This window comes from Amycolatopsis sp. NPDC023774 (assembly GCF_040639695.1).
Taxonomy (GTDB): Bacteria; Actinomycetota; Actinomycetes; order Mycobacteriales; family Pseudonocardiaceae; genus Amycolatopsis.
Genome location: NZ_JBFAAJ010000024.1, coordinates 1 through 55,807 on the forward strand (window position 1 = coordinate 1; position 55,807 = coordinate 55,807).

Sequence of the window (55,807 nt, forward strand, 5' to 3'; positions counted from 1 at the left end):
AGCGAAACGCGCCGACCAGTCCGTCACCATCTCCAGCACACAAGATCAACTACACGACCGTCGAACCAGAGCCTAACCGACACGCCGGTCGCTTCCTAACGAAGTGTCGTTGCAGGACTAAGTGCACTACGCCCGCTGCAAGCCCTTCACCACCCGGTCATGAGGCCCGTGCTTGCCACGTGTTGCCGGTCGGACATCAGGGTGCGGGGACGACTCCTTCGGCCTCGCAACGGCGCAGACCGCGGCGATGCGCATCGTTGGCCAGTCGACACCTTGCGGCTTCCGTGGTTCTGAACGGCTGTCCCAGCTGTAGAGGGCGGCCGGGCTGGTGCGGTCGAGTTCGGTGGCGGTGTCGCGGTCCAGTGCCTTGAGGTGATCAGCTGCTCGGCCCCGTCATCTGACACCCGCATTCGTGTTGTGTGCGCTGTCGGCGCCGGTGGTGGGTTCGGTGTGGATGACGGCGGTGGCGAGGCGTGGTGTGACGTGGCGGAGCTGGTGCTCGACGTCGTGCGCGAGCTGGTGTGCCTGCTCGACGGTGAGGGTGCTCTCGACGCGGATGGCGAGTTCGGCGTGGAGGCTGTGCCCGATCCAGCGCATGCGCAGGTCCGCGACGTCGTGCACGCCGGGAACAGCGCGCGCGGTGCGCTCGGCGAGTTCGACGGTGGCGGGCTCGACGCCGTCCATGAGCCGGCGGAAGACTTCTTTGGCCGCGTCGCGCAGGACGAACAGGATGGCGACGGTGATGACGAGACCGAGGATCGGGTCTGCGGCGGGGAAGCCGAGCGCGACGGCGCCGAGGACGACGGCGAGGGAGGTGAAGCCGTCGGTGCGGGCGTGCAGGCCGTCGGCGACGAGGGCAGCCGACCCGATCTGGCGGCCGACGGTGATGCGGTAGCGGGCGACGAGTTCGTTGCCCGCGAAGCCGACGAGCCCGGCGAGCGCGACGACCCACAGATGCTCGACCGGGTGTGGGTGCAGCAGTCGTTGGATCGCCTCGTAGGCGGCGAGTGCGGCGGAGGCGGCGATGATCAGGACGACCACGACTCCGGCGAGGCCTTCGGCGCGGCCGAGACCGTAGGTGTAGCGGCGAGTTGCGGCGCGCCGGCCGAGCAGGAACGCCAGCCCGATCGGCAGCGGGAGAAGATCGACGCGATGTTCCGGCAACCGCACCCAGAGGGCCCGCCGCCCTCGGTCGAGGCCCTGCGAGCCGGATTCGCGACACTAATGTCCAGAATGATCGTCCCGTCCGGAATCCGCACCTGCACGACAACTCTCGGCGACCGGCAGGCCCTGTACGTCGAGCCTGAGCAGGGGGTGCGCCCGGAGACGATCCTGTACTTCCACGGCGGCGGTTGGGTGTTCGGCTCGCCGCAGACCGCGCTGTCGTTGACGGCGAACCTCGTGGTGAGGACCGGATGCCGGGCGTTTTCGGTGGACTACCGACTGGCACCGGAGCATCCCTTTCCGGCGGGGATCGACGACGCCCTGGGCGCGTACCGCGCGCTGTTGGACAACGGCGTGGACTCCTCGACGATCGTGTTCGCCGGCGACTCGGGCGGTGGCGGCCTGACGGTCACGACCAGCCTGGCCGCTCGCGACGCGGGCCTGCCTCTGCCCGCCGCGATCGTGGCGTTCTCCCCCGGACTGGACGCCACCAGGACGGGCGAAAGCATGGACACCAAGGCGAGCGTCGACCCGATCTTCACGCGCGCGGGCTTGGAACGCACCGGGGCCATGTACACGGCCGGGCAGGATCCCCGCCAGCCGCTGCTGAGCCCGGCGGTCATGGCGGATCTGACCGGCTTTCCGCCGATACTCCTGCAGGTGGGCAATCAGCGCGGCCAGCGGCTGCGCCTCAAGGGCGCCGACTTCTTCGCGGATTTCGTCGTCGGCGACCTGAACGGCGAGCAGCGTTCATATCTTAGTGGTTTCGGTGGAGGCGTGGCCGAGCCGGCGGCGGACGACCTCGATGGAGACGCCGGAGTTGATGAGCTCGATGGCGTGGGCGTGGCACAGCTGGTGGATGTCGCGGCGGGTGACGGCTCTGTCGGACGAGATTGCGCTACCCGGTCGGAGGATCCGGTTTCGGGCGAGCACCGGGCTGTTCCCTGGGTATGCCGCCGGTGACGACTTGTGCCAGCAGCGTGAGCATCGCCAGCACCGCTAGTGCCGACCGCAGCCCCGCGATGCGGCTCTGGGCGTTGGTCGTCACCACCGCGTCGACCGTCTCCGGAGGGACGTCCGCGTTGTCCAGTGCAGCTCTCAACTGGTTGTCGGACAGGAACGGCACTCCGCTGGACAGCTGCGTCTGCGCTTGTGCCGTGAGTTCGGCAGGCACGTCGGGGTTGTCCTGAATGCCGGCGAAGAAGGACGCGGTCAGAGCAGAGATCACGACAGCGCCTGCCAGCGCGGTGCCGATCGACGCGCCGAGCTGGGTTCCGGTGTTTTGCAGGCCACCGACCTGGCCGCTCATCTCGTCGGGCACGGACGACACCGTGACGCTGCCCAGCTGTGAGGCAAGCGCGCCCAGGCCCGCACCGGCAAGCAGCAGCGGTCCGGTGATGATCTTGGGCTCGGCGCTGACGTCGAGCAGCACGATGAGGAGCACGATGCCTGCGAAGACGGCCAAGAACCCGAGTGTGACGACCCGCCGTGGCGAGGCGTCGGGCCGCAGCTTGGGGATGCCTACCGCGAACAGCAGCAGCGTCAGCGACAGGGGCAGGAGCCGGATGCCGGTCTCCACCGCCGACAGTCCGAGCGCGACGGACAGGTACAGCGGGATGGTGAAGAAGAGGCCGGCCTGCACGAGGAACATGAACAGGAACGAGCCGACGCCGCTGCGCAGTTGCCGGACACGCAGTAGCGCCGGGTCGACGAGTGCGCCCTCGTGCCGCGTGACACGCCGCTTTTCCCACACGAGGAAGACCGCGGACATCACGCCGCCGGCGAGCACAAGCCAGATCCCGGGCGAGAGGCCGAGCCATGTCGGGGCGCCGGGCTTCGGCTGGATGAAACCCCAGCTGCCGGAGACCAGGACACCGAGCACGATCATCCCGAGTCCTAGCGAGGACATCGCGGTGCCAGCGAGGTCGAGCTTGGTCCCTTTTTCGGCCGGCGTGTCGTTCACGCGCCTGACCAGGACCAGGATCACCAGCACGATCAACACCTCGCCGGCGAAGACCCAGCGCCACGACGCGTAGGTTGTGAATGCGCCGCCGATCACCGGGCCCAGCGCGGCGGCGATAGCGCCCGCCGCCGCGACCAGACCGTAAGCCCTGGGACGCTCGGGTTTGCCGAAGTTCGACGCCACGAGCGCCACGATCGCCGGCATGATGAGCACCGCTCCCAGGCCTTCCAGGAACGACCAGCCGATGATGAGCACCACGAGGTTCGGTGCCAGGGCCGTGGTCAGTGACCCGCACGCGTACACGACGCAGCCGATCGAGAACGCTCGCTTGCGGCCGAGGATCTCGCCCAGCTTCCCGCCGGTGATCATGAGCGAGGCCATCACCAGCGTGTAGAGCGTGATCGCCGTCTGGATGCCTGTGACCGTCGTGCCGAGGTCCTCGGCGACGGTCGCGATCGCGGTGTTCATCACGGTGGTGTCCAGAGCCATGACGAACTGCCCTGTTGCCAAAGTGAGCAGGACAGACCTGCCGGCTTGCGACTCTCGCCTGGTCTTCCTCTCTGTCAACGCACTGCCTCCTCGTGCGGCCGACGTCGGCGCCGGCCGATCGCGACGACGCCTTTCCAAGGCCACCGGCGCGGTCGCCGGAACGTCCCCACGATGGCGGCCTCCGGTCGCCGGTTACATCACCTGGACAGGATGACAAGCCGTCCACGGGGTGGTGACGCGATCATCGACAGTTGCTCGGCGCGGCGATCTCAGTCACAGCTCATTGGTCATGCTGACCAGCGGAAACTGTGTTCACAGGCCGCGGTGTATGCGGGCACATCGTGGTCGCTGCAGTGGAAAACCTGCTCGTCGAGAGCGAGGCGTCGCGCCTCCCTCGCCGACTCTCTGCGCCTGACCATCAGCGCTCGGGGGTCCGGTCAGCGCCTGGTCGGGGCCTATTCGGTTGAATTTTCGGCGAGATACCCGTGATCCCAAGGGCAAGAGCCGCAGACGTCGCTGGGTCCTCGTCGTTGACTGGGTGCTCGCCATGATCGACGAGTATCTCGCCGACCGCGACGCCGCCGGGGCACACCCGCGAGGTCGCCGTGCGCGGGCAGGTGTCGTCGAAACCGGCGGACCGACCGCTGCTGGCCGGCCGCCTCGGGATTCGGCTGGAGCCCCAGCAGGTCACCGACGCGCTGCAGTACCTGTGCCGCAGCCTGCGGCGCCGCGGCGCGAACTCAAGCACGATCCGCGCGCACGCCGCCGCCGTGCGCGCGATCGCCGACACCATCCACCCGCACGCGGCCCGGTACCTCTACGCCATCGCCGCCGAAGCCCACGGCATCCCCATCCGCCAGATCTCCCGCGACCTCGGCCACGCCAGCCTCGCCGCCTGGCGCGGGTGGCACACCGATCTCAACCCCGACCAGGTCGTCATCCCATCCGACCGGCAATCCTGGCCACTCACCACCCCGGCCCAGCGGGCCCGGAGCGCCGCTACTGTGTGGCAATGGCCGATGCAGACTTTGTTGTCCAGACCCGCGATTCCTATGACACGCTGGCTTCGGACTACGGCGCGTGGCTCTATGATGAATTGGCAGCCAAGCCTCTTGACCGTGCGCTTCTCAACGGGTTCGCAGAACTGGTCCAGAGCGCGAATGCTGGGCCGGTGGCCGACCTTGGCTGCGGCACCGGACGAGTGACCGATTACCTGCGCCGGTTGGGTTTGTCGGTGTTCGGAGTGGATCTTTCACCTCAGATGATCGAGGTGGCTCGGCAAATGTATCCGGACTCGCGGTTCGATGTGGGGGCGATGACTGAGCTGGATGTGGATAATGGTTCGTTAAGCGGAATCGTGGCTTGGTATTCGATTATCCATATACCGACTGAGCATCTACCGGAGGTCTTTGCCGAATTTAACCGGGTACTGGCACCGGGCGGGTACGTGCAGTTGGCGTTCCAAGCCGGCGAAGGGGTGCTGCACCGCTCTCAGGCGGGCGGACATCCGGTCTCGCTCGATTTTCACCAGCGCCAGCCAGACCAGGTGATCAACCTCTTGCACAGTGCCGGGCTCATCGCGCGCGTTCAGGTCCTCCGGGAGCCTGACGAGGACGGCAAGTTTAAGGAGGACACACCGCAAGCGTTCGTGCTCGCGCGCAAACGTGCACCGTTGAAGTCCTGAGCAGGCAACCAGCTGGCCTGATCGGCTGAGACTTCCGGCGCGTCGGCTTGCTTGGTGCAGAGAAGCCGCGACGGCACGCAAACAAAGCAGTCGATGGGGCGACCTCACCCCGGACCAGATCGTCCGTGCATCAGCCCGCGTGCTCGCTGCCGAAGCACGTCGCAGTGCGCAGTCCGTCGCTCGGCGAGCACCTCGTCTCCGAGTTCAGGTTCCTCGGCGTCTTCGACAGCCCACGTTGGGCTGACCGCGTCGCAGATCAGAGTGAGCTTGCCCTCGTCGAGGTCTTCGTGTGGCTCGGACATGTCGTCAAGATCAGGTGCCCACGAACCACACGCCTCACGTTGCCCGCTGTGAGCAGCGGCAACCCTGTGTGAGTTCGAGCCGCTGCCACGGTTCAACCCCAGAACCCACGGCTCTAAAAGGCAGGTGCAATGCAGTTTTCAGGTGTTTCCGACAATGAGCGGCACCGGTGTGGCGGTACCTCGTGGGCCCCGAACAAAACCCAAAGTGACAGACTGTCACTCTGGGTCCAGTGAAGGGTCGAAGTCCGTCGTGGACGGGTTGCGAGCTGCTCTACCTGCACAACCTGAACACCGAGGGCCCACCGGTATCAGCGCTGGTCGGCCGGGGCGGGAACTGGCGCGATACAGGTCGGCCAGCCCTCATCACCTAGCCGGTGGCGGCGTACTGTAGAGCCACGAGGAGGGCGCAGCCGGAGAAACCGGCAGGGAGGCTCTCGTGGATTACGAAATATTCGACCTTGGTACCGTCCGGTTACAAGAAGGCGCCACGCTCAGCGATGCCAAGCTCGCGTACAAGACGTACGGCGAGCTCAACGGTGACAAGAGCAATGCGATCGTGTACCCAACGTGGTATTCCGGGCAGCATTACGACAATGAATGGCTGATCGGCGAGGGGATGGCGCTCGATCCGGCGAGATACTTCATCATCATTCCGAACATGCTGGGCAACGGGTTGTCCTCGTCGCCGAGCAACACCCCCGCGCCGCATGACCGCGCGTCGTTTCCCCGGGTGACCATGTATGACAACGTCCAGTTCCAGCACCGGCTGGTGACCGAGCGCTTTGGCATCCGGACACTGGAGTTGGTCACCGGCTGGTCGATGGGCGCCGGACAGACCTACCAGTGGGCGGTCAGCTTCCCCGACATGGTCAAGCGGATCCTGCCATTCTGCGGATCGGCGAAGACCAGCCTGCACAACTTCGTGTTCCTGGAAGGGGTCAGGTCGGCGCTCACCGCGGACGCGGCCTACAACGGCGGCCGGTACGACGAGCAACCCGACATCGGGCTCCGCGCCCTGGCGCGGGTCTACGCCGGCTGGGGCTTCTGCCAGCAGTTCTACCGGGAGACCATCTACGAGCGCGAGCCACTGGGCTACGCGTCCCTGGAAGACTTCCTCGTGGCCTTCTGGGAGGGCCTGTTCCTCAAGCGCGACGCGAACAACCTTCTGGCCATGCTGTGGACCTGGCAGCACGCCGACATCGGCAACACGCCGGGAAAGCGCAGCCTCGAGGACGCACTCGGCGCGATCCGGGCGCCCGCGATCGTGATGCCGGCGCAGCAGGACCTGTACTTCCCGCCCGAGGACAACGAGTGGGAAGTCAAGCACATGCACCGGGCGGAACTTCGCGTCATCCCGGGAGCGTGGGGGCATTTCGCCGGTGGCGGCCTCAACCCGGAAGACACCCGGTTCATCGACAACGGCCTCAAGGAACTGCTCGCCACAGAAGTCTGATCGGCCTGGCCTCGGCGCGGTTCCACCCGGTCCGTGTCGAGAGCACTCCTGCGCAGTCTGGAGGTAGCATCATGACCAGCGCAGAATATGCACAACGAACCGCTCCTCCCGGGACCGCCCCGGAAGTGCCGCCGCCGCGGGTAGGTGAGCCCGCCACGACCGCCTTCGCCCCCACAGCCAGCGGGGTGCCACTCGCGCTGGCGGGGTTCGGATTCTCGCTGACGATTCTGTCGTTGGCCAACACAGGTGTCGTGGACCAGCGGACGGCCACGATGTTCGTTCCCGTCGCGATGGGCACTGGCGCGCTCGCCATGCTCGTCGGCGGGATCTGGGAGTTCCGCGGCAACAACCTGTTCGGCGCGACGTTCTGTTCGGCGTATGCCTGCTTCCTGTTCACCACGGCGCTGATCGTGCAATTCTACGCACCGATGATCACCAACACGGCGGGAGCAGCGAACTTCGGCCGCATGTTCGGCGCTTACCTGATCGTGTGGGCGTTGTTCACCGCGATGCTCGCCGTGGGGGCACGGGTGGTCAACGCGCCCGCGTTCGCCGCGTTCGTGTTACTGGTCGTGGTTTACGTACTGCTGGGCCTCGCCAACATCGTCGGATCGGGAGCCACCGCGATCGCGCTGACCAAGGCCGGCGGCTGGGTTGGCCTCCTCGACTCCTTCGTCGCGTTCTACCTGTGCTCAGCCATCGTTCTCAACGACATCAGCGGGCGCGGCCTGCTGCCGATCTGGCCGGGCAGGCGGGCGGCCCACTCGGCCTGAGTGGACCGCGAGCGGCAACTGGAGCCCTCCGGTGGGCCGGTCCCGGCCGCCGAGGTTTCCGCGGCGGCCGGGACATCACGCTGGCCGGGCAAAGTATCGTCGACCAGCTCGCGACGGAAAAGCAGCAACTCATCGAGCAGCGCACGCCAGCGTGCCGACCCGCATGCGGCCTGCCTGTCACTGGACAGCGACACCACCGAGGACTGCGTCCTCCTGCTCGCCGGTGCTCCGGCCGACACGGACCGCATTCACCGTCACCTGCAGGACCTTTGCCGCCGGCTGAACCCCCGGGCAGTTACAAGACCAACGCGTGCCTGGACCCGGTGCCTCTGTTCAACGCCAACTTCCAGGCCCGGTACCCCGACCCGATCTTCGAAGACGGCGGGGATCTCGTCGATGACATCTTCCTGGTCGTCGCCATCGGCCTGCTCACCGCCGCCTGCGAGGGTGCCTGTGACGTGCTCTCGCCGCTCGGCGGCGCCGGAGCCGACCTCGGTGCCGCCGACGCGCTCGAGACGTCGGCCGCGATCGGGAAATCTCCGCCTCGGCGGCGTTCCGAGCACCGGGCCCCTGCTGACCCGCAAGCTCAACACCGACTTGATCGCCAAAACGACGACCTACTGCGCCTGGCCGGATCGTTGAAGTTCCGCCACGCCACCGCGTCGCTCCTGGTCGGCAAGCTCTCCGCGTCCGGACGGCAGAACGCGCTGGCGGCCGCACTGACGGAGTGCGGCGCGTCGCGCCGGACCATCTACGCCGCCCGCCACGTCGCCGACCCGGCCTACCGGCGCAAGATCTCCCGGCAGCTGAACAAGGGCGAGTCCCTGCACGCCTTGAAGCGAGATCTGATCTGCACCCGCGAGGGCACCGTCCGGGCACGACACCTGGAGGCCCAGACCGAGCAGGCGTGGTGCTTGACGCTGGTCACCAACGCGGTCGTCGCGTGGACGACGGAGTACTGCGGCCTGGCCGTGGAGTCCATGCGCACCGCGGGACGGCGCATCGACGACGAGGTCTTGGCCCGATCCTGTCAGGGTTCCCCGACTCCTCCCAGTAGATCTCATGCCCGCCACCAACCCCCGAGAACGTGACATTGGCGCGGACACGGCATGCTTTACCGATCTCTTGTGGAAACGCCGATCAGCCGCATACGTCTCGCGAACAATCGTTTCCGAGACCCCGTCGAGGATGAGGTGCGGAAGACGCGCGAGGGTTGGGGTGCGGTCGTTTCAGAGTTCCGTTGCGGCTTCCCGCAGGTACGCTTCGAGCTGTCTGATCGGCGCGGTCACGCCTCTGGTATCGAGTCGGCAGGTGTAGAGACGACGGACGATGGTGGGCTGCCGCATCGGGAGAACCACCACGCTCGGGGGAGGGTCCAGCACCAACAACCGCGGCAGCAGGGCGACGCCGAGGCCCGCTGCGACGAGGTTGAGTGCGGTGCGGAAGTCCATGCCGTCGAAGTCCAGACGATGTCCGCTTCCCCGGTCGGCGCCGATGGGTGAGGCTGCCAAGTCGCGGACGTCGACCGCGGTGTTGATCCAGGCGTCCGACGGCAGGTCGGCGGGGGTGACGCTGTCAGCTCCGGCCAGGGGATGACCGACGGGCAGGATGACCATGATCGGATCGTCGAGGAGGTGCTCTTGCCTGAGCCCGGCGGGCGCTGGCTCGGGAGCGTGTTCGTAGTCGAAGGTGATGGCCAGGTCGATCTCGCTCCGGAACAGCAGCGCATGCGTTTCGCGCTGCTCGAGTTCGCGGAGTGTGATGTGGACTGCCGGACGGGTCGCACGCAGGCGTGCGAGCGCGGGAGGGACGATCGAGGCTGCCGCGGAGATGAACGCGCCGAGCCGCACTTCGCCGACGGTGCCCTCCGCGAGGGCCGCGAGTTCGGTGGCAGCGCGGCTCATCGACGCGCTTATCGCGGCCTCGGTGTCGAGCAGGACCTGCCCGGCCTCGGTCGCGCGGACGGGCCGGCGGACCACGACTCGCGCGCCGATCCGGCGTTCCAGTTCCGCGACCTGCTGCGAGACCGCGGACTGGGTGTAGCCCAGCTCCTGCGCGGCAGCGGCGAACGAGCCGAGCCGCACTACCGCCGCAAGGGTCACCAGTTGGCGCGGATCGAACAGCCAAGACATGAAGTTAAGAGTAGCTTATCGGTCGAGAAGAGATCATCGTTTGCGCTAATCGACAGGCGTGGTCGACGCTGGAGACATGGACTTCACGCATTTCGACACCGCCATCGACAAACTTCCCCGACGTCGGGTCGGGTTCTACCCCACTCCGTTCCACGCCGTGCCCAACCTGTCGGCGGCGTATGGGATCAACCTCTTCCTGAAACGCGAGGACCTGGCAGGCCCCAGTGCGATCAGCGGAAGCAAGATGCGTCTGGCCGAGTTCATCCTGGGGCGAGCCATCGAGGACGGGGTGACGCACGTGATCACCCAGGGCGCGTACCTGACCAACTCGGGGCTGCAGTTCGCCGCCGCCTGCCTGAGCGCACGGATCACGCCGATCCTGGTTTTGACGCGGGACGTGTCCCGACAGGGTGAACTCGGCGAGTTCCGCGGCAACTACCTGCTCAACAAGACGATGGGGGTCGAAACCCACGTCATCAACGTCACCGGCAACGAATGGCACTCTCCGACGGAGGCCGCGCGGATCACCGACGCCATTGCGGTGCGCAAGGCCGAACTCGTGGCGCAGGGGCGCAAGGTCCTCGTCGTCGGAGCCGGCGGTGCACACCCCGACGGCTACATCGCGCACGCCCTCACGTTCCGGGAGATGCTGGAGCAGTCCGATGCCGCGGGGGTCGAGCTCGACTACGTCTACCACACGATCGGCACCGGGACCGCGCTGCCGGGGATGCTGGCAGCCAAGCTGAGTCTGGGCCACCCGGTGAAGTTCCGCTCGATCTCCATCCAGAGGGTCGACGACGAAGACCGGATGAACCCAGGCGTGATCGTCGAACGGACCAAGGCGGTTCTGGCCACCTTGGGTGCACCCGTGCCCGACGACGCGACAATCCGCGCCGAAATCGACATCGATCAGTGCTTCGTCGGCGAGGACTACGCCGTCGCGTCCCCCGAAAGCACGGCGGCCATCCGCGAGCTGGCCCGAGCCGAGGGCGTCTTCGTCGGCCCCGTCTACACCGGCAAGGGACTCGCAGGATTGCTCGACCACGCCCGCAGCGGGCGGATCCCCGCCGGCAGCAACGTCGCGTTCCTGCACACCGGAGACACCGGCAACCTGTTCGAAATCCCGCAAGTCGTCGGCCCCATCGCCGACTGAGCCCGCAGCGCGTCAGCCACGTTGCCCGGTGCGCATGGAGGGATCTCAGCGGCGACGCGCCGCCCGAAGGCCTTTTCTCTCAGTTCCTCTCAGTGAGGTCGGGAGGCTTCTCGGCCACCGGAGACGGGCGCGGTGCCGAGGTCGTTGTCGCCGTCCCTGTGGCGCAGGACCCAGTCGTCGAGGTTGAGGGCGAATTCCAGCCGTTCCCTGACCATGTAGGCCCGTAGGTTGGTCACCTCGCCGGCGGCTCCGGTCGAGCGAGCCTTTTCGGGGAGAGCAGTTCCCGGAAGGCGGCCTCGGATATCGCGTAGCGCGCTCGAGCGGTCTCGGGTGACACCTCCAGGACGTCGCCGATGCCTGCCAATCGGCGCCGCCCACACGCTCGAACACGAAGGCGGCTTCGACGTACCGCTCGGCGAGGGCGAGCACTCGGGCGGCGTGGGCCAGCGCAGTGCCTGGCGCATGGGTCGCGCCGTCGGGGTTCAGCTCATGCTCGCCGATCGGGACGGCGAAACGCGCGAAGTCGGCCAGATCGCATGCCACATAGGCCATCAGCAGCCAGGACTGGAGCTACTGAGGGGATGTCTCGTGACTGGTGTTGTCGTTGTGGGGTTTGTGTTGTGGCTCAGTCGGTGAGGTGGGTGTTGTGCAGGTGGGCGATGCCGGTCATGGTGTCGTTGAGCGTGGGGCGCGGCGGTAGTCGCGCAGGGTTTTCCGGCATTTTGTCCGATCTCATCACCACCGCGGCTCGCCAGGACCCGCACCAGCGTGCGGAACCGACCCGGCTCCAACCCCGTGAACGGGGCAATCCAGCCCGACTGCGGCGCCGAGATCACCTGCACCACACCATGATCAACTACCGAGCAGACCTACATCGGGTTACGAGGCATCCCTTAGGAAGCAGACCTCGCCCCACCTTCCACTGGGCGCCTTTCTCGGTCGACCACGTCGGAAAGGTGTGCGCTGAGGCCTGCGGACCATAGCTGTCGAACCGCCCGCCCAGCCGAGGTGATGGACTAAAGAGTCCATTATCACACCGCGCCGGAGTGCAACCTGCGCTATCAGCAACCGGTGGGCGGGGAACAATCGCAGGGCTGAACTAACACTTCGGCGAGCCTGCGTGCCTACCCGGTGTGACGCAAGGAGAAGGGAACGAGGACATGGGCGTTCGACACGCGGTCGCGGCCTCGCCGGTCGGCGACCTGACGCTGGTCGCGGACGGCACGGCCCTGGTAGGGCTCTACTTCGACGGCCACAAGCGCGAGCCGCGCCTGACGGGCCTGGGGCCGCGGGTGGCCGGGAGCGACCCGACTTTCGCGGAGGCGATCCGCCAGCTGACGGAATACTTCGCCGGCGAGCGGCGGGACTTCGATCTCGAGCTGGCGCCACGCGGGTCGGCCTTCGAATGCAAGGTGTGGGGACTGCTCACGAAGATCCCGTACGGCGAGAAGCGCACCTACGGCGAGCTCGCCACGGAACTCGGCGACCCGGGCGCCGCGCAGGCCGTGGGCAACGCGAACGGCTGGAACCCGATCAGCATCGTCGTGCCGTGCCACCGCGTGGTCGGCGCGAGCGGGGGCCTGACCGGGTACGCGGGCGGTGTCCACCGCAAACGCTTCCTGCTGAACCTGGAAGAGCCGCCCGCCGAGGACGACGGCAGGCTGTTCTGAAACAGCGAAACGTGCGGCCCTTCGAAGCGGTCGTGCAGGAATACGGCGCGACGATGCTGCGAGCCTGTCGCGCCGTCGTCGGTCCGCGCAATGCCGACCGGTCCTGCGCTGGAAACGCGCGGCAGAAACAACACGAACGCGCGCTCCCGCTCCTGCTGCCGGGCTCCCCGTCCGGCGGCAGGAGCGGGGGCAACCAGGCCTAACAGTCGACGGGCGCCGGAGCGTCTTCCCAGACGCTCCGGCGCCAGCCCTGTGGTGTTGGGGTCAGCCGTTGGCAGCGCTGGTTTTGACCTCGCCGTTCAGGCCCTTGGGGAAGAACCCGCCTGAGGTGGCCGCCTTCGGCGTGAGGTAGACGATGTTGAGGACCTGGCCGGGGGAGCGACTGTAGGCGATGCCGTTGACGTCGGCCGGGACGATGTTGACATTGCCCTGGCTGTCGACGACGCCTTGGTCGTCGTCGACCGAACCGTCGAGGCTGTCACGGGCGTTGGAGAGTTTGACGCTGGCCTCCTTGAGGTCGTGGCCGAGGTGGCCTAGGCCGTCGAGGCTGCCGCTGTGCTGGTAAAGCGCGCTGCGGATGCTGGCGGCGTGGTACGCCTCGACTGCGAGGATGCCGGCGGCGGCTTCGAGGTACGTCTTGTTGCTGATCAGGGGCGCGGCGCCCTTGAAGGCGGTGACGCCGACGTCTTCGAAGAGGAACGCGGCGAGCAGGAAGTTCTCTTCACAGGCGAAGGCGTCGAAGCTGTGGCCGGGTTTGACCAGGCCGGCGGCCTGGGCGGCGGCGGTGAAGCTGGACTGCAGATCGATCGGCGGGCGGCTCACCGCCGCGGAGCCCAGCGCGGTCCGCAGGAACTGGACGTGGGCCTTCTCGTCCGACGCGATCTCCTGGGCGAACTGGCGGGTCGTTTTGGTCTTGAACTTGACCGCGCGACCGCCTGTGACGCCGCCACGGGTCCCGGTGCCGGTGGTCATCGAATCAGCGAGTCCGTTGCCTGTGACGGCGTGCAAGTAGAACTCGGCCTCGAGGTACTCGAGGTTGAGGGCGAAGTTGAGCACCGCACCGTCGCTGACGGCACCTTCTGCAGCCGCGGCGGTCGCCGCTGTCGCAGGTCTTGCGGCGAGCCCGCCAAGGGCTCCGGCGCCGACGACACCCAAGCCGGCCATTCCTGCCGCTCGCAGGAAGCGGCGGCGGTCCCGGACGTTCTCGGCGCTCCGGGCAATCATCGAAGCGGCATAGCGTTTCCCAAACACGGGCGAGCTCCTCTCCCGCCCGCGAATGGCAGGCGGATCCTTAGCGGACGTTGTTGGTTCAAGGCTGAAGTGGCCACGGATACGACCGTTGCCCGGTCGAGCGAGCTATCAACGTCGCCTGGCCTTGGGGCGCGCGCGATCGAAGAACGGATCATCAGTCAAACCTCCAGAGTGCGTCGGGGCGCTTGTCTTCGATCGGAACACGCGCTGGCTGGTTCGCGCCGCGCGGTCTGCGGTTCTTACCGACGGCCATGCCGGTAGCCACTATTCCCATGGCGATAGCGGCACAGGGTCACGCGGCGATGACGGGCCGCCTGATCGACGTCTCGGCAAGTCGACCTTCCGCCGCCCGACCACCGGCGGCTTCAGTGCCGGCTACGCGGCCGGGCAGAAGGCCGACCGTCCGCAGACCCGCATCGGCGGTAACCGCCGCACCCTCAGCGCCTGATCCCTCAAGCCGGTGGTCCGCTCACTACTTCCCCGGCGGGCGGACCAGCTCTCCCCAACCACAACGTCACCGTCCACATTGGAGGATTTCGATGAAAGTCCGGATCCAAGCAGTGCATTACGGCGAGACCGAGCGCCGCCTGGTCGACGACCCGGTCGTGCAGCACATGGCTGCCGAGCTCCGCCGGCGGGCCGCGGCACGAGTTCATGGGCAGCGCGAACCAGGGTTACCGGATGCTCGGCGGCACCACCGAGGGCCCGATACACCTTGGCGCGATCGCCGCCGCGGTCATCCGCCTCGCCTACAACACCCCTCGGACCGAGTACACCGTGCGGTTCACGACGGAGCCGATGAACCGGCTGCCGCCGTGGAAGGTCGACCGCGTGCTCCCGGCCGTGCGGAGCGGCTCTCGGGTCAGCGACCGTTCCGAGATCGTGGCGTTCACGATCACCGAGGAGAAGGATGCGGACGCGTGGCGCTGAAGCGGCGGGCGCCGGTGCCGCAGGGCCCGACCTTCGACGATGAGGCGTGCCAGCTGCTCGCCCGAGGTTCGTCTTACCGGCGGCGGACGGTGACCCCCATCACCTGAAAGCTGAGTAACGCTGTTCTTGATCGACTCGACGGATCATGGCTGAGCCGAATTCCTAAAGGTGGGGGGCAATGTTGACGGACGTCGCGGACAGACCTACGCCGAACGCAGAGGGGCGGGCGCTCGCCGCGCCTCCTCCTCGTTCGGCCGATCTCCTCTCCGGACTCCGATCTCGCGCGCGTGCGTTGCCGTGGGCACGGTCGGGTTACGTGCGCGCGGCGGGGCTGTTCCTCGCGGTCCGGCTGTTCAGCGTGGGCGTGCTGGCCCTCATGGCCGCGCACAGCAACCGGCCGTTGCTTGACCGGCTGCGGTCGTGGGACGGCTGGTGGTACCTGCACATCGCTGAGGCCAGCTACACCGGTGCCCCCCACCCGACGGACATCAGCGGCCACCCTTTTCCCGACGCGCCCTACGGGTTTTTTCCGCTGTACCCGGCGTTCACGGAGCTGGTCGGCCAGCTGCCGGGGATCTCGCTGACTGCGGCCGGCCTGATCGTGTCGACGGTCGCCGGTATCGCTGCGGCGTGCGGGCTGTACCGGATCGGCCGGTTGGTGAGCGGGCCGCGCGTCGGGTTGTTGCTGGCCGTGCTGTGGGCGGGTGCGCCGATGGCGATCACTGAGTCGATGGTGATGACGGAGTCGCTGTTCACCGCGTTGGCGGTGTGGGCGCTCGTCGGCGTGCTCGAGCGGCATTGGTTCCTCGCGGCCGGCGCGACGGTGTTCGCTGGGCTCACCAGGTCGACGGCATCCGTGCTGATCGCTGTCGTGGTCGTGGCGGCTGTGATCGACGCGTGGGGCGGCCGACGCCGCTGGCAGGCCCTCACGGGCGCCGTAGTCGCGCCGCTCGGCTTGCTGGGCTACTGGGGCATGGTGGCTGTGCGCACAGGCAGCCTGACCGGGTGGGCGGACGTCGAGCGCCGCGGCTGGAACGTACGTCCCGACCCCGGCATCGACACCTGGCGATGGGTGTCGCGGGTTCTGTTCAGCGCAGGCAGTGCGTGGGAAACGCTTGTTGTGCTGGTGACGCTGGCCGCGGTCGGCCTGGCGGTGATTGTGGTCGCCGGCCGACGCGTGCCGTGGCAGCTGGCCGCGTATGCGGTCGGCGTCGTCGTGCTGGTCGTGTGCACTGCCGGGCTCCCGGCGCTCAAGACCCGGTTTCTGCTCCCTGATTTCGCGTTGCTGCTGCCGATCGCGGCGGGGCTCGCGCACCGTCGCACGGCCACGATGGTGACGGCAGCCGCGGTGTTCGTGGTCGTCGGCGCCTGGTACTCGGCGTATGGGCTCACAGTCTGGAAATACGCGATCTAGCAGGGCCTTCGCCCCTGAATGGCGGCTCGGCCGCCATCGATTCATCGTGCCCCACGTGGCGCCGCCCATTCGCGCGCGGCTCTCCGCGAGGCACCTCACGAGAGGTTCCCGTGCAGTACTTCACCACAGGCGACCCTGAACCACAGGAAGTCGTCGCTGTCCTCTTGCACCACGTCCGGACCGCCGATGAGCGGCGCTACCTCGCACGATTCCAACACGGCTGGCGATGGGTCGACAGCAGGACCGAACTCGAACGCCGCGACAAGACGCCGCTGACGTGGCGTTTCGCGACAGCAGCCGGGCCCGGCGGAGAAAAGACTGAGCTCCGCGTACTCACCGATGCCGAGCAGATCGACTGGCTCGCCTCCTGACGTCCGCGCACGACCAAGCGAGCCAGTGAGTGCTGTCCGTAACACGTTCATCTAGAGCTTCGTGCTACCAGCACACTTGACCGAGGTATTACGACGTGTTCACGCGCTATGCGCTGCTCACCGCGACGGTGGTGACCGTGTTCGGCCTGACCGCGTGCGGCACCAACGCGCCGCCCACCACCCGGAGCTTCCCCCATGCGCCGGCGCCCGTGAGCGCGACCGACACTGCCGCCGCCGCACCGGCGTCCGGGGCACCCACCAACCTGGCGAAGAAGATCGGGCGTCCTGCCCGGCATGATCAACCGGCCGAGACCGACCTTGCGTGACGTCGCTGAAAGAGCTGCCGTCGACGTACGCGCCTAGCCGATCGAGCTGCGCGTATTTCTTGCGCGGCGATGAAGTCCTGTTGGGTGACGACGGCCGCACGTGAGGGCTTGGCGGATGTGCGGGTGTTGATGTCGAAGGTCGTTCCGGTTTGCGCGGCGGTGGAGTCCGCATCCGCGGCGCTGAACAAGCCGTCCAGAACAGCGGGTTTCCCGAGCGTTACGCCCCACGCGAGCAGCAGGTGACGGACATCGTCGCGGAATTCGGGAGCGGCACGGGCAATCCCGTCCCAGCGCCCAGCGCCCCAGATCCCGTCGACGCTACGTTGGCCTGTCCCGACCTCGCGAGGTCACTGACAGCCCATTTCGAAACGCTTGGCGTTCGGCGCATGCAAACGATGGTGATATCGAGATCGGACGACCGGGTTGCGATGTGCGGCGACCCGGCCGGCCGCTTCCGTAACTGCGACGACTAAAACTCGTGGACCATGACGATCGGCTTCCCGCCGCCTTGCCGCCCGGAGGCGAAGGCCTTCGGTGCCTCGGCCAGCGAATGGCGCGACCCGATCGGCACGCGAAGGCTGCCTTCGCGCACGAGCGCGACCAGCTCGGCCAGGCGGGCCCGGTCGGCTTCCACGACGAAGAAGACCGACCGCCCGTAACGCGGCTCGACCTCCGGCGGGGCGGCGATGGTAACGAGCGTGCCACCCGCCCGCACCAGGCCGGCGGACAGCACGCCGATCTCCTCGCCGAACACGTCGAGAACCACGTCGACCTCGCCGACGTCTTCCAGCCGCTCGTTCTCCAGGTCGACGAACGCGTCGGCACCCAGGTCGAGGGCGACCTGACGATTGCCGGCGCGGCCCGTGCCGATCACGGTCGCGCCCGCGCGCTTCGCCAGCTGCACCGCAAGCGAGCCGACCCCCCCAGCGGCGCCGTGGATCAGTACGGTCTGCCCAGCCTCGAGACGGCCGTGGTCGAACAACGCCTGCCACGCGGTCAGCCCGGAGATCGGCAACGCGGCACCGACGGCGTGGTCGACGTCGGACGGCAGCGGCGCGAGGTTGCGGGCTTCGACGGCGGTGAACTCGGCGAGCGACCCGTCGCGGGTCCAGTCGGCGAGCCCGAACACGCGCTGCCCGACGGTGAGCCCGGTGGTGCCGTAGCCGAGCTCGGTGACGACACCTGACAGCTCGTGGCCGGGCACGCTGGGTGTCCGGTCACGGCCCGCCCGGTCGGTCCAGGTGCCCGGCCACTCCAGCTCGCCGGAGGTGAAGCCGGCCGCGTGCACTCGCACGATGACGTCGTTCTCCGCGGCGTGCGGGGCCGGGCGGTCGGTCAGGGTCAACCCTTCGACCCCGGCGGCGGGGTCCTTGACGGTGATGGCTTTCATGCTGAGTCCTCGTGGTGAGCGGGCAACGGGGTGGCCGCGGGCGTTCGCCGGCCTGCCCGCGAGGCTAGCTCCGGTTCGGCGCGGCACCTGGGTCCACTTGGGACGCGCGAGCGGGGACCACTCTGGTCACGCAAGCGCGCGAACCAGCGCGTCGAGAACCCCCGACCACCCGCTCGGCGAAGGTGCGGCGAAACCGATCACCACGCCTTCGCGGTCCGAGGCGACGTCAGGATGCCGGAAGAAACTCAGGGGTTCGACGGTCAGCTGCTCGGCGGCGATCCGCTGCATGAGTTCGCGGCCCGTGCGCCCGGGTTGTTCGAGCAGAACGTGCAATCCCGCCGCCTTTCCCGTCACGCACACTTCCGGCGCGTGCTGGGCGAGCGTCTCGACGAGATGCCGGCGCCGGCGGCGGTACTGCGCGCGCATCGTCCGGATGTGCCGGTCGTAGGCGCCCGATTCCACGAACTCGGTCATCGCCAGCTGGTTCACGAACCCGACGGTTTCCTCCGTGTCCCCCTTCTGGGCGATGATCGCGTCGACGAGGCGGTCCGGCACCACGAGCCAGCCGAGGCGCAGGCCCGGCGCGAGCGATTTGCTCGCGGTGCCCAGGTACAGCACGTGATCGCGGTCGAGTCCCTGCAGCGCGCCGACGGGGGACCGGTCGTAGCGGAACTCGCCGTCGTAGTCGTCTTCGATGACCAGCGCGCCGTGTCGGCGGGCCCACTCGACGATCGCAGCGCGCCGGTCATACCGCAGCGCGACACCCAGGGGGAACTGGTGTGAGGGGGTAAGCAGAACGGCGCCGACCCCCGATGCCCCTTCGAGTACCGAGGGGTCGACGCCGTCCGCGTCGACGTCGACGGGGACGGTTTCGAGCCCGGCGTCGGCCAACGTGCGGCGCTGGGTCGGCAGGCCGAACTCTTCCACGGCCACGCGCGTCACCCCGGTCGCCGCGAGCGCGGCCGCGATGAGCCGCAACCCCTCCGCGGCGCCACTGCACACGACGACGTTGCCGGCGTGCACGCGCAGGCCGCGGGCCCGCGCGAGGTACCGGGCGAGAGTGTCGCGGAGTTCGCCTCGGCCGCGGGGGTCCGCGTAGCCGAACGCCTCGAACGGCGCGGTGCCGACCGTCTTCTTCACCGCGCGAATCCACTCGTCGCGCGGGAACGACGACAGGTCCGGATGGCCGGGCCGCAGATCGTGCCCCGGCCGCGAGCGGGTGTCGGCCGGCCGCGGCCGAGTTCGTTCGCCGACGAATTCGGTTACCCGCTCTGAAACTTCGGTGCCCGAACCCTGAAGCCCGGTGAGCCAGCCCTCGCTGATGAGCTCGGAGTAGACCCGGACCACGGTGTTGCGGGCTACCTCGAGGTCGGCGGCCAGGGCGCGGCTCGACGGCAGCCGGGTCCCGGGCGCGAGCCGGCCGGCGCGGATCGCGTCGCGGACCGCGTCCATGAGGCAGGCCCGCACGTTCCCGTCGAGTCGGCCCAGGTGCAGGTCGAGGCCCGTCGTCCTGGGGCCGCGCTCAGCTGCTCGGTCGGTCACGGGTCAACGATACTGACCGGCCGGGATGATCGAGTTGACCACCTGATCCGGTGATCGCGTTCTCGCGAAGTTCGAGCGCACGGCCAGTCGAAATGATCGGTTGCGCCTGTTGGTCGGCAGGATCGACCAGAAAAGATCCGCAATTTCAGCTGAGCTTCCCGAGGAATCGCTGCTCACGTTTGCAAGGAAAATTCGTACTGGCTGGGTTCACAGCGGTCCTGGTGCGCAATTGCGGACTGGGGGATGCCGATGATCTGTTTCAGAAGAGAACTCCGCAGACGGGCAACGGGCCGGACGAAATTGCTCGATTGAATGATGCTTGACAAGGAGAGGCTGTGGCCGCCACATTCGAGGTAGAAGGTCGAGATATCCATGATCTACCACTGGAACATTGTGGAACAATGAGTCCTGACGTGGTCGGACGTGTAGTAGTGGTGCGGATCCTGTGTGTCCACGCCTTCAGCGTGGGTGTTCAGCTTATGCCGGACGGCGCCTATGGTTATGCAAACGCTCCTCGCGTACGGATGGTCGATTCACAACCGCGGACTTGCTAGTTCGGGAGCAGTGCGCTGCCGAGTCGGACGGCGTCCACTGTGCGCTGTCCCACCACTGGAGCTGAGCTGGGCGATGACGCGCAAACCCTGCTGCAGGAAGAACAGCATCTGGGTGTCCCATTCATCCGATGACAGCGGCCAGCCGTGGCTGAACACGATCGGCTGGCCACTGCCCCAGTCCTTTGTAGAAGATTTCCGTGCCGTCGGTAGTGGTGATCGCCGGCATGCGTCGTCCTCCGCTCTGGATCCGACGGATCCCGTGGCTGGGACCCCGCCCTGGACAACCACCCTCCTCACCGACCCGCCGACCAACAAGGACCGTTGAACAAGTGAGGCCGCCCCTGAGGCTGACACCGAGCGCCGACATCTGGTTGTGTGTCCGCTGCCGTACGACGGCAGCTTCACCGAGACCTTTGCATGGCGTGCGAGGTCGTCCTGCGTTTCTCGCCGCTGACGCACAGGTGCCAAAAGACGTTTCCTTGCCCCCAGCAGCACGCACCGTGGCTCGATACCTTGCGATCGACGTGAATACCCCGTTGTCGATGTGATTGAAGCGCTGGGTTCGATGGCCCAGCCTCCAGCTATTGCAGACCGATGCAGAATCGGCAGGCCTCGTGTTGGCTGGCGGCACGTCCGAGGTGATCGAGACCACCGCAGTTCTAGCACCTGTTGCCCGACTGGTCTGACCTGACCGAACGCCAAGGAGGTGCTTCATTGCCCCAGCAGGTCAGCGCGTGCAACGACGATCAGCTGCGCTGGACGCCGAGGGAGGTCAGCGCGGTGACGAGGTCGCGTCGTGCGTCTTCGGCTGCGCCGAGGAGCGCGGCTGCGTGCTGGTGCTGGGGTCGAAGCTGAGAGAAACGGTGGAGCTGGATCGTCCGGCCGAAGTCGCGCACCCGGATAATCTACCGAGCAGAGATCAACTGGATGGGGATGCTGCGAGGGGTCAGAAGGCCCAGGCTTCCAGTGAGGCGATCGCGTGCGGGGACGTAGTTCGGTGTCAAGCCGCAATACGGCATGAACGACAATGTTCCGATGTCGAACACGACGGACGAGACTGGGCAACGTTCCCGCAACCGTTGGGGCGAAGGAAGCCGGTTGCGCACGGAGATCCTGGACGCTGCCGGCCGTCTGCTCTCCGAGCTCGACGGCGAGGACGCGCTCACCATCCGTGGCGTGGCCAGAGCGGTGGGCATCGCTCCGGCCAGCATCTATCAGCACTTCGCAGACCGGACCGAGCTCGTACACGGTCTGCTCGAGCACGAGTTCGAGCGGTTGCAGGTGCTGCTGGAGAAAGCGGATGCCCAGGCTGATCCCGAGGACATGATCGGCCGTGTCCGCGCGCAGGTGTTTGCTTACGGTGACTTCGCGACGACGCACCCCGGCCACTACCGGTTGCTGCTCAGTGCAATCTCGCGGCACGCACCGGAGAACCCGCCGGAACCTCTGATGAAGATCCTGTCGACGTTCGCCACGGCCTTCGACCGGTGCCGGCAAGCCGGGTACCGGGTGCGCCTGCCCGCCGACCGTTGCGCCGTGATGGTCGTGGTCAGCACGCACGGTTTGGTCGCACTGGCGCAGCCCCGTGCCGCAACCGTCCCCGAGCGGCTGCGCCAGAACATCGAGGACCTGCTGACGCTGATCTTGGGCTAGCGGGCACCCTGCCTCCGCACCTGTCCTGACCTGCTTGAAGTCTCCTCGTTCACTCAAGGTCGATCGACCGTGGTGCCCTCCGTTTCCGTGGCCGATGTGGCGTGAACGACAAAAGGGTTACCTTCTCACCGAAGTTGCCTAACACTTGTTCGGTAAGTAACCGAACACTCATTTGGTAACTCAGTGTGAGGAGTTTCGTTGCCCGAGACACAGGCACTCTCGTACCCGATGACACGGGGCTGTCCCTTCGATCCGCCGCCGGAGCTGACGAAGCTGCGGGAAGAAGAACCGGTCACCCGCGTCCGGCTCTGGGACGGCAGCACGCCTTGGCTTGTCACCCGCTACGACGACGTACGGGAGATCTTGCTCGACCCCCGGATCAGCTCCGACACGAGCCGGCCCGGCTATCCGCATCCCAGCGCTGCGACGGCGACGCGCCGGATGCACTTCATCAACATGGACAACCCGGACCACGACCGGCACCGGCGACTGCTGACTCGGTACTTCGCCGTGAAGCGCTTGGAGGCCCTGCGCCCGCGCATCCAGCACATCGTCGACGAGCTGATCGACCAGATGCTGGCCGGGCCGAAGCCCGTGGATCTGGTGGAGGCGTTCGCTCTGCCGCTGCCGTCGCTGGTGATCTGCGAACTGCTCGGTGTTCCGTATGCAGACCGGGATTTGTTCCACCGCACCAGTAAGACCATCGTGTCGCGGCATGCCACGCCGGAGGAGATGCAGGCCGCGACCACGGAACTGCACGAGTACCTGGGCGACCTCGTCGAGTCGAAGGGTGCCGACCCGGGTGAGGACGTGTTCAGCCGTCTCGCCGTCGAGCAGCTGCGCACGGGGCAGATGTCCCGCGACGAAATCGCGGACATGGGCCTGCTCCTGCTGGTGGCCGGCCATGAGACGACCGCGAACATGATCGCTCTCGGCACCCTGGCCCTGCTGCGCCATCCGGAACAGCTCGCCGAGGTGCGCGCAGCCGACGACCCCGCGTTGATCGCGAACACGGTCGAAGAACTGTTGCGGTTCCTGACGATTCCCCATCTCGGGCGGCGGCGCGTCGCGCTCGAAGACGTCGAGATCGGGGGGCAGACGATTCGAGCGGGCGAAGGAGTCATCGTGGCGACCGACGTTGCCAACCGTGACCCCGAGGTGTTCGACGAGCCGGATCGGTTCGACGTTCATCGCAACGCGCGCCACCACGTCGCCTTCGGGTACGGGATCCACCAGTGCCTGGGCCAGCCGCTGGCCCGGGTCGAGCTCCAGATCGTGTACGGCACGCTGTACCGGCGGATTCCCACTCTCGCTCTGGCGCAGCCGTTCGAGGAAGTCGAGTTCAAACACGAAATGTTGGCCTACGGCGTGCACCGGCTGCCGGTCACCTGGTGACAGTGGAAGAGGGAGAACCGATGAAGATCGTCCTTGACCAGGACAAGTGTGTGGCCTCCGGGCAGTGCGTCCTCGCCGCGCCGGACGTGTTCGACCAGCGCGACGACGACGGCATCGCGGTGCTGTTGCGAGAACAGCCGGTCGCCGGGGAAGAGGAGTCCGTGCGGGAGGCCGCGCGCATCTGCCCGGCCGCGGCGATCCGGGTAGAAGAAGCGTGAGCACCCGCCTGGAGCACGTCGTCGTCGTGGGTGCCGGTGCCGCCGGACTGGCCACTGTGGACACCCTGCGGCGGGAGGGCTTTCCAGGTCGGATCACGGTGGTGGGTGCCGAGCCGCACCGGCCCTACGATCGTCCGCCATTGTCCAAGCAGATCCTCAGCGGTCAATGGGAACCCGACCGGCTGGCACTGCGCCCGGACGAGGACTTCGCTGCCCTCGACGCCGAGTGGCTGCTCGGCACACCCGCCGCGGCACTGGACGTGACCGGGCGGAAGGTGACGCTGGCCGACGGCCGGGTGCTCGGCTACGACGGGCTGGTCATCGCCACGGGCGTGAGTCCGCGCCGGCTGCCGGTCGGCCACGACCTCGACGGCGTACACGTCCTGCACACCGTCGACGACGCGCTCGCGTTGCGCAGGGCGCTCGGCGTGGGCACCAGGCTGGTCGTGGTCGGCGCGGGTTTCCTCGGCTGTGAAACGGCGGCGGTGGCCAGCGAACTCGGCCTCGAGGTGACCCTGGTCGACCCACAGCCCGCGCCGATGACCCGGCAGTTCGGCCCGGACGTCGCGGCCCTGATCGCTGATCTCCACATCCGCCATGGAGTCCGGGTGCGCACCGGCACCGGGGTCGTCGGCTTCGCCGCCGACGGCGGCCGGGTCACCGGCGTGGACCTCGACGACGGCACCCGCCAACCGGCCGACGCGGTCATGGTCGCGATCGGCTCTCGTCCGGTCACCGGTTGGCTGGCCGACAGCGGGCTCAGCGTGGGTGACGGGGTGGACTGCGACCAGGACTGCCAAGCCGCGCCCGGTGTCGTCGTGGCCGGCGATGTCGCCAACCGGCTCGAGCCAGGCACCGGTCGCCGGGTCCGGGTCGAGCACCGGATGAACGCCACCGAGCAGGGTACGACCGCCGCCCGCAGCCTGCTCGGCCGCGAAGCTCGCCCACCCGGGGTGCCCTATTTCTGGACCGACCAGTACGACGTCAAGGTCCAGGTCTACGGCCACCCGGAGCCAGCGGCACGATTTACGGTCGTTTCGGGCGATCCGGCGACAAACCGCTTCACCGCCGTGTACCAGCGGGACGGCCAAATCGTCGCAGGGCTCGCGTGGAACTCTCCGCGCGAAGGGCGGGCATTGCGCCAGCGAGTACTCGACGGCGCCTGACCTGGCTGCGGTTGGCGGTCCGGGCCACGGATCCTCAAGGCGGAGGATTCGCCCGGAGGGCCGGGACCGGTGACGGAAACACGAATCGGAGCACTTGCGTTTTGTCGCCGGCCCCGGGCTTCGGTCCGGGGTGGCCCGCGGCGTCCTGAGCGGTCGCGGACGGATCGCTGCGGGGTGCGGAAGCGCCCGGTCGGAAGTGGGCCGATCTGCGAGTGAGCTCAGCTCTTTGGTCCAGGGTTTCCATGCCTGCTCAATGCGTCCCCTGCGGCGCCGCGCCTCTGTTGGCCGGCACGCGCGGGGCCCGGACACAGACGTTGCCGGCAAGAAAAATAGAACATGTCCTCGCCGGACGGGCAGGTCTTCGAGATGGTCGAGAAGCGCAAGGCACGTTGCGTTCGTGAGTGACCTGTTGCCATCTCGCCACCTCCCCGATGACTATCACGCCGTGTCAAGCGGGCGGTTCAGCCGGCAGCTGCGGACTGCGGGAAGGCGCCCTCACACGGTGCGATCGGGCTACGCCAGGTCGACGAGATGGCGAAGAGGTCACCCAACTGGGAGTTGGTCAATACCGAGGCATGGCTCAGATTGACAAGCTCGCGCCGGACCCACCGCGCCAGCCTGACCCGCGCCGGCCTGACCCGTGCCGCGTGCACGCTCGAGAGCCGTCGGCATCCCCGACGCGGTCGTCGAGCCACCCGTTGATGCGGACCGGCCTGGCCCGGTGCAGCCGCCGGGCCGGGCGCGTGGGTGCCGGAGCCGGGTCCCGCCTGTCCGGCTCGAACGCGGCGCGGCCATATCGATGAGGGCCGCTCGCGACGGTCGCCGGCACCATCTCGTGGGTGCCGTCGGTGGCCACGCGGCACGCTGACGGTTCCGGCGGAAACCTCGCCCTCGGCTACGACGATCTTCGGAGCATGAAGGCGCTACCCAGCGATCTGCCTTGGCCCGCAGATGATCTGTCCGGGAAGATGTTTCAGTGCCGTGGCAATCGTCGGACTTGGACGCTGCTCCCGATCATCGTTTCGACCCGTACAGGGAACGGGCTGGCCGGCTGTTCGCGGTGAAGCCGGGTTCGTCTTCCTGCGCTTGAGGCCGGCGGCTAGGCAGCTCGGTGGTGCGCTGTGGTGGCGTCGGTGGTCGGAGCCGTTCGTGCAGGTCGAGGAGTACTACGCGCTGAGAGGCGGCACGTTCAGGACTCAGTGCTCGATGCCGATGATCTGGGAGACGAGGCCCTCGGCTGGGATTCGGGCAGGTTGAGCCTCGCAGGCTAGATGTGTCGGGTCGAATGGCTCGGCGATGAGGAGTCGCGGCGAGTGTGTGCCGAGGTCTTCGGCTGAGATGCTCTGGAGGCCTGAGCGTGGCTGGCGACTTTAGCGTGGCGATCTTGGTCCACATTCTGGTCCACGAACTGCTGCCCACCGGTGCCCGAAATGCCAAGTTTGGCGCAACTGCTGCTTGCCGCGACCAGGCGTTGCGGATATCTCCAGGTCAGCGTTAGAACTACGGATCAGAGCGTGGTCAAAATCGACGCGGTACCCGGCAGTTACGGAGGGGATGAGCTCTTGGCCCCGGGGCTTATGTGGTGGCTGAGCCCGATCGCGGGTGGTATTCGCGACGTCGGCGGACTCAAATGCCGCACATCCAGCGGTATTTGCCGAGTCGCGGCCGGAGCACGCGATCGACACTCCACATGGCGTTGCCTGGAGCGGCCAGCAGGGCCAGCGCGGCGATGATGTAGCCGATCGACGGGCCGATGTCGGTGGCGCCGGGAGCGGACCACGGGAGGCCGAACGCCTCCGCTGCGGACCAGATTCCGAAGGAGTACACGGCGCTCCCGACATACACGACATTGGACAGTGTGCCGGTGAGCAGGCCGATTGCGATGAGCGTTTCGACGATGGCCGTTGCGACGCCCAGCCCGGTAGGCGCCACCGCCGCGATGTGCTGCCACAGGTCGATCCACTGGCGGATGACGGGTGTGGTGACCTGGTCGTGGATGCCGAACTGGTGGGCGAACACCTGGCCGCGCAGGAACTCGGGCCGCCACTTGAGCGAGGCATCGATCGCCCACACAACTCCGAAGAGTATCCGCAGAACGCCGGCCAGACGGCGGCGACCGGAAACCGGAGACCCCTCCGTCTGCTGGGGCTTCGGATCGGTCCTGTGTTCTTTCGCGAACTTCTCCGACTCAGTCATCGAGTTCGGTCCGCCAGGTCAGGGTCCGGGAACCCGGGTACGAACAGGCGCTCTCCGCTCTTTTCGATCACGAAGCGGGGTGGCTGCTGAAGTCGCCGGCGGATGGCGCGGTGCAGGATGGTAAATGTCCTGCGGGCACGGGCCGCGCTTTCCATCGGGGGAGGTGAGGTAGCAGCAGTGTCGGTGTCAGGCATGGGGGCGCCCCCTTACTCGTCCAAAAATGGTCTGAGAAGCATCGCCAAGTTCCGACGCTACGCCCCGAAACAGACCACGCCGCCGCCCAAAAAATAAAGGCAAGCGTGCCACTGTGACAGCAAATTGTTCATGCGCCCGCTTCCGCGCCCACACATCGCTACCCCCGCGCACGTAGCTCGGTGTCCTGCACCAAACCACAATGAAAAACCTACGTCGACTGCCATGCCTCCGACATCGGCCCACCGGTGCGGAGCCACGTCGACGCAGCGGCCCGCCCAAAGTCCGGTTAGCGGTGGTGTGCGTGGAGGGCAAGGTAGAGCTGAGTGTGCCGGCGGGCGCGGTGTACGTGCGGGGCGGAGAGCATGCCGAGGCCGAGCAGGTCGAACTTGGTGAGCCCGATCGCGGCGCAGTCGTCCTTGTCCCGCTGCAGCACGCTGCGGTCCTTGGCGGTGTCCCACTCGACCGGCACGGTCTCGCTGACGGGGTGTGGGCGATGACCATGCCGCCGGAGTGCACACCCAGGTGGTGCGGGGAGTCCTCGAGCCAGCCGGCGAACTCGATGAGGTCGTCGGGCAGACCGGCGTCGGCGGCTGCGGGGTCGGTGACGCTCGCCGAGCGGTTGACCTTGTTGCCGAAGGCGTCGTGTGGGCCGGGGGAGTAGCCGAGGGATTGGCGGCGTCGCGCTCGACGGAGCGGGCGGGTAGGCGATGACGTTCGCGACCTGCGCGGCGTGGAAGCGTCCGTGGGTGGCGTAGACGTACTGGATGACCTCGTCGCGGCGGTCGGACACGATGTTCACGTCGATGTCCGGCGGCCCGTCGCGCTCGGCACCGAGAACGATTCACCGGACTAAAAGCGTGTCGACAAGGCTCGGCGTGACCGCGTGACCTTGTCGGCCCACCAGCGACCGACCAATGGGCTCTGATCGAGCCGCTGCTACCGGAGGTGAGGACCGGGTGCCAGCCGGAAAAACATCCCGCCGCGCACTGGGTAAACGCGATCCTCTACGTCGTGCGGACCGGGTGCTTGCGGCCGCAACTTCCTGCGAACTTCCAACCCTGGCAGACCGGGGTTATGTTGGAGTAATCGCCGTTGGCCAGGCCCGTTGTGGCGATGTGATCGGCGCGTCCGGATCTGGCTGGTGGCGGTGGGTGGCCGGGCATGGCCACCCGGACGGTTCCTGGCCAGCCCCCTGGCTGTGAGCGTGCGGCGCTGGCGGGCGTCTGGTGAGGAAGCGGCGTGGCTGCCGGCGAAGCGGAGGCATGATGGTTACTCAGCGGAGCGACCGGATCGCCAGGGAGCAGGCGGCACTGCGGCGGGTGGCTACGCTGGTGGCCCGGGCAGCGCCGCCGGAGCAAGTATTTGCCGCGGTCACGGAGGAAGCCGGGCGGCTACTGGGAGCCCACCACTCATGGATGACCCGGTACGACCCCGATGGCGCGGCAACGTTGGTCGCCACATGGAGCAGCACCGGCACCGCCGTCCCCGCCGGGACCCGGCTGGGCCTCGGAGGGCACAACGTGCGCACGCTGGTGTTCCGGACCGTCCGTCCCGCGCGGATCGACAGCTCCGCCGACACCCCGGGCGTCATCGCCGACCTCCCCCGCGAGTTCGCGTACGGCACCGCCGTGGGCGTGCCGGTCAGCGTCGAGGGCCGCCTGTGGGGCGTCATGGCCGTCGCATCCTCGCACGGGGAGCCGCTGCCGGCCGACTCCGAGGCGTGGCTGGCCGGGTTCACCGAGCTGGTGGCCACCGCGATCGCCAACTCACAGGCGCGGGTGGAGCTGCGCAGGTTCGCCGGGGAGCAGGCGGCGCTGCGGCGGGTGGCGACGTTGGTGGCCCGGGCGCCGCCGCCGGAGCAAGTATTTGCCGCGGTCACGGAGGAAGCCGGGCGGCTACTCGGCGCCCACCACTCGTGGATGACCCGATACGACCACGATGGCGCCGCAAGGCTGGTCGCCACGTGGAGCAGTACCGGCGCCGCCGTCCCCGCCGGGACCCGGCTGCCCCCCGGAGGGCGGAACGTGTACACACTGGTCTTCCAGTCCGGCCGCCCCGCACGGATCGACAGCCCCACCGGCACCCCGGGCCCGGACTGCGATGTCGCCAGCGAGCTGGGCGTCCGCTCGGCCGTCGGTGTGCCGGTCAGCGTCGAGGGCCGCCTGTGGGGCGTCATGGTCGTGTCGTGCACGCAAGAGGAGCCGCTGCCGGCGGAGTCCGAGGCGCGGCTGGCCGGGTTCACCGAGCTGGCCGCCACCGCCATTGCCAACGCCGAGGCCCAGGCCGAGTTGGCCGCCTCCCGGGCGCGGATCGTGACCACCGCAGATACCACCCGCCGCCGGATCGGGCGTAATCTGCACGACGGCGTCCAGCAGCACCTGATCTCCCTCGCCCTGCAGCTACGAGCCGCGCAGCTGGCCGTGCCATCCGGGGCCGGCGAGCTGGTGCGGCAGCTGGACGAAGTGGCCACTGGGCTGGTCGAGGTGCAGGAGGAGCTGCGCGAGATCGCCCACGGCCTGCACCCGGCCACTCTGGCCGAGCGCGGACTGCGCTCCGCGCTGAAGGCGCTGGCTCGTCGCTCCGCGGTCCCGGTTCGGCTGGATGTCCGCGTGGAGGGGCGGCTGGCCGAGCCGGTCGAGACCGCCGCCTACTACGTGGTGGCCGAGGCTCTGACCAACGCGGCCAAGCATGCGCACGCCACCGCTGCCGAGGTCCAGGTGGCCGCCGATAAAGGTGTGCTGCACGTGCGTGTTCGCGACGACGGCTGCGGCGGCGCCGACATCACCCGCGGCTCCGGTCTCACCGGCCTCAAGGATCGGGCCGAGGCGCTCGGCGGCCGCCTCACGCTGCACAGCCCGCCCGGAGAAGGCACCACCGTCCAGGTCCAGCTCCCGGTGGAGCAGGTGCGAAGCCGACCAGCTGTGAGCATGTCAGCGATCACGGACATTCCGTCTTGATCCGGAGGAGCACCCCGCCCGGCCCGGGCTCGGATTTCCGGCACCGGAAACACTTCTTTGACGTCTGCGTCCTCGGCCACCGTGGGTGGGGGTCCTCGTCACGGAGGTGCGCGTTCGCGACGAGGACCGATCCCCGGGGCGGACGGCGCCGTGCTGTCGTTCCTGCCCGATCGGGACATTGACGAGTACCTCGGCCGCGTCGACCTGACCCAGAAGTGGGGCCCGGCGGACAGTGCGGGCGAGATCCGCGCCCGGATCACACGCACCCGGAAGACGGGCTACTCGCTCAACGCTGGCCTCGTCGTCGGGGCAGCTGGGATCTGGCCGGCGCCGTTTTCGGTCGCTCCGGCGCTCCCGCGTGGGCGCTTGCCTTGACGGGCGTGGAATTCCGCTTCCCAGAGCAATGCCTCGTCGAGCTGGGTGCGCTACTGCTGCGCGAAGCCCATGCGCTCACGGGAAACTCGTCGGCGTGACGTCACCGCATGTCCGCGACAACCCACCAAGGCGTGCCGTCGAAGATCAGGCCGGCCTGCGAATCGCCCTGCGCCACCGGCTCGCCGCCGGGCGTCGTCACAGCTTTGGCGGCATAGTGGACGATCGCGGGTGTTCCCAGCAGACCCACTAACACCACGCGAAGGTTCATGATCGGCACCATGACTCGCTTCCCGAAGGTTCCGGCGTCCGGGCCGCGCAACGGGGAGATTCGGGAAGACGATCATGTGCTGACCCCCGCCCGGCGTCGCAGGGTGTCGACCGATCGGCACCATCGGCACCGAGAGTCCACAAAGGACCTAGAACGCATTGCGCCACCGGGCAGGCGTGGTGCCGAACTCGCGGCGGAACGCCCTTTCGAATGTCCGCAGCTCCGGCATCCCGACGGCAGTCCCGACGTCCGCGACCGGACGAGCGCCGGTCAGCAATCCGGTCGCGGCGTGCAGGCGGTGCCGGCGGAGATAGGCGCCCGGAGTGGTACCCAGGTCGGCGAACAAAGTGTGGACGTGCCGGACCGACAGGTGGTGGCGGCGCGCCAGCTCGGCGACGGTGAGCCGCGGGTCGGAGAAGTGCTCGTGAACGTGCGCGCGCAGCATTTCCAGCAGCACCGCACCCGCGGCCGGTCCGGCCGGCGCGGCGGGGGCCATGCCACGCAGGACCATGGCGAGCAGGTCGAGGCTCGCTGCGCCCGCGTCGTGGCGCTGTTCGGGTGTGAGGACGGGCGCGAAGCGGAACAAGCCGTCGAGGTAGCCCGACAGGAGTTGCACGGCGGGCCACTGCGGAGCCATCTGCCGGGCGAGGCCGTCGGTGAGCACAGTCGGGCGCACGGGCAGCGCGCTGCGTGGAAACTGCAGCAGCAGAGTGTGGACGTCGGTCGTGGCGGTGAGGTCCCACGGGCTGCCGGATTCGTACAGCACGCCGACACCGGCACCGAGGTCGGCACAGCGGTCGTGCTGGGAGAGCCGGCCGGTGCCTGCCAGGTGTAAGCAGAAGAGCAGCAGGTCGTCGCGGCCGGTTGTCGCGGCCAGCCGGGCGGTTCGGGACGTCTGCAGCGGCGACATCCGGGCCTCGGCAAGGGTGAGGTCCTGCCCCACGGCCTGCAGCGCGAGCCGTCCGCGGAAATCGGCGCGGCGCTCGGCAACGATCGGCACGTAGCTCTGCCCGGCGGCCTGCTCCAGCTGCTCGGCGGAGCGCAGACTGTGCACGAACAACCCGAGCACCCTCCCGTCGAAGTGCAGAAATCACCGTGGGGCAGCGCACGAATCGTCGTACCCCGGCTGCCCAATCGATCTTACGGTGCACTCGTGACCGAAGCACTCACCCACGAAATCCACGGCAGCGGCCCCGGCCTGGTCCTGGTCCACGGCACCAGCAGCACGGGCACCGGCAGCTGGGGCACAATCTTGGCCGACCTCGCGGCCCGGTACACGGTGGTACTGCCGAACCTCCCAGGTTCCGGCGACAGCCCGCTCCCCGAAGGCCCGCTCGACCCGGACACCGTCGCCGACCAGATCGTCGCGACAGCGCAGGCGGCAGGGCTCGAGACGTTCGCGATCGCGGGGGCGTCGCTCGGTGCCCCGCTCGCGATCAAGGTGGCTGCGCGGCATCCGGGGCACGTCACCCGGCTGGCGACCGTCGTCGGGTTCGCCCGGCCTCGGACCACGCTGAGGCTGAACTTGGAGATCTGGGCAGCGATGTTCGCCCGGCAGGACCCCGACCAGGGCAAGCTGATCGTGATGCTGTCCTTCGCCGACGAGTTTCTCGCCGCGTTGCCCGACGCACGGGTGGCCGAGTTCGCCGCCCTGCTGACCGCCCACCCCGCCCCGGGCACCGCCGCGCAGATCGACCTCGGGCTGCGCCTCGACGTGCGCGCCGACCTCGGCGAGGTCGAGGCGCCGTCCCTCGTCGTGGCGGCGACCGGCGACCGATTCGTGCCGCCCGCGCACTCTCACGAGATCGCCGACGGCATCGCCGGCGCCCGGTTCGTCGAGGTGAGCGGCGGGCACGCGGCCATCATGGAAGACCCGCGGCCGACGCTGTCGGCTCTGCTGGACTTCCTCGACGGACCAGGCTGAGGGCGGCGAGCCGGAGTGCCGGGGCAACCAGGCGTACGTCGGCCGCGCGAGTTTCGAAGAAGCACACCTGCCGCCCGAACGGCTCGGCACCCTCGCCGACGGATGGGATCTCGCGCCGTGTGTGGGCGTCACCTCGGTGAGCCGGAGCGGCCGTGGTCCATGCCCGGCCCGGTGGGGTGCCGGGTGGCGCGGCGCCACCCGGCACCCCACCGGAGCCCGGTCACGCGACCGGGTGGCGCCGGGAAAGCGATTCGAGGCCTCACTTGGACGATTCGGTACCATTTGGTAACGAATGGTCGCGGGAGGTTGCATGGCTCGGCCTCGGTTTGTTTGACGAGCGCACGGCACTGCGGGCCGCGATGTTCGCGTTCTGGCGTTACGGCTACGAAGGCGCGTCGATGGCCGTGCTCATGGACGCGACCGGGCTGGGGAAGACGAGCCCGTACCGCACGTTCGGCAACAAGGAAACGCTGTCCCGCCGCGCGGTGGACGTGTACCACGAGGAGTTCCTCGCCTTCCGCGAGAAGGCGCTGCAGGAGCCGACGCCGCGCCGCATCGTCGAGCGGCTGTTGTTCGGCTTGGCCGAGCTGCACGGCGACGACGCGACCCCGCCGGGTTGCCTCGAGACAACGGGCGCGCTGACCTGCGGCCCGGACAACGTGCTGGTGCACAAGCAGCTCATCGCGAATCGGGAGCTCATCACGGCTGCCCTGGAGAAGCGGCTTGCCGAAGTGACGGACAACGGCGCGCTGCCACCGGGTCTGGGGGTGGCAGAGACCGTTGCGCTCGTCGTCACCATCCTCCAGGGCATGGCTGTGCAGGCGGTCGCTGGTCGCTCGACGGAGTGGCTCCGCGGAGTCGTCCGCAGCGTGCTCACTTTGTGGGGACCTGCAGACTGATCGGGCCGAGGTTATTCGCCCTCGGCCCGATCTGGGGCCGGTCAGACCTGCGCCAACGCCTTCGTATGCGCCGCCCGCCGCTTGAGCGAGACTGTGGCGATGCCGTGTGCGACCACGGCCGTGGTCACCCCGCCCCACGGCGTCGCGAGCACGCCGGCCGACACGACGAGCACTCCGCCGAGGAATGATCCGCCGGAGATTCCGAGGTTGAACGCGGCGATGGTGAAGCCGGAGGCGGTGCCCATGCGTCGGGGACTTCGTCCTCGGCGATCTGCACCACGCTCGCCTACGGCACGGGGTTGATGGCGAAGGCGAAGAAGCCCCACACCGCGATGGTCACGAACACCGCCACCGTCGAGTGCGCGGTGAACGCCAGGCCGGCGAGCACGATCGACGTGCCGATCAGCACGAAGGTGAGCGTTGGCTTCGTACCGAGCCGGTTGTCGAGCTTGCCGCCGGTGATGTTGCGTGCCACGCTCGCGATGCCGAACACCACGAGCGGCACGTTCACCGCGCTCGTGCTGATGCCCGTGACCTCGATCAGCAGCGGCGAGATGTAGGTGAAGACGACGAACATCGCGCCCCATCCGATCGCGGTCAGCAGGTGCATCGTCAGCAGCCGCGGGTGGGTGAGCCGCCGTGCCTGCGCGAGGAGACTCTCCGGTGGTGTGGGCGAGCTCGGCCGGCAGCAGTGCGCGCAGCGCCATCAGGGCGACGAGTGCGAGCGCCGCGACGACGAGGAACGGCGCGCGCCAGCCCAGGCTTTCGCCGAGCCACGATCCGAGCGGCATGCCGAGCACCATCGCGATGGTGAGGCCGCCCATCATGACCGCGACGGCCTGGGATGGCTCGCGCACGAGCCGTGTCCTCCTGAAGATGTCAGTGCTCACGCTCGCGAAGACGGTGCACGAAGTCGATGCCGAGTTCTTCGATCTCGCCGATCACGTACGGGTGTCCGTCCGGATCCAGTGTGAATGCCAGGTCCCACAGAGCACCCGTCACTTCGATGTGCAGGTTGTAGCCGAACAAATCCCCCGGGCGGCTGGCGTGACGGGCCATCGCCTCGCGGTTGCGTTCGGCGAGCAGCAGGCGGTAGTGGGCGTGGATTTCCTGCACCTTCTCGGACGCGTGCCGATCGAACCAGAGTTCCCGCAGGCCGCGGCGCCGCGCGAAGAAATCGCGGTACGCGGACATCGTGCGCTTGTTCAGCGAGGCGTAGTCCAGTCCTTCGGAGCCGGCCTCCACCTCGTCGAGGACCGCCAGGAGGTCGTGCATGTACTCGGCGGCGACCGCCCCGACCAGTGAATCGAGGTCGTCGAAGTAGCGGTACATCGACGCAGGTGACGTCCCGGCTGCCTCGGCGATGGCGCGGGCACTCACGTCAGGGCCGTGCGGACCTTGGGAATCGATGATCTCCGTTGCGGCCCGAAGGATCTGGGCCCGGTTCTTCCGCCCCCGCGCCTGCGGTGGCAGCCGCGAATCCCAGGCGGGCAGCGCTGAACGTGCCGCGGGTGCGGAGCCGGTCGAGGCGTCGGACTTGCCTACGCGGTCGGACGGCGGAAGGGTGACGCCCAGCCGTCGCCGCAGGAAGCGGTCAGACAATTCGTGAATCTCGTCGACGACGCGGGGATCACCTTCCGGATCGGACTGGAAAGCCAGTTCCCACAGGATACCGGTGATTTCGATCCAGACCTGATAAGCCAGGATGTCGTGCGGTTTGGTCGCGTATTCGAGCATTTTCGAATGCAGCATCTTGGCCAGGCTTGCCCGGAAGTCACGGTGGATGCGGACGACCTTCTCCGACGCTTTCCGGTCGAACCACAACTCGCGCAATCCGGGCCGCGCCGCGAAGAACTCGCGGTAGATGGAGAAAATGGTGTCCAGCAGGTTTCTCAGCGATTCGGTCGCACGAGACACCCCTGCTTCGACAGCCGCGAGCAGCTCGTTGCCGTACTGGGCGGCCACCGCGGCGACGATGGAGTCCACGTCCGGGAAGTAGTGGTAGATCGACGCCACGGGCGTGTCGGCGGCCTCGGCGATCCCCCGGAGCGTCAGCGGACGGCGTCCCGAGGAGGGCGCCGAGTCGATGAGGAGTGCCGCGGCGCGCACTATCTGCGCGTGCCGCGTCCGTCCTCGCTCTTGCGGTGGCAGGGCGACGTCTGTGGGGCTGACCTGGGAGTTCTCGGGTGCTGAGGACACGTTGCTCATGCTACAGCCGGCCCTTCGATCGGCCGATGTCCTCCGCCGGACCGGTCGCCAAGACGTGCTTGACATGCGTCGAGTCTCATGTCTCAATATAAAACGTAAACGATGTTCGAGTTCCTGCCCCTGGGTCGGTCCAGGGGGTTCCGTTGGCGCGTCCCGTGTACCGCGGCACGCCTCGAAGTCGAGGAGAAGCGATGCTCAGCTCGAGTGACAACGAGCTACTCACCAAGGTCGGACCAGGGACTCCGATGGGGTCGATGATGCGCGAATACTGGATGCCCGCGATGGTGTCCACGGAGTTGCCCGCGCCTGATTGCGACCCGGTACGAGTTCTTCTTCTGGGCGAACGTTTCATCGCCTTCCGGGACAGCTCCGGAAAGGTGGGCATGCTGGCCGCGCAGTGTCCCCACCGGGGCGCTTCGCTGTTCTTCGGACGCAACGAAGAAGGCGGCCTGCGGTGCGTCTACCACGGGTGGAAGTTCGACGTCTCGGGGCGCTGCCTCGACATGCCGAACGAGCCGCTCGAAAGCAATTTCAAGGACAAGGTCCGGGCCAGGTCCGTGCCGGTCGTCGAGCGGGGCGGGCTCGTGTGGGCCTACCTCGGCTCGCAGGCCGAGCCGCCGCCGTTGCCCGCGTTGGAGTTCTTCGACGAGGAACTGAGCGAGACGCGGTTCATCAACGTCTTCCAGATCAACTGCAACTGGCTTCAGGCTCTCGAGGGTGACATCGACACGAGCCACTTCGGCTTCCTGCACGTCGGTCACCTGAGCAACGATGCCGCGCCGGAGGGCACCTTCCTGCGCCACATGCTGGAGGACCGGGCTCCGCGGTACAAGGTGGTCGACACCGAGTTCGGCTCGTCCTACGGCGCTTATCGACCCGCGGGCAACGACCAGGAGACCTACTGGCGCATCGCCCACTACCTGTTCCCGTTCTACACCATGATCCCCACCGGGCTGCTCGGCAGCTCGAAGACGGTCACCGCACGGGTTCCCCTCGACGACGAACACACCATGGTCTACCTGGCCACAGCCGACGAGGTGCCGAGCGATCTCGCGATCGGTGCCGAGACCTACCAGAATCTCAAGCTCCTGCCGAACACGACCGACTGGCACGGCCGGTTCCGCTCCGCCCGTACGATCGAGAACGACTTCGAAGTCGACCGTGAAGCCCAGCGCAGTGGGCGCAGCTTCACCGGCCTCGACAGCGTGCCCCTCGAGGACCGGGCGATGACCGAGAGCATGGGACCCGTGCTGGACCGCAGCGGTGAACACCTCGGCAGCTCCGACGTCATGGTCATCCGAGTCCGGCGCCGGATCCTGCGAGCTCTGCGCCACTTCGCCGACAGCGGCGAACTTCCCCCGGGCGCCAACGAGCCCGATCTCTACCGGCAGCGCTCCGGCGGGGTCGTCCTACCGACCGGCGCCGACTGGCTCACCGCGACGCAAGGGCTGCGCGACGGCACCGAGAAGCCGACGACCGATCCGGCGCTGGCCGCCGGTGTCTGAGGTCAGCCAAGCCGCCGGACACACCTCTGGCGACGGCGCCCTCGAACACGCGTTGTCCATTCCTTACATGATGGACGTGTCCACTCGCGAAAACGAAGGCGGCGAGTGGGTCTGCCGCCTCGAGTACCCGGAATTGGCCGGCTGCGTGGCCGAGAGCCGAGACGCTCTCGACGCCTACGAACAGCTCGAAGCGCTGCGCGAGCAGTGGTTGCGGCACCGGGTCGAGACTCACCAGGAAGTGCCGACACCGCGCCCGTCGCTGCGGTCCTGAACGCCTCCACTGCTTCGGCAAGACTGCGCGTTCGTCGAAAGCGGCGATCTGCCACCCATGACCAGCCAAGGCGTCCTCGGCAGGTGACGCCGTTGACCGCGCACGGTCTGAACCCCGCACACCGGCCGGCCCGCTCGCGAAATCCGAGAGCGGGCCCGCCGCCCCGAGTCCCCCCGGTACCGGCCGGCCGTGTCGCTGAGAGCAGCGACGCTCTCCGTCAGCTCACAAGGCTGAGCGAGCAATGAAGTGATGCCTCGGGTGCGAACCACCAGGAACTTCCGGAACCGCGTCCGTCGCCGTCGTCCTGAACAGGTCGACGTTTTCCCGCGCGGGCCAGCAAAAACGCTTTCACACTCGAGCCAGCCCCACCGCACCAACGGAGGTACGGTAATGATCGAAGCGTCGGCGAAGTCGAAAGACCCGACGTTGCCCCAGAAGAAGGTGAGCAGCGCGCGGGTACTCGTGGCCGCGATGCTCGGCACGACGATTGAGTGGTACGACTTCTTCATCTACGGCACGGCTGCTGCGCTGATCTTCTCGCAAGTCTTCTTCCCGAGCAGCGATCCGGCGACGGGCACGCTCACCGCCTTCGCCGCTTTCGGCGCCGGGTTCATCATGCGTCCCCTCGGCGGGGTGATCATCGGGCACCTCGGCGACAAGTACGGGCGCCGTCCGATGCTGATGGCGACGGTCCTGCTGATGGGCGGCGCGACCGTGGCGATCGGTGTCCTGCCGTCCTACGCGGCGATCGGGATCTGGGCGCCCTCACTGCTCGTGCTGCTCCGGCTGCTCCAGGGCTTCGCCGCCGGGGGAGAGTGGGGCGGCGCGACGCTGATGGCCATCGAACACGCCCCGCGCAACCGCCGCACCTTCTACGGTGCTTTCACCCAGGCGGCTGTCCCCATCGCCTATCTCCTCTCGGCGGCGATGTTCTTGGTGCTCCAGAGCGCGCTCGACAAGAACGCGCTTCTCGCGTGGGGCTGGCGAATCCCGTTCTTGCTCAGCATCGTGGTCGTGGCCATCGCCGTTTTCGTGCGCTCGGGCGTGGCAGAAAGCCCGGAGTTCGCGGCCAAGACCAAGAAGGCCGAAAAGCTGCCGCTGCTCCAGGTGCTGACCAAGTACCCCCGCACCGTCGCGCTGACCATCGGTTTGACGATCGTGACGAGCACGGACTTCTACCTCGGCCAGGTCTTCCTGCTGTCCTACGCCACCGCGCACGCCGGGGTGGCGGCATCGTCGATGCTGTTGGTCACCATCATGGGTTCGGCGGTCAACGCCGGCATGACGTTCGTCGCGGCCCGGCTGGCCGACCGGATCGGCAACCGGACGGTCTTCTACATCGGCATCATCGGGTTGGCCGTTCTCGCCTTCCCCACCTACCTGATCGTCAACACCGGATCCGTCGGGGCGATCCTCGCCGTGCGCATGATCGGCAACGCTTTCAACGCCGCGGCGTACGCCCCGATCGCTTCGATCCTCGCCGGCGCCTTCAACGTCAAGGTCCGTTACACCGGGGTGTCGCTGTGCTATCAGGCCGCAGCGGTGCTCGGCGGCGGATTCGCGCCGTTCATCGCCCAGGCTCTGCTGACCGGGACGGGCTCGTGGACGGCCGTCGCCGGCTACTCGGTGACCCTGTGCCTGATCAGCTTCGTCTCCATGACCTTGCTCGGTAAGGCGGCGAAGGAAAACCGCGAGCAGGCCGTGTTGCCCGCCGTGGCCTGAGCCGATCGTTCCGACGTCCAGCTGCCGTCCCCGTAACCACCGGAACCGTGGCGGGCGAGCGGTGCTCCCGCTCGCCCGCCCGGTCCTCCTCCTCACAGTGAAAGGATGCTCGTGCCGTTCACCTCGTCCAGCAGTGAAACAGTCATCGATGGCACCGGCGCCTTCCCGCTCGACTTCAGCGTCGTTCGCCGCCGACGCGTCGCTGATGCGGTCATGACGCTCGATCTCGCGCCACCGGCAGGGACTCCGCTTCCGCAGTGGTCTGCCGGTGCGCACATCGACGTGGACATTCCCCAGGCCGGACTGACTCGCCAGTACTCCCTCTGCGGGCCGCCCGGTGCGGACTTCTTGCGCATCGCGGTCTTGCAGGAGCCCGAGTCGAGAGGCGGTTCGTCCTGGTTGCACAGTCACGTCGCCGAGGGCACGACGCTTCGGATCAGCGGGCTGCGGAACCACTTTTCGTTGACCTGCGACGGTCCGGTCGTCTTCGTCGCAGGGGGGATCGGGATCACGCCGATCCGGGCCATGATCGCCGAGGCGGATTCGCGCGGTGTGCCGTGGGAACTGCACTACGCGGGGCGCTGCGTCGAGAGCATGGCGTTCGTCGCCGAACTCGCCGACCTCTACGGCGACCGCGTCAGCACCTATTCCTCGGCGACCCGTCGACTCGACGTCCCGGAGCTGCTCCAGCGGCTGGCCCCGGGCACTTCCGTCTACGCATGCGGCCCCTCCCGCCTGCTGTCGGCCATCGAGGACGCCGCACCCGCTCACGTCGCAGTGCGGACCGAACGATTCGCCGCCGACGAGATCGACACCTCGCAGGACGGGACGTTCGAGGTCACCTGTGCGAGATCGGGAATCCGATGCACCATCCCCGCCGATCAAAGCATCCTCGCCACCCTCCGCGACGCCGGTATCCAGCACATGTCGCAATGCGAAGAGGGCGTCTGCGGCTCCTGCGAGACCGCTGTCCTGGACGGCATCCCCGAACACCGGGACATGCTCCTGACCGACGAGGAACGCGCCGAGAACACCACGATGATGATCTGCGTTTCCCGGGCGCAGACAGCACATCTGACGCTGGATCTCTAGGCCGACGTCCGGCCGGTGACCCCGTGGAGCCGGCACTGAGACCGAAGTCCACAAAGGAGTCGAGGTTGACCACGCTCTTCACCCCGTACCCGCTCAGGTCGCTGACGATCCCCAACCGGATCTGGATGGCGGCGATGTGCCAGTACAGTGCGGTGCCCGACGGCGAGCAGACCGGTGCGCCGACGGACTGGCACTTCGCGCACCTCGCTGCGCGCGCCACGGGCGGTACCGGGTTGATCATCACCGAGGGCACGGCGGTCAGCCCGCAGGGCCGGATCAGCCCCTACGACCTCGGCATCTGGAACCGCACGCAGGTTGACGCCTTCCGGCGGATCACGGGATTCCTGAAGTCCCAGGGCACGGTAGCCGGGATCCAGCTGACGCACGCCGGCCGCAAGGCCTGCACGGAGCGCCCCTGGGTCGACGGAGGGCGCCGGCTCGCACCGGACGAGCCACACTGCTGGACACCGGTCGGGCCCAGCGCGCTGCCGTTCAGCGCGGCCTCGCCGATCCCGGAGGAACTGAGCCGGGAACGGATCGGTGAGATCGTGCAGGAGTTCGCGGCGGCCGCGGAACGTGCCCTGGAGGCCGGGTTCGACGTCGCCGAGATCCAGGGCGCGCACGGCTACCTGATCCACCAGTTCCTGTCGCCGTACAGCAACCACCGCACCGATGAGTACGGCGGTTCGTTCGAGGGCCGGACGCGGTTCGCGCTGGCGGTCGTCGACGCGGTTCGCCGGGTGTGGCCGGACGACCTGCCGGTGTTCTTCCGCATCTCCGCCACCGACTGGTTCGCCGAGAACCCCGAGGACCACCGCGAGGGCTGGACCGCGGACGACACCGTCCGTCTCGCCAAGGACCTGCAGGCGCGTGGCATCGACCTGGTGGACGTGTCCACCGGAGCCAACGTCCCGGACGCGAAGATCGTCCCGGGTCCCGGCTACCAGGTGCCCTTCGCCGAGCGGGTCCGCACCGAGGCCGGGATGCCGGTTGCCGCCGTCGGGTTGATCACCGAACCCGCACAGGCGCAGGCGATCATCACCTCGGGCAAGGCCGATGCGGTGCTCCTGGCCCGCGAGCTGCTGCGCGACCCGTACTGGGCGTGCCGGGCCGCGACCGAACTCGGCGCCACGGTCGCGACGCCGGTGCAGTACAACCGCGCACGACGGTGACGCCCGTCGGCGCTGTGCCTTCGGTCGGGGGTAGCGCAGCTCCGCTCGCTCTGCCCGCGCCTCGCCACCGACCCGATCTTCGCCACCACGGCGAGAACAGCCTGAAGACGCGCCCGCCGTGGCGTTGCCACCGCACCTGATCGACGCCGCGCACCGATCCGATCCGCACCACGAAGGAGCACCACGATGACCGTCATCTCCGATGACGCCCCAGACCTCGGCACTTCCACTGCTGGGAAAGCAGCGCTGACCGCCAATCCGTTGGCGGGAAACCCGGGGGTCATCGGCGTGCCCACTGTCATCGCGGGCGCCCTCGGTCTCGGCCTCGTCAACGTCGGCGCGCTGCCCGGCGGCGCCACCAGCGCCATGCTCGCCATCCTCAGCACCTGCACCGCCGTGGGGCTGCTGATCACCACCGTCTGGGCCGCGGCTCTCGGACAGAGCGTGTCGGCCAGCCTGTTCGGCGTGTTCTTCGGGTTCTACGCCAGTGACGTGGTCCTCACTCTGGGCCTGTCCCACGGCTGGTTCGGCACCTCCGCGGTGGCCGCCACCGAGGCGCAGGTCGCCTGGTTGTGGTGCTGGCTGATCACCATCGTCTTGGTCACCCTCGTGACCCTGCGCCTGCCGTTCAGCTTCACCCTCATGCTGGGCCTCGTCGACGTTGCTCTCGCCCTGCTCCTCGCCGGCACGGCGACCGGCGCCAACAGCCTGATCCGCGCCGGCGGCGTCGTGGTCCTCGCCTTCGTCGCCGTCCAGGTCTACCTCTACGCCGATCTCATGTTCACCGAAACCGGTGGTCGTGGCCTTCCGCTGGGCCGCCCCCTGATCACCCGCTGACACCACGAGGACACACCCGGACTTGCCGGCGCCCCCATTCTCTGACCGTAGTCAGAGAATGGGGGAGCAGATCGGAGCTGTCCGGCGGTTCAACCGGGTCGTCACCCAGCGCGTGGGGGCACTGGAGGACGCGTACCTGTCGCGCGAACGTTCGCTCGGGCTCTCGAGGCTACTGTGGGAGATCGGGCCGGACGGGTCGGAAGTCCGGCACCTGCGCACCCGTCTGGGGCCGGACTCCGGCTAGGTGAGCCGGTAGCTGCGCATCCTGGAGGCGCAGGGACTGGTGACCTCCGATCCCGGAGGTCGCGACGGGCGGGTGCGCACAGCGGGGCTCACGGTCGCGGGCCTCGCCGAGCGCGAGCTGCTCGACCGGGCGTCGGACGAGCTCGCCGCATCGATGCTGGAGCCGTTGCCGGCAGCGCAGCGAGAACGCCTTCTGGCGGCCATGGCCGACGTCGAGAAGCTGGTCGTCGCATCGCTCGTGCGCATCGAGATCATCGATCCGCGCAGCCCGGACGCCAGGTACTGCCTGCGGTCCTACTTCGAGGAGCTCGGCCGTCGTTTCGAGGCCGGCTTCGATCCGGCGCAGAGCATTTCCGCCGGCAACGACGAGATGACCTTGCCCTCGGGGCTGCTGCTGGTCGCGGCACGGCAGGGCTCTCCGGTGGGCTGCGGCGCCCTCAAACTCCACGCCGACACCGGAATCGCCGAGATCAAACGGATGTGGGTCTTCGAGACCGTCCGGGGCCTCGGCTGCTCGATCACCTGGCACAGGAGGCCGCCACCCGCGGCCTTCACACGCTGCGGCTGGAGACGAACAAGGCACTCGTCGAATGCCCGGCGCTTCTCCGAAACCGCCGGCTTCACCGAAGTCGACGCGTTCAACGACCAGTCGCACGCGCACCACTGGTGCCAACGAGACCTACACCAAGCCTGACCGCGAACGAGTTGTCCGGTTTGGACAAGCACGCGAAGACGTCCCGCTCCGCTCGTTGGGTGCGGGGCGCCGTTCGACACCGGTTACCGACCACTAAGGGATGTCTCGTAACTGGTGTTGTGGTGGGTGGGGTTTGTGTTGTGGATCAGTCGGTGAGGTGGGTGTTGTGCAGGTGGGCGATGCCGGTCATGGTGTCGTTGAGCGTGCGGCGGTAGTCGCGCAGGGTTTTCCGGCATTTCGTCTGGGCCAGGGGGTGTTCGGCGCGGGCGCGGATTTGCGGTGGCCGGTGTTGAGTTTTTCTGCCAGTCGGGCAGATCATGGCTGTCGCGGGGTTTACAGGAGGGGATGATCACCTCGACGTTGCATTGGTAGCCGCCGTCGGCGATCACCGGGCCGCCCCGTCAGTTCCTGCTCGATGTCGGAGTCGCGGTAGACGGTGCAGTCGTTGCGGTTGCCGGGATGTGCGTCGCCGGTGGCGATCACCGGCCGGGTGTCGGCGTCGATCGCGATCTGCACGAACGCCTGAGTACCGGTAGTTTTTCGACGGTGCCGCCAGCCGGTGATTCCGCGTGGGCACCAGGTGCCGTCGACGATCGCGACCGAGTCGATCGGCGCGTGCGGACCGGCGCCAGCGCCAGCAGCGGGCCGATCGTGTCGCTTCCACCGGTGCGGCGCGGAGTGCGATGCCCCGAACAGCGGGCCGATCTGGCGCATCGTCAGGTTCGTCCGCCACTAGGCAGCGGTGTTTGGTGATGCCGGGGCGGCAGCCGGCGCTGCCCGGCTGCGATCAATCAGCACATTCGCGGCTTGGTCACCGCAGACGGACCCGTCACACCGGAGCCGATTTGGTGTCCTACTCCCGAAAGGTGTCCAAGCCACAACGTAGCGACGAGGTAGATCACGTTGCGGTTCGAACCGTCACGGATCGTTGATAGCGGGTCGTAGCGGCGGACCGCCGCACGATCGTGTTCCTCGCTTTCGAGGATCGGTCGGGGGAGGGTGGCTGGGATGCGTCGCGAGTGGAAAACCGAAGAACTGATCGCCGGGTGGACGTTGCTGGACGGCGACTGGGAGCTGGCGACCAGAGTGACCGGCGTGACGCCGCCGGGCTTCAGCCCAATCCTGAAGGGTTTCCGGTAGAGGGTCGATTCCCGCGCGTTCCTAGCGAAATCTCCAAGGCTGCGTTGGACTGCGCGGCCGGGAAGGGCAAGGTCGATCCGGAGATGTTCAGGCGGGCGGGTCAGCGGATGAGGGCGCGGGTGAGGAGTTGCTGCAGGGTGTCCTTCTCTTCGGAAGACAGCGGGGTCAGGGGGGAGCCCTCGGAGAGCAGCTCGAGGAGGCGTCCGCGCAGTTCGGTGCCCTTGGGGGTCAGGACGAGCTGCTTGGCGCGGCGGTCGTCGGGGTGGGGATGGCGTTCGAGGTAGCCTTGCTCTTCGAGCCGGTCGGCGACGAAGGTCACGTTCGAGGGCTCGCAGCTCATCCGCTCGGCGAGTTCGCGCAGGGTCAGAGGGCGGGTCAGCTCGGCAAGCGCGGTGCCCTGCGAGGCGGTCAGGCCGAGGGTGGCCGCCCGGCTGCGAACGTGGGCTTCGATGTGATTGGCCAGGCCGTTGACCAGCCCACATAGCAGGCGGTCGGCTTGGACTCGGGTCTCGCGCTTTGTGGCCACGACACAAGTTTACTACCGTTCAGATGATTGCAACTACGGCTGTTCTAGTTGTAACTTTCTTCCCATGCCCCCGCCCGGCGGCACCTTTCGGAGCACGCGGACCATGGCCACGACGACCGATTTCGGCCGCACATGGCTGGCCAGCGCACTGCGCGTTCGTTAACTCCGCGTGCCGTAAACGACGAGGACACTTTCGCGCGGCCCTGCCCGAGCTCGACTTGGGAAGTGATCGTCGAGAGCGATGTGGATGGGACTGTGGCCGCGCCGACCTGTGGCCGTGTCGGTGGGCGGCCTGCGGCGTCGTCGTAGCGGCAACTGGGCCAGGCGCAGGAGATGTAAGGCTCGGGCGCGCACGCCCTGGCGAGATCACCGAGGCTTTCACCATCGGCCGTACCACCGTCGACAGGCAACTGCACGCTTACCTCGACGGCAGCGACTGCGCGCCGGTCGTCTACCTCAGCTCCCGCCCCCGCAAGGTCGACGCTGATACCAACCGCCGCTACGGCGAAACTGGTGCCAGCGAAAAGGTGCAGCTCAACGCCGATCGCCAATGGTTCCCCAATCGCCGCGGCCCCCTGGCCGAGCTGCAGCTTCCGACTCCGGGTATCGCGCATCGGTGATGCCCGCCCGTACGTGCGCAGCAAGGTTCGCGAATGCGTGTCCCCGCAGCCGTCGAGGAGTACACGATGACCAAGGCGCAGCAGTGCCTGCTCGGCCTGCTGTGCCTTGGCGCCTCCGGTTGCCAGGCTGGGATTAACGCTCCAGCAGGCGCTTGGCGGCTTCGTCGTGGGTTTCACCGACGGCTGGGGGAAGGTTGTCGAGCTTCTCGATCTGTTCCGCGGTCAATTCGAGGGCGTCGGCGGCGGTGTTCTCCTCAACGCGTGCCACGCGTTTGGTGCCGGGGATGGGGGCGATGAAGTCGCCCCGGCTCAGCAGCCAGGCCAGTGCGATTTGTGCCGGGGTGACACTCGCTTCGGCGGCAATGGCTTGGACCTCGTCAGCGATACGCAAGTTGCGCTTGAACTATCCAGGCGGTCCGTGGGCCTGGGGACGTTCGTGCGCGAACCGCCTCTGACCTGCTCGTTTGCTTCGGTTGGGTCCGGTCGCGTCCGGGCCGATCTTGACGCCTGACGGCCTGGTGACGGCCTGGCCCTCGTCGTCCTGCCCGCCCTCTGAGTGGCGGCCAGGCTAACCCGTCATCCTCGTCCCTGCCGCCTTTAGCACCGTCTCGACGCCGTCAAGGGTGGGCGCTTGCGACCATCGCGCAGCGACGCCGTCAGGCGCCCTTGATGGCGTCGAGACGGTGTTAAACGATCGCCGACGAGGAAGCGGGCTGCCACGGGTGACGACCGGCCTGTAACGGTCTGGACCGCTCGGGCGACTTTGCCCGCATGCGCGTCTTTGGATCACTCGCCGTTGACGGCGGCGCTGCCCCAGCCGGCACCCCCGGCGGGCCGCCCCGCGACCGGCGGCCGGAGCGGAGCGGCAGGCCGTCCGTGTCGCACCGGGCGGACCCGCCGAACGCCGCGCAACCCCCCGCCGCCGTCGGCGGCGCCTTGATCCCATAGAGCCAAGTTCGGCAACGATAACAGAACGAAACGAAGTAGTGCAGCGTCGCACTACTGCTGGTATAAAGAGAGGTTCTGGGTGATTCAGCGGCAGCGGAGGACAAGTGACTTCAGGGGGGACTAGGGCGGGAGAGGGTCACCGCTCCGCACTCGCAGGAGTAGATTCGTCTGAAATTGAGACTCCGCCCGCTAGATCGCTTATTCTGACTACAGCGACCATGACGAGTGGACCAAGGCTTACTCCTCGTCAGCATATATATTTCTACAGTCCGGACGACTGGGAAGAATTTGTTCGCGAATGGGCTGTCGGATTGAAGGTCGCCTACCATGCCGTGCGAAGACTAGGTGGCCCGAACGACCAAGGCGTCGATGTCGCCGGGTTTGTCACAAGCCAAGGGTTTGAAGGCGATTGGGACTGTTTCCAATGCAAGCACTATAAGGATGCCCTGGTGCCCTCGGACATCTGGCCGGAGCTTGTCAAGGTGTTCCACCACGTCATTCGGGGTGAATATGCCCTGCCGAGAAGGTACTTGTTGATGGCCCCTCAGGGGTGCGGCATGTTGCTTGAACGGCTGCTCCGGAAGCCGTCGGACCTTAAGACAAAGTTCATTGCCCAACTGGCGCCTGATAAGCCGGCATGCAGTGGTCTCAATGCTGTCGAAATATCCAAGATAGCAGAATTTGTTTCCTCGGTCGACTTTTCCTTTATTGAGTCAACTTCATTGGACGATCTAGTCAAAGTTCATAGTCAGACTCCGTATCACGTTGCTAGGTTCGGCGGGCCATTGCCTGATCGCCCAGACGCAGTGCCGCCGCCCGCCCAGATCGCAGATTCTGAGGCAAAGTACGTCCAGCAATTAGTCGAAGTATACAAAGAGAAGTACGACCAATCAATTACCGGCTTATCTGAAGCGTTACACAACGGGAAAGCTGCTGATCATTTTCGCAGGCAGCGTGAATTGTTTTATAGCGCCGAGTCTCTGCGCTTGTTTGCACGAGACAGCGTTCCACCTAAAACTTTCGAGGCCCTGCAGGATGACGTCTATGAAGGTGTAATTGAGGTGGCTGAAGGTGAACACGCTGACGGAATGACGAGGTTGACGAACGTCCTTCAGAAGGTCAGCGATATCACCTTGACGTCAAATGTCCTTATCGATGTCTCTAATATGAAAGATCGAAAAGGTATATGCCATCAGTTGGCAAACCTCGATAGGCTGGTTTGGTGTCACGGTGAGGCTGATGAACCCACTAAATAGTCCCGTCGAGGTTGGCATTCGAGCCTTGATCGTCCTACGCCGCCTTTTCCCGGAATCAGTCGACATTGGTCAACTAGTACTTCTGGACTACGGGCTTATTCACAGCGGAGACTTGGGCGGCCCTTCAAGCGTGATGCCCGATACGCCAGCACGGCCTGCCGAGATAGGCGTCAAGCGCCAATCTCTGACGGATGGACTCCAAGTAATGATGCGTGCAGGACTGGTTGAGCTCGTGCCAACTGAGTCTGGGCTCGAATACCGAGCAGGAGAGGGTGCTGGTGGATTCTTATCCCTTCTTGAGTCCTCTCACGTCAGGCTTTTGCAGGAGCGTGCCGAATGGGTGACTTCCAGCAGCGCAGGAATTCTGGGGATCGATAACTTGAGCTTCAGGAACCTGGTATCAAATTGGGCAGAGGAGTTTATCGAGCTGCGCACGGATGATCAGCGGGGTGGCGACAGTGGGCGCGATTGAGCTTGTGCACCTCACTTTCATTGGCAGTGGTATTTCTCCTGCTTCGGTGGAGTTTTCGCCACGCTTGACAGTGATCTACGGGGCATCGGACACCGGTAAGTCTTTTGTCGTGGAGTCAATTGACTTTGCCTTAGGGGCAGGCAAAAATTTGCGGCAAATTGCGGAGCTCCAACCATATTCGTATGTGCTTCTCGGTGTAAAGTTGCCGGACGAACGAATAATAACTCTACGCAGGAACGTGACAGGAGGCCAGATCGGCCTATTCGAAGGCGACTTCCGTCACAACCCTCATAGTGTCCAGCCGCGCATGATCAGCCCAAAGCATAATCCCAAGTCGTTGAATAATATCTCGCGTATCCTGCTTCGTGAACTTGATCTAGACGACTACCAGGTTCGAACAAATAAGCAGAATAAAACCCGGATGCTAAGCCTTCGAGATCTTTGTCACTTGTGCATTATTGACGAGACTCGGATGCAAGCGCCTAGGTCGCCTGTGGTGCCGACTGGGCAGTACACATCTCAAACGGTGGAAAGGTCGATCTTTGGATCCCTACTCCGTGGCGAAGATGACTCCGGTCTTCAGCAAGCCTCAGGCGGCTCAGAAACAAAGAAGATAAACAAGGGAAAGATTGAGGTTCTCGAACGTGCTCGCGCAGAGTTCGCGAAGCAAGATACTTCAAAAGAATCCACTGACGAACTTCGCCGTCAGTTAATCAGGCTGATTTCCGTGGTGGAATCCCAAGGTGCGTCAGTTGCGGAGGTTGTGCGCGAAAAGGACAGGATTCTGTCTGAGCGATCTGAATACTCAGCGTCAAATGAAGCCTATGGTGCGCGAATCGTTGAGATAGATGTAATGATCGCCAGATTTGACCTGTTGCTGCAACAGTATGATTCAGACCTCGCGAGGCTGGATATGGTGAACGAGGCCGGAAATATTCTTGGCCTCTTTGAACCGGGTGTTTGTGTTTTCTGTGGCGCGGAGCCCGAACATCAGGTTCTGGCCACTCACGTGGCGGACGAGACGAACAGTCTGGGGGTTGCCGTTGAGGCAGAAGTTGCTAAGACGTTACTGCTTCGGGATGATCTCCGCTTAACGATTGAAGATCTGCGTCAGCAGCACGCAGATCTGGTCGCACGTCAAAGGGACGTACAGGCAAACCTACGGCGATACGATAACTTGATTAGTGATCTGGATAGACGGCTGGAGCCCTTAGAGGAAGATCTTTCGTCCTTCCTTGAATCTCGGTCCCGTGTCGAAGGAATTCTGGGTATTCGAGATCAACTAGCTACGATTGACAGGATACTTTCTGAGGTCGGGAAGATCGAAGGTAATGACGTTGTAGAAGCCGCCACTTTCGATGCGGCGTCCTTACGAGAATTTGCGTCTACAATGAGGGATATTCTGGAATCGTGGGGCGTGCCTGAGTCCGGGTCGGTACGGTTCGATTTGGAATCGTTTGATATTGAGGTTGGTGGCCGCCTTCGTGCAACGCGAGGTAAAGGAATGAGGGCAGTTCTGCACTCTGGATTTACGACCGCGTTTGCGCAGTATTGCTTTGATAGAGATCTTCCACATCCCGGATTTATTGTGCTGGATTCGCCGGTAGTAACCTACCGAGCGCCACATGTAGCGAAACTAAAAAGCAATACTCCCACCGAAGAAGACGAGTATATGCCGACCAGTGTTGTCGATGGTCTTTATTCATACTTGGAATCGGCATTTGACGGGCAGTCAGTTGTGGTGGAAAACATCGACCCCCCGACGCTTGAAGACCCGGAATCTTCGTCCATCTATTTCAGCGGCTCGCTCACTCAGGGTAGATATGGACTGTTTCCTCCGATTGTAAAGAGTGGCGATTAGGTGAAGTAAGGTTCACTCCGCCGGTTTAGTCCGTGACTTATACGAAGCGAAATAGATCTGTGCACGTTTAGGTAGCCAACTTGGTCTTTGGGAATCCAAACCACCTCTTTGGTTTCATTGCTGGTGCGTAGATCACCTCGCAATCGACGGGCCCGGAAGCAGATTGAGAACTCCTGCCTGACCTCGCCATCGTCGTAGGCGATCACGTGGTTGGGGTTGGAGTAGAGGCCGATGACGCCGGTGACCTCGCACTCTATGCCGGTCTCCTCGCGGACCTCGCGGACGGCAGCTTGGGCGAGAGTCTCGCCCAGCTCAAGCTGGCCGCCTGGGATTGCGTACAGGTCGTTGTCCGTCCGGCGAATCATCAGGATCCGGCCTTGGTCATCCTGGATGAAGGCTGAGACCGCGACAGCGATGCTGTTGGCCTTGGGGGCGTTCGGGTCGTTGTAGTAGTCGACGCGACTCATGTGGTGCCTCCTACAAGGTGGCGGGCTTGGCGAGGTTCCAGACCGTCTCGAAGCTCTCCGAGTAGGTCTCGAAGAGGTCTCCGCCTGAGAGCCGGCGCAGATGAAGTGACGGCGCGTGTGCACCCTGGAAGCCGTAGACGTGCGTGTTGATGATCATCTCGTCGTCGAAGCGGAAGATGGAGTTGTAGAGCGTCGTGTTGTGGAAACGCATCTCGACGCTGTCGACGCCAACCAGCGGCTTGTAGTAGGCGAGAGCGTTCCGGATCCGGGCCGGCAGGGTCCCGTCACCTAGCTGCTCCTCCTCTCCACGGAGGGCGACCGAATCACCCGCGGGATCGCCGAAGATGAGCCTGATGGACGTGCCGGCCTTGGCCTTCGCCGCCAGGTCCTTGACGAAGCGTGGGCGCTCGACGAGGAACAGGCCCGCGTGCACGAGGATCTCAATGTCGCTGGTCGCGTCGCGGATGATGCGGTCCCAGAGTTCGACGGGGACGGCGTTGCGGTGCGGGAAGACCTGCACGAGTTCGGCGGTGGCCGTCTCGACCTTGCGCTCGGGTGCGATTGAGTCGGGCCAGAGGTAGGTTTCCGACTCCTTGGTGAGCGCCGCGAGCTTGTGCCGGTACTTCGGGTACGGCGTGCGCCCCTTGCTGATCCAGCGCTCCACGGTCTTCTGATCGACGTCGAGCGCCTTCGCCACCTGCTCGGGGTCGAACCCGTTGCGCAGGAGCGCGTCACGCAGGCGTTCGTTCGGCATCGGCCCTCCTCGGGACTTCTAGGGACGACTTCAACCGTACCAGGGACGTCCCTAGAAGTCCTGCTGTGCAGTGATCATGTCCCTCTGATCTGCGGAGAGTGGTCCCTAGCGTGCCGGAGTCGGTCCGGCGAAGCGGAAGGAAGGGGATTGCTGGTGACACCGGACGGGGACAGCTCGTCTGACGGGCGTTCGGCGCGCGGACGGGTCCGTCATGCGTGACACGGTGCAGCTCCACGTCGGAGCGGACTTGCCGATTCGCGTGAAGCCGCTGGCATACGCGAACCGCGTCGAGGTGCGGTTCGGCAAGGCGTTCCCGGTTGTGGTGCTGATCGACCTCGACGCGCTGACGGTTCTGTTACCCGAGTTGGAAAAGGCGCGAGACGCCATACAAGCGAGCTAAACATCAACCGAGGGGTTCATCTCATGGCTATTGAGCGTGGTTTCAGGTTCGGCATCAACTTCGACGACGCGTTTCCGCGTGGACTTGTGATGGTTGGCGACGTGGCTCCGGACAACGAATTCCAGTCGCGTGAGGATCGGGCGGCCAATCGGCCGGTGAGGCAGCGCGTCGACGAGACGACGGGCAAGCGGCAGTGGAAGGCGACGGTCACCGACCTCGGCGAGGAGAAGGCGAAGCGCGCTTCGTTCGAGATCACGTTCCTCGCCGACGTGCAGCCGGTGCCGACGACGTCGGAGGTGCTGCCGGGCATGCGGCCGATCGAGCTGGAAGGGCTCACGGCTGAGCCTCGCGTCGGTGGGCAAGGGGAGTTCAAATACCAGACGTACGTGTTCCGCGCGACGGGCTTCAAGGCTACGGCGGCGTCCGCTGGCAAGTCGGCGCGCTCCTCGGCGGCCTCGGACGACACGAGCAAGGCCGCATGACCGTGCAGCTGACCGAGAGCGTGACGAGCGCGCCCGCTGACCTGGTGGGCGCCTGGACGACGGCGTATCAGGACTACTCGCGTCTCTACACGCTGGAGCACCGCGAGAGCAGCCCTGCTGTGCGCGGGCAGCTCGGCTACGCCGCGAAGAGAGTCGCCGCCGCGTACCGGGATCTGTTGGCAGAACGGAGCTTTCCGTGGTGGTGCCTGGCTGCCGTCGAGCTTGCTGCGGCGGAGTTCGAGGCGCAGGCGATCGCGCTCGGTGTCGGCGAGGTTCCGAACCCTTACGGAGATGCCGGCCGAGTCTGGAGGGCGCAGCGGTGATGACCTCGGAACGCAAGACTAAGCCCGGGACCAGCTCGGACGCCCCGACGACGCTGTACGGCGCCCACCAGTGGGTTCAGTCCCGGTATCCGCCGACGGACGCGCCGCCGTCCACGGTGATCGCGTTCCACCTGGAGAACAAGCGGATGTACGAGCGGATCGCGGACATCGATCGCGGGCACCACCACGAGGCGCTGTACTTCGTCGGCTACGAACAGCGGATGGCCGACGCGGCACGGGAAGAGGCGCTCCGCCTCGACAAGTCTCCTGCGGGACAGGAGGTTCCGCCGTCGGCTCGATGAATTCCTGACGCCGATCACGCACAAAAGAAAATCGAAAACACGTGGGGACGCGTGTTGTGTTAAACGCGTCCCCACGTGTCCAAAAATGTCCCGTTAGAACGCAGAACCGGCCTTCTGGCTACCAACCTTCACCCGGTTCTGCGTCTGTCCACTGGAGAAGTGAACAATGGAAACCATAACGGTCAAGGCGCAGTCGTCGTCAACGGGGGTCACCCTGATGCGTTGCGCGACTTGTAAGCGATTCGCTCGGCTGCTGCCCGGCGAAACGGAATGTTCCTCATGCCTGGGGACGCTCGCCCTCTCCCTGACGCTGCCCGGAGATACCGGCTCGCGCCACGAAGGCGGTGAGCGCCGATGAACGCGGTGACACTCGTCCTCATTACCGGAGGTCTCGCCGTGGCGCTGTGGCTGCTGGCGAAGCTTGGTCGGGCGTTCGCGGCCATCGCGGAGACCCTGGCGGCGCTTGCGGTCGTCGGCATCGCCGTTTGGGCGTTGGTCCGTGCTGTCGCCTGGGTTGTTAGGCAACTGGTGACCCGCTGGCGCTCCTGCCTCGCGGTGCTCGCCCTGACGGCGTGGTGGCTCTGGTGGGGCTGGCTCTCGCTCGTTGTCGTCGGCGGCACGCTCGGGCTGACGGCTCTGGTGTGGCGATACCTGAACGTCGAGGGTTTCGATCGCTGGTGCGGCCGCTGGCTGCGCTCCTGGTGGCTGCGTTGGGCCGTCTACGGCCGGAAGCTTCCGGACTGGCTTCACGCCTGTGGCCTGTCGATCCGCGACGAGGCCATCCCTGTGGACGTGACCGTGAACCTGGTGTCGCGGCGGCGCAAGCGGGAGGCCGTGGCGAAGGCTCGTCATCAGGCCGGCGTAGCGGTGCCGAAGGTCCTGCGGGTCCGTTCGGGGGCGTCCTGGGATGAGGTGCGCATTCAGCTCGTCGCGGGGCAGAAGCCCGAGGACTTCGACGACGCTGCCCGCGCGTTGGCCACCGCGCGCAAGGTCACGCGTGTGCAGGTGCGAGAGATCGCGCCCGACGTCGTGTCGCTGGACTTCATGCGCCGGGATCTGCTCTCGTCGCCGGTGCGGTGTCTGCCGTTGCCTGACCTGGTTACCGCAGACGGGACCGGCGTTGACCTGCGCAAGGTGTTCGCGGGGACCACGGAGTACGGCAAGCCGTGGCTGTTGCCGCTGGCCGGTCCTGGCTCCCACACATTGGTCGCCGGGGCGAGCGGCGCGGGCAAGAACTCGGTCATGTGGTGCCCGCTGGTCTCCGCGGCTTCGGCCATCCGTTCCGGCGTGGTGCGGGTGTCCGGTGTCGACCCGAAGGGCATGGAACTCGCTTACGGACGCCGAATCTTCGCGCGCTACGCCGTGACGGGTAAGGAAACCCTGGAGCTGCTGGAGAGCCTGCGGGACGAACTGGAGAAGCGCAAACGCGAGTTCGCCGGGGTGACCCGCGACGTCCCGATTTCGACGGCGTACCCGCTGGAGCTCCTGGAGTTCGACGAGATCGGAGCACTCACGCGGTACACCGACCGCAAGACCCGCGAGTCCATTGTGGAACACGTCGCGGTCCTCAACACGCAAGGGCGGGCGTTGGGCCTCTCGGTTCGGGGCTATGTGCAGGAACCGACGAAGGACACCGTTCCGGTGCGCGAGCTGTTCACCCGGCGCGTGTGCCTGCGGGTCACCTCCAAGACCCACGTCGGCATGGTCCTCGGCGACGGAGCTTACGAGCGGGGCGCCTGGGCGAATCGCATCGGGGACTCCGAGGCCGGCGTGGGCTACGTGTGGGGCGAGGGCATTCGTGAGCCGCTGCGGGTGCGCGCGGGCTGGGTGTCGGACGAGACCGTCAAGGCACTGGAGCACTACGTCACGAACGGCGGCGTGGTGAACCTCGCCGACCGGCGTCGTGCCTCCGGCGGGGAGGGGGTGGCGGCGTGAACTCGCTGATGATCTTCCTCGACGCCATCCGTGACCACCTCGACGTGCACCAGCTGCCGCCGGTCGCGTCGCTTGACGTCACCGCGTGGTCGAGGCCGATCACGGTTCAACTGGACGTGGACGGGCTGCCCGAGGTCGCCCGTGCGCTGCTGGTGTGGGCGAGCACCCTCGATGACGTCACCGCGACGGTATGGCGCGTGAGCGACGGCGTGTCGGTGCACCTGTCGATCACCGGTCGGACCCCGTGCGGGATTCCGATGCGGGTCTACGGGGCGGTCCCGTTCGACCCGAGCACGTTCCCGGACCTCCCGGCCGGGGCCAAGCAATCGATGCCGGTCTACCTGCTGCGGGGTTGGGCGGCTCCTGGGGAGGTGGCTGCCTGATGAGCGAGACACGTGCGGAGCGGATGCGGGCGCCCCTGGCCGATGACGTGATTCGGGCGACGGCGGAGAAGCACGGAGTGTGCGTGCGGCCGTTCACGATGGAGGTCGGCGACCAGGACACCGGAGAAATCCGCTACGTCCCCGTGCCGTGCGGGTCCACCGTGGAATCGGTGTGCCTGCCGTGCGCCCGCAAGGCGAAGGCGTTGCGGCAAGTCCAGTGCCGCGAGGGCTGGCACATGACCGCAGAACCCGACCTCACCCCGGCGGAACCCACCGAGGACCAGACGGAGCTGTTGACGTTCCGCGCGGACCTGGTGGCGGCGTACCGCGACGTCGTCGACCAGGACCCGGCCGAAGCGGAGGAGGTGCGCGAGGAAATCCGGGGCG

At 66.8% G+C, this 55,807-nt stretch carries 59 protein-coding genes and 7 pseudogenes (1 of these 66 cut by a window edge); 39 read left to right on the forward strand and 27 right to left on the reverse strand.

Features of this window, described 5'->3' with window-relative positions:
• Positions 1-393: 393 nt before the first annotated feature.
• Positions 394-1,164, reverse strand: a complete 771-nt coding sequence (locus tag AB0F91_RS34580; protein ID WP_360604475.1) for a cation diffusion facilitator family transporter — start codon at positions 1,162-1,164, stop codon at positions 394-396.
• Between the two features lie 69 nt (positions 1,165-1,233).
• Between AB0F91_RS34580 and AB0F91_RS34585 the strand changes: the two are divergent.
• A pseudogene (locus AB0F91_RS34585) lies at positions 1,234-1,821 on the forward strand (alpha/beta hydrolase); the annotation flags it as partial.
• A gap of 93 nt (positions 1,822-1,914) precedes the next feature.
• Here the strand turns inward: AB0F91_RS34585 and AB0F91_RS34590 are convergent.
• From AB0F91_RS34590 to AB0F91_RS34600, 3 genes are all read right to left on the reverse strand, one after another.
• Positions 1,915-2,097 (reverse strand): tyrosine-type recombinase/integrase, encoded by a 183-nt coding sequence (locus AB0F91_RS34590; protein ID WP_360604695.1) that lies wholly within the window; start codon positions 2,095-2,097, stop codon positions 1,915-1,917.
• Positions 2,063-3,694, reverse strand: coding sequence for an MFS transporter (locus AB0F91_RS34595; RefSeq protein ID WP_360604477.1), 1,632 nt, complete (start codon positions 3,692-3,694; stop codon positions 2,063-2,065). The genes AB0F91_RS34590 and AB0F91_RS34595 overlap by 35 nt, the downstream gene beginning before the upstream one ends.
• Positions 3,695-4,356: 662 nt before the next feature.
• Positions 4,357-4,497, reverse strand: coding sequence for a hypothetical protein (locus tag AB0F91_RS34600; protein ID WP_360604479.1), 141 nt, complete (start codon positions 4,495-4,497; stop codon positions 4,357-4,359).
• A gap of 131 nt (positions 4,498-4,628) precedes the next feature.
• Between AB0F91_RS34600 and AB0F91_RS34605 the strand changes: the two genes are divergently transcribed.
• The 4 genes from AB0F91_RS34605 to AB0F91_RS34620 all read left to right on the forward strand — a co-directional run bounded on the left by AB0F91_RS34605 (position 4,629) and on the right by AB0F91_RS34620 (position 8,919).
• Entirely contained in the window at positions 4,629-5,300 is a 672-nt protein-coding gene (locus AB0F91_RS34605; protein ID WP_360604481.1) for a methyltransferase domain-containing protein, read from the forward strand.
• Positions 5,301-6,038: 738 nt separating this feature from the next.
• A complete protein-coding gene (locus AB0F91_RS34610) occupies positions 6,039-7,055 on the forward strand; it encodes an alpha/beta fold hydrolase (RefSeq protein ID WP_360604483.1) in 1,017 nt (338 codons plus the stop codon).
• A 71-nt stretch (positions 7,056-7,126) separates the two neighbouring features.
• Positions 7,127-7,828, forward strand: coding sequence for an acetate uptake transporter (locus AB0F91_RS34615; protein WP_360604485.1), 702 nt, complete (start codon positions 7,127-7,129; stop codon positions 7,826-7,828).
• A 323-nt stretch (positions 7,829-8,151) separates the two neighbouring features.
• A complete protein-coding gene (locus tag AB0F91_RS34620) occupies positions 8,152-8,919 on the forward strand; it encodes a Tn3 family transposase (RefSeq protein ID WP_360604487.1) in 768 nt (255 codons plus the stop codon).
• Positions 8,920-9,057: 138 nt separating this feature from the next.
• On the opposite strand, the gene AB0F91_RS34625 is transcribed toward AB0F91_RS34620, so the two are convergent.
• Positions 9,058-9,960 (reverse strand): LysR substrate-binding domain-containing protein, encoded by a 903-nt coding sequence (locus AB0F91_RS34625; RefSeq protein ID WP_360604489.1) that lies wholly within the window; start codon positions 9,958-9,960, stop codon positions 9,058-9,060.
• Positions 9,961-10,036: 76 nt separating this feature from the next.
• On the opposite strand from AB0F91_RS34625, the gene AB0F91_RS34630 reads away from it, so the two are divergent.
• The gene (locus tag AB0F91_RS34630) at positions 10,037-11,113 is read left to right on the forward strand and encodes a pyridoxal-phosphate dependent enzyme (RefSeq protein ID WP_360604491.1); all 1,077 of its coding nucleotides are present in this window, start codon (positions 10,037-10,039) and stop codon (positions 11,111-11,113) included.
• A gap of 89 nt (positions 11,114-11,202) precedes the next feature.
• On the opposite strand, the gene AB0F91_RS34635 is transcribed toward AB0F91_RS34630, so the two are convergent.
• Both AB0F91_RS34635 and AB0F91_RS34640 read right to left on the reverse strand, forming a co-directional pair.
• The gene (locus AB0F91_RS34635) at positions 11,203-11,349 is read right to left on the reverse strand and encodes a hypothetical protein (protein ID WP_360604493.1); all 147 of its coding nucleotides are present in this window, start codon (positions 11,347-11,349) and stop codon (positions 11,203-11,205) included.
• Positions 11,350-11,841: 492 nt separating this feature from the next.
• Positions 11,842-11,955 (reverse strand): annotated as a pseudogene (locus tag AB0F91_RS34640) (IS5/IS1182 family transposase); the annotation flags it as partial.
• A gap of 318 nt (positions 11,956-12,273) precedes the next feature.
• On the opposite strand from AB0F91_RS34640, the gene AB0F91_RS34645 reads away from it, so the two are divergent.
• Positions 12,274-12,783 carry a methylated-DNA--[protein]-cysteine S-methyltransferase gene (locus AB0F91_RS34645; protein WP_360604495.1) on the forward strand — a complete coding sequence of 170 codons (510 nt, stop codon included), beginning with the start codon at positions 12,274-12,276 and terminating at the stop codon, positions 12,781-12,783.
• A 264-nt stretch (positions 12,784-13,047) separates the two neighbouring features.
• On the opposite strand, the gene AB0F91_RS34650 is transcribed toward AB0F91_RS34645, so the two are convergent.
• Complete coding sequence (locus AB0F91_RS34650) at positions 13,048-14,034, reverse strand: ferritin-like domain-containing protein (protein WP_360604497.1); 987 nt, start codon at positions 14,032-14,034, stop codon at positions 13,048-13,050.
• A 654-nt stretch (positions 14,035-14,688) separates the two neighbouring features.
• Here AB0F91_RS34650 and AB0F91_RS34655 point away from each other — a divergent pair.
• The 4 genes from AB0F91_RS34655 to AB0F91_RS34670 all read left to right on the forward strand — a co-directional run bounded on the left by AB0F91_RS34655 (position 14,689) and on the right by AB0F91_RS34670 (position 17,075).
• Entirely contained in the window at positions 14,689-14,964 is a 276-nt protein-coding gene (locus AB0F91_RS34655) for a hypothetical protein (protein ID WP_360604499.1), read from the forward strand.
• Between the two features lie 316 nt (positions 14,965-15,280).
• Positions 15,281-16,378, forward strand: coding sequence for a hypothetical protein (locus AB0F91_RS34660; protein ID WP_360604501.1), 1,098 nt, complete (start codon positions 15,281-15,283; stop codon positions 16,376-16,378).
• Positions 16,379-16,488: 110 nt separating this feature from the next.
• Positions 16,489-16,749, forward strand: coding sequence for a hypothetical protein (locus tag AB0F91_RS34665; protein WP_360604503.1), 261 nt, complete (start codon positions 16,489-16,491; stop codon positions 16,747-16,749).
• Positions 16,750-16,844: 95 nt separating this feature from the next.
• A complete protein-coding gene (locus AB0F91_RS34670; protein WP_360604505.1) occupies positions 16,845-17,075 on the forward strand; it encodes a hypothetical protein in 231 nt (76 codons plus the stop codon).
• 469 nt (positions 17,076-17,544) lie between these two features.
• On the opposite strand, the gene AB0F91_RS34675 is transcribed toward AB0F91_RS34670, so the two are convergent.
• The 5 genes and pseudogenes from AB0F91_RS34675 to AB0F91_RS34695 all read right to left on the reverse strand — a co-directional run bounded on the left by AB0F91_RS34675 (position 17,545) and on the right by AB0F91_RS34695 (position 21,457).
• A complete protein-coding gene (locus AB0F91_RS34675) occupies positions 17,545-18,465 on the reverse strand; it encodes an NADP-dependent oxidoreductase (protein ID WP_360604507.1) in 921 nt (306 codons plus the stop codon).
• A gap of 126 nt (positions 18,466-18,591) precedes the next feature.
• Entirely contained in the window at positions 18,592-20,007 is a 1,416-nt protein-coding gene (locus AB0F91_RS34680; RefSeq protein ID WP_360604509.1) for a PLP-dependent aminotransferase family protein, read from the reverse strand.
• Positions 20,008-20,010: 3 nt separating this feature from the next.
• Positions 20,011-20,184, reverse strand: a complete 174-nt coding sequence (locus tag AB0F91_RS34685) for a hypothetical protein (RefSeq protein ID WP_360604511.1) — start codon at positions 20,182-20,184, stop codon at positions 20,011-20,013.
• A 446-nt stretch (positions 20,185-20,630) separates the two neighbouring features.
• Positions 20,631-20,787 (reverse strand): annotated as a pseudogene (locus AB0F91_RS34690) (alpha/beta hydrolase); the annotation flags it as partial.
• 520 nt (positions 20,788-21,307) lie between these two features.
• On the reverse strand, positions 21,308-21,457 hold the full coding sequence (locus AB0F91_RS34695) for a hypothetical protein (RefSeq protein ID WP_360604513.1): 150 nt from the start codon (positions 21,455-21,457) through the stop codon (positions 21,308-21,310).
• A 202-nt stretch (positions 21,458-21,659) separates the two neighbouring features.
• Between AB0F91_RS34695 and AB0F91_RS34700 the strand changes: the two genes are divergently transcribed.
• The 4 genes from AB0F91_RS34700 (at position 21,660) to AB0F91_RS34715 (ending at position 24,993) form a co-directional block, all read left to right on the forward strand.
• Positions 21,660-22,214: a TetR/AcrR family transcriptional regulator gene (locus AB0F91_RS34700; protein ID WP_360604515.1), complete on the forward strand. Its 555-nt coding sequence runs from the start codon at positions 21,660-21,662 to the stop codon at positions 22,212-22,214.
• A gap of 228 nt (positions 22,215-22,442) precedes the next feature.
• Positions 22,443-23,609, forward strand: a complete 1,167-nt coding sequence (locus AB0F91_RS34705) for a cytochrome P450 (RefSeq protein WP_360604697.1) — start codon at positions 22,443-22,445, stop codon at positions 23,607-23,609.
• Positions 23,610-23,629: 20 nt separating this feature from the next.
• Positions 23,630-23,827, forward strand: coding sequence for a ferredoxin (locus tag AB0F91_RS34710; protein WP_360604517.1), 198 nt, complete (start codon positions 23,630-23,632; stop codon positions 23,825-23,827).
• Positions 23,824-24,993 carry an FAD/NAD(P)-binding oxidoreductase gene (locus AB0F91_RS34715; protein WP_360604519.1) on the forward strand — a complete coding sequence of 390 codons (1,170 nt, stop codon included), beginning with the start codon at positions 23,824-23,826 and terminating at the stop codon, positions 24,991-24,993. The genes AB0F91_RS34710 and AB0F91_RS34715 overlap by 4 nt, the downstream gene beginning before the upstream one ends.
• Positions 24,994-26,619: 1,626 nt before the next feature.
• Here AB0F91_RS34715 and AB0F91_RS34720 read toward each other — a convergent pair.
• The 3 genes and pseudogenes from AB0F91_RS34720 to AB0F91_RS34730 form a co-directional block, all read right to left on the reverse strand.
• A complete protein-coding gene (locus tag AB0F91_RS34720) occupies positions 26,620-27,066 on the reverse strand; it encodes a hypothetical protein (RefSeq protein WP_360604521.1) in 447 nt (148 codons plus the stop codon).
• A gap of 604 nt (positions 27,067-27,670) precedes the next feature.
• Positions 27,671-27,853: a hypothetical protein gene (locus tag AB0F91_RS34725; RefSeq protein ID WP_360604523.1), complete on the reverse strand. Its 183-nt coding sequence runs from the start codon at positions 27,851-27,853 to the stop codon at positions 27,671-27,673.
• 243 nt (positions 27,854-28,096) lie between these two features.
• A pseudogene (locus tag AB0F91_RS34730) lies at positions 28,097-28,225 on the reverse strand (hypothetical protein); the annotation flags it as partial.
• Positions 28,226-28,305: 80 nt separating this feature from the next.
• On the opposite strand from AB0F91_RS34730, the gene AB0F91_RS34735 reads away from it, so the two are divergent.
• The 3 genes from AB0F91_RS34735 (at position 28,306) to AB0F91_RS34745 (ending at position 30,716) form a co-directional block, all read left to right on the forward strand.
• The gene (locus AB0F91_RS34735) at positions 28,306-28,470 is read left to right on the forward strand and encodes a transposase (RefSeq protein ID WP_360604699.1); all 165 of its coding nucleotides are present in this window, start codon (positions 28,306-28,308) and stop codon (positions 28,468-28,470) included.
• Positions 28,471-28,649: 179 nt separating this feature from the next.
• Positions 28,650-30,341: a GAF domain-containing protein gene (locus tag AB0F91_RS34740; protein WP_360604525.1), complete on the forward strand. Its 1,692-nt coding sequence runs from the start codon at positions 28,650-28,652 to the stop codon at positions 30,339-30,341.
• Positions 30,342-30,491: 150 nt separating this feature from the next.
• Complete coding sequence (locus AB0F91_RS34745; protein WP_360604527.1) at positions 30,492-30,716, forward strand: hypothetical protein; 225 nt, start codon at positions 30,492-30,494, stop codon at positions 30,714-30,716.
• 100 nt (positions 30,717-30,816) lie between these two features.
• Here AB0F91_RS34745 and AB0F91_RS34750 read toward each other — a convergent pair whose 3' ends face one another.
• Positions 30,817-30,996, reverse strand: a complete 180-nt coding sequence (locus AB0F91_RS34750; protein WP_360604529.1) for a hypothetical protein — start codon at positions 30,994-30,996, stop codon at positions 30,817-30,819.
• A 136-nt stretch (positions 30,997-31,132) separates the two neighbouring features.
• On the reverse strand, positions 31,133-32,038 hold the full coding sequence (locus tag AB0F91_RS34755; RefSeq protein WP_360604701.1) for an AraC family transcriptional regulator: 906 nt from the start codon (positions 32,036-32,038) through the stop codon (positions 31,133-31,135).
• Positions 32,039-32,137: 99 nt separating this feature from the next.
• Between AB0F91_RS34755 and AB0F91_RS34760 the strand changes: the two genes are divergently transcribed.
• Both AB0F91_RS34760 and AB0F91_RS34765 read left to right on the forward strand, forming a co-directional pair.
• Complete coding sequence (locus AB0F91_RS34760) at positions 32,138-32,908, forward strand: alpha/beta hydrolase (protein WP_360604531.1); 771 nt, start codon at positions 32,138-32,140, stop codon at positions 32,906-32,908.
• Between the two features lie 326 nt (positions 32,909-33,234).
• Positions 33,235-33,807, forward strand: coding sequence for a TetR/AcrR family transcriptional regulator (locus tag AB0F91_RS34765; protein WP_360604533.1), 573 nt, complete (start codon positions 33,235-33,237; stop codon positions 33,805-33,807).
• Between the two features lie 41 nt (positions 33,808-33,848).
• On the opposite strand, the gene AB0F91_RS34770 is transcribed toward AB0F91_RS34765, so the two are convergent.
• From AB0F91_RS34770 to AB0F91_RS34785, 4 genes and pseudogenes are all read right to left on the reverse strand, one after another.
• Complete coding sequence (locus tag AB0F91_RS34770) at positions 33,849-34,052, reverse strand: hypothetical protein (RefSeq protein ID WP_360604711.1); 204 nt, start codon at positions 34,050-34,052, stop codon at positions 33,849-33,851.
• Positions 34,053-34,093: 41 nt separating this feature from the next.
• Positions 34,094-34,435: pseudogene (locus AB0F91_RS34775) on the reverse strand (MFS transporter); the annotation flags it as partial.
• Positions 34,436-34,460: 25 nt separating this feature from the next.
• A pseudogene (locus AB0F91_RS34780) lies at positions 34,461-34,697 on the reverse strand (MFS transporter); the annotation flags it as partial.
• Positions 34,687-35,916 (reverse strand): TetR/AcrR family transcriptional regulator, encoded by a 1,230-nt coding sequence (locus tag AB0F91_RS34785; RefSeq protein ID WP_360604535.1) that lies wholly within the window; start codon positions 35,914-35,916, stop codon positions 34,687-34,689. The pseudogene AB0F91_RS34780 and the gene AB0F91_RS34785, both read right to left, overlap by 11 nt.
• 290 nt (positions 35,917-36,206) lie before the next feature.
• On the opposite strand from AB0F91_RS34785, the gene AB0F91_RS34790 reads away from it, so the two are divergent.
• The 8 genes from AB0F91_RS34790 to AB0F91_RS34825 all read left to right on the forward strand — a co-directional run bounded on the left by AB0F91_RS34790 (position 36,207) and on the right by AB0F91_RS34825 (position 43,551).
• The gene (locus AB0F91_RS34790) at positions 36,207-37,520 is read left to right on the forward strand and encodes a Rieske 2Fe-2S domain-containing protein (RefSeq protein WP_360604537.1); all 1,314 of its coding nucleotides are present in this window, start codon (positions 36,207-36,209) and stop codon (positions 37,518-37,520) included.
• Complete coding sequence (locus AB0F91_RS34795) at positions 37,513-37,791, forward strand: hypothetical protein (protein ID WP_360604539.1); 279 nt, start codon at positions 37,513-37,515, stop codon at positions 37,789-37,791. Before AB0F91_RS34790 ends, AB0F91_RS34795 begins: the two co-directional genes overlap by 8 nt.
• A 390-nt stretch (positions 37,792-38,181) precedes the next feature.
• Positions 38,182-39,513: an MFS transporter gene (locus AB0F91_RS34800; protein ID WP_360604541.1), complete on the forward strand. Its 1,332-nt coding sequence runs from the start codon at positions 38,182-38,184 to the stop codon at positions 39,511-39,513.
• A 105-nt stretch (positions 39,514-39,618) separates the two neighbouring features.
• Positions 39,619-40,605: a PDR/VanB family oxidoreductase gene (locus AB0F91_RS34805; RefSeq protein ID WP_360604543.1), complete on the forward strand. Its 987-nt coding sequence runs from the start codon at positions 39,619-39,621 to the stop codon at positions 40,603-40,605.
• Between the two features lie 65 nt (positions 40,606-40,670).
• Positions 40,671-41,777 (forward strand): NADH:flavin oxidoreductase/NADH oxidase, encoded by a 1,107-nt coding sequence (locus tag AB0F91_RS34810; protein WP_360604546.1) that lies wholly within the window; start codon positions 40,671-40,673, stop codon positions 41,775-41,777.
• A 186-nt stretch (positions 41,778-41,963) separates the two neighbouring features.
• Positions 41,964-42,614: a GPR1/FUN34/YaaH family transporter gene (locus AB0F91_RS34815; protein ID WP_360604548.1), complete on the forward strand. Its 651-nt coding sequence runs from the start codon at positions 41,964-41,966 to the stop codon at positions 42,612-42,614.
• Positions 42,615-42,672: 58 nt separating this feature from the next.
• Positions 42,673-42,858 (forward strand): hypothetical protein, encoded by a 186-nt coding sequence (locus AB0F91_RS34820; RefSeq protein WP_360604550.1) that lies wholly within the window; start codon positions 42,673-42,675, stop codon positions 42,856-42,858.
• A gap of 72 nt (positions 42,859-42,930) precedes the next feature.
• On the forward strand, positions 42,931-43,551 hold the full coding sequence (locus AB0F91_RS34825) for a GNAT family N-acetyltransferase (protein WP_360604552.1): 621 nt from the start codon (positions 42,931-42,933) through the stop codon (positions 43,549-43,551).
• A 145-nt stretch (positions 43,552-43,696) separates the two neighbouring features.
• Here AB0F91_RS34825 and AB0F91_RS34830 read toward each other — a convergent pair.
• A pseudogene (locus AB0F91_RS34830) lies at positions 43,697-44,283 on the reverse strand (transposase); the annotation flags it as partial.
• A gap of 276 nt (positions 44,284-44,559) precedes the next feature.
• Here AB0F91_RS34830 and AB0F91_RS34835 point away from each other — a divergent pair.
• A complete protein-coding gene (locus tag AB0F91_RS34835; RefSeq protein WP_360604554.1) occupies positions 44,560-44,691 on the forward strand; it encodes a hypothetical protein in 132 nt (43 codons plus the stop codon).
• A gap of 100 nt (positions 44,692-44,791) precedes the next feature.
• Here the strand turns inward: AB0F91_RS34835 and AB0F91_RS34840 are convergent, their stop codons facing one another.
• Together AB0F91_RS34840 and AB0F91_RS34845 are read right to left on the reverse strand one after the other, a co-directional pair.
• Positions 44,792-45,217 carry a MarR family transcriptional regulator gene (locus tag AB0F91_RS34840; RefSeq protein ID WP_360604556.1) on the reverse strand — a complete coding sequence of 142 codons (426 nt, stop codon included), beginning with the start codon at positions 45,215-45,217 and terminating at the stop codon, positions 44,792-44,794.
• Between the two features lie 753 nt (positions 45,218-45,970).
• Positions 45,971-46,228, reverse strand: a complete 258-nt coding sequence (locus AB0F91_RS34845) for an aldo/keto reductase (RefSeq protein ID WP_360604558.1) — start codon at positions 46,226-46,228, stop codon at positions 45,971-45,973.
• 775 nt (positions 46,229-47,003) lie between these two features.
• Between AB0F91_RS34845 and AB0F91_RS34850 the strand changes: the two genes are divergently transcribed.
• The 3 genes from AB0F91_RS34850 to AB0F91_RS34860 are packed head-to-tail and all read left to right on the forward strand — an operon-like array spanning position 47,004 to position 50,374.
• On the forward strand, positions 47,004-48,041 hold the full coding sequence (locus AB0F91_RS34850) for an ABC-three component system protein (RefSeq protein WP_360604560.1): 1,038 nt from the start codon (positions 47,004-47,006) through the stop codon (positions 48,039-48,041).
• Positions 48,025-48,513 (forward strand): ABC-three component system middle component 2, encoded by a 489-nt coding sequence (locus AB0F91_RS34855; RefSeq protein ID WP_360604703.1) that lies wholly within the window; start codon positions 48,025-48,027, stop codon positions 48,511-48,513. Before AB0F91_RS34850 ends, AB0F91_RS34855 begins: the two co-directional genes overlap by 17 nt.
• A complete protein-coding gene (locus tag AB0F91_RS34860) occupies positions 48,479-50,374 on the forward strand; it encodes a hypothetical protein (protein ID WP_360604562.1) in 1,896 nt (631 codons plus the stop codon). The genes AB0F91_RS34855 and AB0F91_RS34860 overlap by 35 nt, the downstream gene beginning before the upstream one ends.
• Here AB0F91_RS34860 and AB0F91_RS34865 read toward each other — a convergent pair.
• Positions 50,371-50,841 (reverse strand): NUDIX domain-containing protein, encoded by a 471-nt coding sequence (locus tag AB0F91_RS34865; RefSeq protein WP_360604564.1) that lies wholly within the window; start codon positions 50,839-50,841, stop codon positions 50,371-50,373. The two genes, AB0F91_RS34860 and AB0F91_RS34865, sit on opposite strands and share 4 nt — an antisense overlap.
• A gap of 10 nt (positions 50,842-50,851) precedes the next feature.
• On the reverse strand, positions 50,852-51,595 hold the full coding sequence (locus AB0F91_RS34870) for a DUF5919 domain-containing protein (protein WP_360604566.1): 744 nt from the start codon (positions 51,593-51,595) through the stop codon (positions 50,852-50,854).
• Between the two features lie 211 nt (positions 51,596-51,806).
• On the opposite strand from AB0F91_RS34870, the gene AB0F91_RS34875 reads away from it, so the two are divergent.
• From AB0F91_RS34875 to AB0F91_RS34905, 7 genes are all read left to right on the forward strand, one after another.
• Complete coding sequence (locus tag AB0F91_RS34875) at positions 51,807-51,995, forward strand: hypothetical protein (RefSeq protein ID WP_360604568.1); 189 nt, start codon at positions 51,807-51,809, stop codon at positions 51,993-51,995.
• 23 nt (positions 51,996-52,018) lie between these two features.
• Positions 52,019-52,477, forward strand: a complete 459-nt coding sequence (locus AB0F91_RS34880) for a hypothetical protein (RefSeq protein WP_360604570.1) — start codon at positions 52,019-52,021, stop codon at positions 52,475-52,477.
• Positions 52,474-52,800, forward strand: a complete 327-nt coding sequence (locus AB0F91_RS34885) for a hypothetical protein (RefSeq protein WP_360604572.1) — start codon at positions 52,474-52,476, stop codon at positions 52,798-52,800. Before AB0F91_RS34880 ends, AB0F91_RS34885 begins: the two co-directional genes overlap by 4 nt.
• Entirely contained in the window at positions 52,800-53,102 is a 303-nt protein-coding gene (locus tag AB0F91_RS34890) for an AMED_5909 family protein (RefSeq protein ID WP_360604574.1), read from the forward strand. The genes AB0F91_RS34885 and AB0F91_RS34890 overlap by 1 nt, the downstream gene beginning before the upstream one ends.
• A 354-nt stretch (positions 53,103-53,456) precedes the next feature.
• The gene (locus tag AB0F91_RS34895) at positions 53,457-55,037 is read left to right on the forward strand and encodes an FtsK/SpoIIIE domain-containing protein (protein WP_360604576.1); all 1,581 of its coding nucleotides are present in this window, start codon (positions 53,457-53,459) and stop codon (positions 55,035-55,037) included.
• Positions 55,034-55,420 carry a hypothetical protein gene (locus AB0F91_RS34900; protein ID WP_360604578.1) on the forward strand — a complete coding sequence of 129 codons (387 nt, stop codon included), beginning with the start codon at positions 55,034-55,036 and terminating at the stop codon, positions 55,418-55,420. Before AB0F91_RS34895 ends, AB0F91_RS34900 begins: the two co-directional genes overlap by 4 nt.
• Positions 55,420-55,807, forward strand: the start of a protein-coding gene (locus AB0F91_RS34905) for a replication initiator (RefSeq protein ID WP_360604580.1). 1,208 nt of this gene lie beyond the right edge of the window; only the first 388 of its 1,596 coding nucleotides appear in the window; its start codon is at positions 55,420-55,422; its stop codon lies beyond the right edge, outside the window. The genes AB0F91_RS34900 and AB0F91_RS34905 overlap by 1 nt, the downstream gene beginning before the upstream one ends.

Coding starts and splice junctions, on each gene's coding strand:
- AB0F91_RS34625 (WP_360604489.1), bottom strand. CDS start 9,960: ATGTCTTGGCTGTTCGATCCGCGCCAACTGGTGACCCTTGCGGCGGTA.
- AB0F91_RS34770 (WP_360604711.1), bottom strand. CDS start 34,052: ATGGGCACCGCCTCCGGCTTCACCATCGCCGCGTTCAACCTCGGAATC.
- AB0F91_RS34815 (WP_360604548.1), top strand. CDS start 41,964: ATGACCGTCATCTCCGATGACGCCCCAGACCTCGGCACTTCCACTGCT.
- AB0F91_RS34645 (WP_360604495.1), top strand. CDS start 12,274: ATGGGCGTTCGACACGCGGTCGCGGCCTCGCCGGTCGGCGACCTGACG.
- AB0F91_RS34875 (WP_360604568.1), top strand. CDS start 51,807: ATGCGTGACACGGTGCAGCTCCACGTCGGAGCGGACTTGCCGATTCGC.
- AB0F91_RS34710 (WP_360604517.1), top strand. CDS start 23,630: ATGAAGATCGTCCTTGACCAGGACAAGTGTGTGGCCTCCGGGCAGTGC.
- AB0F91_RS34615 (WP_360604485.1), top strand. CDS start 7,127: ATGACCAGCGCAGAATATGCACAACGAACCGCTCCTCCCGGGACCGCC.
- AB0F91_RS34855 (WP_360604703.1), top strand. CDS start 48,025: ATGAACCCACTAAATAGTCCCGTCGAGGTTGGCATTCGAGCCTTGATC.
- AB0F91_RS34675 (WP_360604507.1), bottom strand. CDS start 18,465: ATGAAAGCCATCACCGTCAAGGACCCCGCCGCCGGGGTCGAAGGGTTG.
- AB0F91_RS34880 (WP_360604570.1), top strand. CDS start 52,019: ATGGCTATTGAGCGTGGTTTCAGGTTCGGCATCAACTTCGACGACGCG.
- AB0F91_RS34885 (WP_360604572.1), top strand. CDS start 52,474: ATGACCGTGCAGCTGACCGAGAGCGTGACGAGCGCGCCCGCTGACCTG.
- AB0F91_RS34820 (WP_360604550.1), top strand. CDS start 42,673: ATGGGGGAGCAGATCGGAGCTGTCCGGCGGTTCAACCGGGTCGTCACC.
- AB0F91_RS34895 (WP_360604576.1), top strand. CDS start 53,457: ATGAACGCGGTGACACTCGTCCTCATTACCGGAGGTCTCGCCGTGGCG.
- AB0F91_RS34850 (WP_360604560.1), top strand. CDS start 47,004: ATGACGAGTGGACCAAGGCTTACTCCTCGTCAGCATATATATTTCTAC.
- AB0F91_RS34605 (WP_360604481.1), top strand. CDS start 4,629: ATGGCCGATGCAGACTTTGTTGTCCAGACCCGCGATTCCTATGACACG.
- AB0F91_RS34805 (WP_360604543.1), top strand. CDS start 39,619: ATGCTCGTGCCGTTCACCTCGTCCAGCAGTGAAACAGTCATCGATGGC.
- AB0F91_RS34860 (WP_360604562.1), top strand. CDS start 48,479: ATGATCAGCGGGGTGGCGACAGTGGGCGCGATTGAGCTTGTGCACCTC.
- AB0F91_RS34835 (WP_360604554.1), top strand. CDS start 44,560: ATGCGTCGCGAGTGGAAAACCGAAGAACTGATCGCCGGGTGGACGTTG.
- AB0F91_RS34630 (WP_360604491.1), top strand. CDS start 10,037: ATGGACTTCACGCATTTCGACACCGCCATCGACAAACTTCCCCGACGT.
- AB0F91_RS34790 (WP_360604537.1), top strand. CDS start 36,207: ATGCTCAGCTCGAGTGACAACGAGCTACTCACCAAGGTCGGACCAGGG.
- AB0F91_RS34800 (WP_360604541.1), top strand. CDS start 38,182: ATGATCGAAGCGTCGGCGAAGTCGAAAGACCCGACGTTGCCCCAGAAG.
- AB0F91_RS34870 (WP_360604566.1), bottom strand. CDS start 51,595: ATGCCGAACGAACGCCTGCGTGACGCGCTCCTGCGCAACGGGTTCGAC.
- AB0F91_RS34750 (WP_360604529.1), bottom strand. CDS start 30,996: ATGGTGCCGATCATGAACCTTCGCGTGGTGTTAGTGGGTCTGCTGGGA.
- AB0F91_RS34865 (WP_360604564.1), bottom strand. CDS start 50,841: ATGAGTCGCGTCGACTACTACAACGACCCGAACGCCCCCAAGGCCAAC.
- AB0F91_RS34655 (WP_360604499.1), top strand. CDS start 14,689: ATGGGCAGCGCGAACCAGGGTTACCGGATGCTCGGCGGCACCACCGAG.
- AB0F91_RS34740 (WP_360604525.1), top strand. CDS start 28,650: ATGGTTACTCAGCGGAGCGACCGGATCGCCAGGGAGCAGGCGGCACTG.
- AB0F91_RS34890 (WP_360604574.1), top strand. CDS start 52,800: ATGACCTCGGAACGCAAGACTAAGCCCGGGACCAGCTCGGACGCCCCG.
- AB0F91_RS34705 (WP_360604697.1), top strand. CDS start 22,443: ATGACACGGGGCTGTCCCTTCGATCCGCCGCCGGAGCTGACGAAGCTG.